The 51,360-nt window shown below is 45.4% G+C and carries 56 protein-coding genes; 17 read left to right on the top strand and 39 right to left on the bottom strand.

The features are described 5' to 3' along the window. Nucleotides 1–69: 69 nt before the first annotated feature. Nucleotides 70–423 (bottom strand): hypothetical protein, encoded by a 354-nt coding sequence (locus QUA38_RS03930; RefSeq protein ID WP_333159389.1) that lies wholly within the window; start codon nucleotides 421–423, stop codon nucleotides 70–72. A 45-nt stretch (nucleotides 424–468) separates the two neighbouring features. Between QUA38_RS03930 and QUA38_RS03925 the strand changes: the two genes are divergently transcribed. Further along, entirely contained in the window at nucleotides 469–1,311 is an 843-nt protein-coding gene (locus QUA38_RS03925; RefSeq protein ID WP_333159387.1) for a 2-phosphosulfolactate phosphatase, read from the top strand. Between the two features lie 226 nt (nucleotides 1,312–1,537). On the opposite strand, the gene QUA38_RS03920 is transcribed toward QUA38_RS03925, so the two are convergent. Then, on the bottom strand, nucleotides 1,538–2,023 hold the full coding sequence (locus tag QUA38_RS03920; RefSeq protein ID WP_333159385.1) for a hypothetical protein: 486 nt from the start codon (nucleotides 2,021–2,023) through the stop codon (nucleotides 1,538–1,540). Nucleotides 2,024–2,728: 705 nt separating this feature from the next. Between QUA38_RS03920 and QUA38_RS03915 the strand changes: the two genes are divergently transcribed. Continuing rightward, complete coding sequence (locus tag QUA38_RS03915) at nucleotides 2,729–3,526, top strand: tyrosine-type recombinase/integrase (RefSeq protein ID WP_333159383.1); 798 nt, start codon at nucleotides 2,729–2,731, stop codon at nucleotides 3,524–3,526. Nucleotides 3,527–3,979: 453 nt separating this feature from the next. Here the strand turns inward: QUA38_RS03915 and QUA38_RS03910 are convergent, their stop codons facing one another. Beyond that, the gene (locus QUA38_RS03910) at nucleotides 3,980–5,650 is read right to left on the bottom strand and encodes a hypothetical protein (protein WP_333159381.1); all 1,671 of its coding nucleotides are present in this window, start codon (nucleotides 5,648–5,650) and stop codon (nucleotides 3,980–3,982) included. A gap of 572 nt (nucleotides 5,651–6,222) precedes the next feature. On the opposite strand from QUA38_RS03910, the gene QUA38_RS03905 reads away from it, so the two are divergent. Continuing rightward, nucleotides 6,223–6,438: a tyrosine-type recombinase/integrase gene (locus QUA38_RS03905; RefSeq protein ID WP_333159391.1), complete on the top strand. Its 216-nt coding sequence runs from the start codon at nucleotides 6,223–6,225 to the stop codon at nucleotides 6,436–6,438. A gap of 40 nt (nucleotides 6,439–6,478) precedes the next feature. Here QUA38_RS03905 and QUA38_RS03900 read toward each other — a convergent pair whose 3' ends face one another. Continuing rightward, nucleotides 6,479–7,249 carry a hypothetical protein gene (locus QUA38_RS03900; protein ID WP_333159379.1) on the bottom strand — a complete coding sequence of 257 codons (771 nt, stop codon included), beginning with the start codon at nucleotides 7,247–7,249 and terminating at the stop codon, nucleotides 6,479–6,481. Nucleotides 7,250–7,773: 524 nt separating this feature from the next. Here QUA38_RS03900 and QUA38_RS03895 point away from each other — a divergent pair. After that, nucleotides 7,774–8,250: a hypothetical protein gene (locus QUA38_RS03895; RefSeq protein ID WP_333159378.1), complete on the top strand. Its 477-nt coding sequence runs from the start codon at nucleotides 7,774–7,776 to the stop codon at nucleotides 8,248–8,250. Nucleotides 8,251–8,838: 588 nt separating this feature from the next. Here QUA38_RS03895 and QUA38_RS03890 read toward each other — a convergent pair. The 3 genes from QUA38_RS03890 to QUA38_RS03880 all read right to left on the bottom strand — a co-directional run bounded on the left by QUA38_RS03890 (nucleotide 8,839) and on the right by QUA38_RS03880 (nucleotide 10,111). Beyond that, nucleotides 8,839–9,234, bottom strand: a complete 396-nt coding sequence (locus QUA38_RS03890) for an ATP-binding protein (RefSeq protein WP_333159376.1) — start codon at nucleotides 9,232–9,234, stop codon at nucleotides 8,839–8,841. A gap of 15 nt (nucleotides 9,235–9,249) precedes the next feature. Further along, entirely contained in the window at nucleotides 9,250–9,663 is a 414-nt protein-coding gene (locus tag QUA38_RS03885; protein WP_333159374.1) for a hypothetical protein, read from the bottom strand. Between the two features lie 226 nt (nucleotides 9,664–9,889). Continuing rightward, nucleotides 9,890–10,111 (bottom strand): hypothetical protein, encoded by a 222-nt coding sequence (locus QUA38_RS03880; protein WP_333159372.1) that lies wholly within the window; start codon nucleotides 10,109–10,111, stop codon nucleotides 9,890–9,892. A 728-nt stretch (nucleotides 10,112–10,839) separates the two neighbouring features. Here QUA38_RS03880 and QUA38_RS03875 point away from each other — a divergent pair. After that, nucleotides 10,840–11,001, top strand: a complete 162-nt coding sequence (locus QUA38_RS03875; protein ID WP_333159370.1) for a hypothetical protein — start codon at nucleotides 10,840–10,842, stop codon at nucleotides 10,999–11,001. Between the two features lie 171 nt (nucleotides 11,002–11,172). Here QUA38_RS03875 and QUA38_RS03870 read toward each other — a convergent pair whose 3' ends face one another. The 4 genes from QUA38_RS03870 to QUA38_RS03855 all read right to left on the bottom strand — a co-directional run bounded on the left by QUA38_RS03870 (nucleotide 11,173) and on the right by QUA38_RS03855 (nucleotide 17,178). Next, nucleotides 11,173–11,364: a hypothetical protein gene (locus QUA38_RS03870; RefSeq protein ID WP_333159368.1), complete on the bottom strand. Its 192-nt coding sequence runs from the start codon at nucleotides 11,362–11,364 to the stop codon at nucleotides 11,173–11,175. 42 nt (nucleotides 11,365–11,406) lie between these two features. Next, entirely contained in the window at nucleotides 11,407–12,078 is a 672-nt protein-coding gene (locus tag QUA38_RS03865; protein ID WP_333159367.1) for a GIY-YIG nuclease family protein, read from the bottom strand. Nucleotides 12,079–13,021: 943 nt separating this feature from the next. Next, nucleotides 13,022–16,351 carry a CHAT domain-containing protein gene (locus tag QUA38_RS03860; RefSeq protein WP_333159365.1) on the bottom strand — a complete coding sequence of 1,110 codons (3,330 nt, stop codon included), beginning with the start codon at nucleotides 16,349–16,351 and terminating at the stop codon, nucleotides 13,022–13,024. Between the two features lie 59 nt (nucleotides 16,352–16,410). Next, on the bottom strand, nucleotides 16,411–17,178 hold the full coding sequence (locus QUA38_RS03855) for a hypothetical protein (RefSeq protein ID WP_333159364.1): 768 nt from the start codon (nucleotides 17,176–17,178) through the stop codon (nucleotides 16,411–16,413). Between the two features lie 674 nt (nucleotides 17,179–17,852). On the opposite strand from QUA38_RS03855, the gene QUA38_RS03850 reads away from it, so the two are divergent. The 5 genes from QUA38_RS03850 (at nucleotide 17,853) to QUA38_RS03830 (ending at nucleotide 21,572) form a co-directional block, all read left to right on the top strand. Further along, nucleotides 17,853–18,410, top strand: coding sequence for a hypothetical protein (locus QUA38_RS03850; protein WP_333159362.1), 558 nt, complete (start codon nucleotides 17,853–17,855; stop codon nucleotides 18,408–18,410). A 47-nt stretch (nucleotides 18,411–18,457) separates the two neighbouring features. Beyond that, the gene (locus tag QUA38_RS03845; protein ID WP_333159360.1) at nucleotides 18,458–18,853 is read left to right on the top strand and encodes a hypothetical protein; all 396 of its coding nucleotides are present in this window, start codon (nucleotides 18,458–18,460) and stop codon (nucleotides 18,851–18,853) included. Nucleotides 18,854–19,273: 420 nt separating this feature from the next. Further along, on the top strand, nucleotides 19,274–19,486 hold the full coding sequence (locus QUA38_RS03840; RefSeq protein WP_333159358.1) for a hypothetical protein: 213 nt from the start codon (nucleotides 19,274–19,276) through the stop codon (nucleotides 19,484–19,486). 4 nt (nucleotides 19,487–19,490) lie between these two features. Then, nucleotides 19,491–20,015 carry a hypothetical protein gene (locus QUA38_RS03835; protein WP_333159356.1) on the top strand — a complete coding sequence of 175 codons (525 nt, stop codon included), beginning with the start codon at nucleotides 19,491–19,493 and terminating at the stop codon, nucleotides 20,013–20,015. Between the two features lie 267 nt (nucleotides 20,016–20,282). Next, nucleotides 20,283–21,572 (top strand): glycoside hydrolase family protein, encoded by a 1,290-nt coding sequence (locus QUA38_RS03830; RefSeq protein WP_333159355.1) that lies wholly within the window; start codon nucleotides 20,283–20,285, stop codon nucleotides 21,570–21,572. Nucleotides 21,573–21,658: 86 nt separating this feature from the next. On the opposite strand, the gene QUA38_RS03825 is transcribed toward QUA38_RS03830, so the two are convergent. Both QUA38_RS03825 and QUA38_RS03820 read right to left on the bottom strand, forming a co-directional pair. Beyond that, nucleotides 21,659–24,016 carry a carotenoid oxygenase family protein gene (locus QUA38_RS03825; RefSeq protein ID WP_333159353.1) on the bottom strand — a complete coding sequence of 786 codons (2,358 nt, stop codon included), beginning with the start codon at nucleotides 24,014–24,016 and terminating at the stop codon, nucleotides 21,659–21,661. Then, nucleotides 24,013–27,516: a WD40 domain-containing protein gene (locus QUA38_RS03820; RefSeq protein WP_333159351.1), complete on the bottom strand. Its 3,504-nt coding sequence runs from the start codon at nucleotides 27,514–27,516 to the stop codon at nucleotides 24,013–24,015. Before QUA38_RS03820 ends, QUA38_RS03825 begins: the two co-directional genes overlap by 4 nt. A 750-nt stretch (nucleotides 27,517–28,266) precedes the next feature. Here QUA38_RS03820 and QUA38_RS03815 point away from each other — a divergent pair. Further along, on the top strand, nucleotides 28,267–28,467 hold the full coding sequence (locus QUA38_RS03815) for a hypothetical protein (protein ID WP_333159349.1): 201 nt from the start codon (nucleotides 28,267–28,269) through the stop codon (nucleotides 28,465–28,467). Between the two features lie 207 nt (nucleotides 28,468–28,674). Here QUA38_RS03815 and QUA38_RS03810 read toward each other — a convergent pair whose 3' ends face one another. From QUA38_RS03810 to QUA38_RS03785, 6 genes are all read right to left on the bottom strand, one after another. Next, a complete protein-coding gene (locus QUA38_RS03810; protein WP_333159347.1) occupies nucleotides 28,675–29,235 on the bottom strand; it encodes a thermonuclease family protein in 561 nt (186 codons plus the stop codon). Between the two features lie 27 nt (nucleotides 29,236–29,262). Then, nucleotides 29,263–30,114 (bottom strand): hypothetical protein, encoded by an 852-nt coding sequence (locus QUA38_RS03805; protein WP_333159345.1) that lies wholly within the window; start codon nucleotides 30,112–30,114, stop codon nucleotides 29,263–29,265. Between the two features lie 8 nt (nucleotides 30,115–30,122). Then, entirely contained in the window at nucleotides 30,123–31,136 is a 1,014-nt protein-coding gene (locus QUA38_RS03800) for a metal-dependent hydrolase (RefSeq protein WP_333159343.1), read from the bottom strand. Then, nucleotides 31,133–31,339: a hypothetical protein gene (locus tag QUA38_RS03795; RefSeq protein WP_333159341.1), complete on the bottom strand. Its 207-nt coding sequence runs from the start codon at nucleotides 31,337–31,339 to the stop codon at nucleotides 31,133–31,135. Before QUA38_RS03795 ends, QUA38_RS03800 begins: the two co-directional genes overlap by 4 nt. Further along, a complete protein-coding gene (locus QUA38_RS03790; RefSeq protein ID WP_333159339.1) occupies nucleotides 31,336–32,025 on the bottom strand; it encodes a hypothetical protein in 690 nt (229 codons plus the stop codon). The genes QUA38_RS03795 and QUA38_RS03790 overlap by 4 nt, the downstream gene beginning before the upstream one ends. A gap of 98 nt (nucleotides 32,026–32,123) precedes the next feature. Then, nucleotides 32,124–32,690: a hypothetical protein gene (locus QUA38_RS03785; protein WP_333159337.1), complete on the bottom strand. Its 567-nt coding sequence runs from the start codon at nucleotides 32,688–32,690 to the stop codon at nucleotides 32,124–32,126. Between the two features lie 197 nt (nucleotides 32,691–32,887). Between QUA38_RS03785 and QUA38_RS03780 the strand changes: the two genes are divergently transcribed. Then, nucleotides 32,888–33,310 carry a hypothetical protein gene (locus QUA38_RS03780; RefSeq protein ID WP_333159335.1) on the top strand — a complete coding sequence of 141 codons (423 nt, stop codon included), beginning with the start codon at nucleotides 32,888–32,890 and terminating at the stop codon, nucleotides 33,308–33,310. Here the strand turns inward: QUA38_RS03780 and QUA38_RS03775 are convergent, their stop codons facing one another. The 7 genes from QUA38_RS03775 to QUA38_RS03745 form a co-directional block, all read right to left on the bottom strand. Further along, nucleotides 33,311–33,766 carry a hypothetical protein gene (locus QUA38_RS03775; protein ID WP_333159333.1) on the bottom strand — a complete coding sequence of 152 codons (456 nt, stop codon included), beginning with the start codon at nucleotides 33,764–33,766 and terminating at the stop codon, nucleotides 33,311–33,313. It lies immediately after the preceding gene. A gap of 451 nt (nucleotides 33,767–34,217) precedes the next feature. Further along, nucleotides 34,218–34,376 carry a hypothetical protein gene (locus tag QUA38_RS03770; RefSeq protein WP_333159331.1) on the bottom strand — a complete coding sequence of 53 codons (159 nt, stop codon included), beginning with the start codon at nucleotides 34,374–34,376 and terminating at the stop codon, nucleotides 34,218–34,220. Nucleotides 34,377–34,600: 224 nt separating this feature from the next. Further along, the gene (locus QUA38_RS03765) at nucleotides 34,601–35,098 is read right to left on the bottom strand and encodes a hypothetical protein (RefSeq protein ID WP_333159329.1); all 498 of its coding nucleotides are present in this window, start codon (nucleotides 35,096–35,098) and stop codon (nucleotides 34,601–34,603) included. Nucleotides 35,099–35,241: 143 nt separating this feature from the next. Next, nucleotides 35,242–36,402: a hypothetical protein gene (locus QUA38_RS03760; protein WP_333159327.1), complete on the bottom strand. Its 1,161-nt coding sequence runs from the start codon at nucleotides 36,400–36,402 to the stop codon at nucleotides 35,242–35,244. Between the two features lie 121 nt (nucleotides 36,403–36,523). Further along, nucleotides 36,524–36,886 carry a DUF2493 domain-containing protein gene (locus QUA38_RS03755; RefSeq protein WP_333159325.1) on the bottom strand — a complete coding sequence of 121 codons (363 nt, stop codon included), beginning with the start codon at nucleotides 36,884–36,886 and terminating at the stop codon, nucleotides 36,524–36,526. Between the two features lie 70 nt (nucleotides 36,887–36,956). Continuing rightward, the gene (locus QUA38_RS03750) at nucleotides 36,957–37,451 is read right to left on the bottom strand and encodes a hypothetical protein (RefSeq protein WP_333159324.1); all 495 of its coding nucleotides are present in this window, start codon (nucleotides 37,449–37,451) and stop codon (nucleotides 36,957–36,959) included. 65 nt (nucleotides 37,452–37,516) lie between these two features. Next, nucleotides 37,517–37,897: a DUF4326 domain-containing protein gene (locus tag QUA38_RS03745; protein ID WP_333159323.1), complete on the bottom strand. Its 381-nt coding sequence runs from the start codon at nucleotides 37,895–37,897 to the stop codon at nucleotides 37,517–37,519. Between the two features lie 764 nt (nucleotides 37,898–38,661). On the opposite strand from QUA38_RS03745, the gene QUA38_RS03740 reads away from it, so the two are divergent. Beyond that, nucleotides 38,662–38,826, top strand: a complete 165-nt coding sequence (locus QUA38_RS03740; protein WP_333159321.1) for a hypothetical protein — start codon at nucleotides 38,662–38,664, stop codon at nucleotides 38,824–38,826. Nucleotides 38,827–39,243: 417 nt separating this feature from the next. Continuing rightward, nucleotides 39,244–39,936 (top strand): DUF4417 domain-containing protein, encoded by a 693-nt coding sequence (locus tag QUA38_RS03735; RefSeq protein WP_333159319.1) that lies wholly within the window; start codon nucleotides 39,244–39,246, stop codon nucleotides 39,934–39,936. A 144-nt stretch (nucleotides 39,937–40,080) separates the two neighbouring features. On the opposite strand, the gene QUA38_RS03730 is transcribed toward QUA38_RS03735, so the two are convergent. The 5 genes from QUA38_RS03730 to QUA38_RS03710 all read right to left on the bottom strand — a co-directional run bounded on the left by QUA38_RS03730 (nucleotide 40,081) and on the right by QUA38_RS03710 (nucleotide 43,428). Next, entirely contained in the window at nucleotides 40,081–41,010 is a 930-nt protein-coding gene (locus tag QUA38_RS03730) for a DNA phosphorothioation-associated putative methyltransferase (RefSeq protein ID WP_333159318.1), read from the bottom strand. Between the two features lie 78 nt (nucleotides 41,011–41,088). Beyond that, nucleotides 41,089–41,544, bottom strand: coding sequence for a hypothetical protein (locus tag QUA38_RS03725; protein ID WP_333159316.1), 456 nt, complete (start codon nucleotides 41,542–41,544; stop codon nucleotides 41,089–41,091). 131 nt (nucleotides 41,545–41,675) lie between these two features. Continuing rightward, nucleotides 41,676–42,542, bottom strand: a complete 867-nt coding sequence (locus QUA38_RS03720) for a DUF5895 domain-containing protein (protein ID WP_333159314.1) — start codon at nucleotides 42,540–42,542, stop codon at nucleotides 41,676–41,678. Nucleotides 42,543–42,678: 136 nt separating this feature from the next. Continuing rightward, nucleotides 42,679–42,975, bottom strand: a complete 297-nt coding sequence (locus QUA38_RS03715; protein ID WP_333159313.1) for a hypothetical protein — start codon at nucleotides 42,973–42,975, stop codon at nucleotides 42,679–42,681. A gap of 75 nt (nucleotides 42,976–43,050) precedes the next feature. Next, nucleotides 43,051–43,428 (bottom strand): hypothetical protein, encoded by a 378-nt coding sequence (locus tag QUA38_RS03710; protein ID WP_333159311.1) that lies wholly within the window; start codon nucleotides 43,426–43,428, stop codon nucleotides 43,051–43,053. Between the two features lie 142 nt (nucleotides 43,429–43,570). On the opposite strand from QUA38_RS03710, the gene QUA38_RS03705 reads away from it, so the two are divergent. Beyond that, nucleotides 43,571–43,921 carry a hypothetical protein gene (locus QUA38_RS03705; protein ID WP_333159309.1) on the top strand — a complete coding sequence of 117 codons (351 nt, stop codon included), beginning with the start codon at nucleotides 43,571–43,573 and terminating at the stop codon, nucleotides 43,919–43,921. Between the two features lie 65 nt (nucleotides 43,922–43,986). Here the strand turns inward: QUA38_RS03705 and QUA38_RS03700 are convergent, their stop codons facing one another. From QUA38_RS03700 to QUA38_RS03680, 5 genes are all read right to left on the bottom strand, one after another. Next, complete coding sequence (locus QUA38_RS03700; RefSeq protein WP_333159307.1) at nucleotides 43,987–44,298, bottom strand: hypothetical protein; 312 nt, start codon at nucleotides 44,296–44,298, stop codon at nucleotides 43,987–43,989. 93 nt (nucleotides 44,299–44,391) lie between these two features. After that, a complete protein-coding gene (locus QUA38_RS03695; RefSeq protein ID WP_333159305.1) occupies nucleotides 44,392–45,024 on the bottom strand; it encodes a hypothetical protein in 633 nt (210 codons plus the stop codon). Between the two features lie 268 nt (nucleotides 45,025–45,292). Next, on the bottom strand, nucleotides 45,293–45,715 hold the full coding sequence (locus QUA38_RS03690) for a hypothetical protein (RefSeq protein WP_333159303.1): 423 nt from the start codon (nucleotides 45,713–45,715) through the stop codon (nucleotides 45,293–45,295). 137 nt (nucleotides 45,716–45,852) lie between these two features. Continuing rightward, a complete protein-coding gene (locus QUA38_RS03685) occupies nucleotides 45,853–46,683 on the bottom strand; it encodes a siphovirus Gp157 family protein (RefSeq protein WP_333159301.1) in 831 nt (276 codons plus the stop codon). A gap of 141 nt (nucleotides 46,684–46,824) precedes the next feature. After that, entirely contained in the window at nucleotides 46,825–47,160 is a 336-nt protein-coding gene (locus tag QUA38_RS03680) for a DUF3846 domain-containing protein (RefSeq protein ID WP_333159299.1), read from the bottom strand. Between the two features lie 87 nt (nucleotides 47,161–47,247). Here QUA38_RS03680 and QUA38_RS03675 point away from each other — a divergent pair, with 87 nt between their 5' ends. Together QUA38_RS03675 and QUA38_RS03670 are read left to right on the top strand one after the other, a co-directional pair. Beyond that, the gene (locus QUA38_RS03675; protein ID WP_333159297.1) at nucleotides 47,248–48,117 is read left to right on the top strand and encodes a DNA phosphorothioation-associated putative methyltransferase; all 870 of its coding nucleotides are present in this window, start codon (nucleotides 47,248–47,250) and stop codon (nucleotides 48,115–48,117) included. Nucleotides 48,118–48,132: 15 nt separating this feature from the next. After that, nucleotides 48,133–48,402, top strand: a complete 270-nt coding sequence (locus QUA38_RS03670; RefSeq protein WP_333159295.1) for a hypothetical protein — start codon at nucleotides 48,133–48,135, stop codon at nucleotides 48,400–48,402. Between the two features lie 229 nt (nucleotides 48,403–48,631). On the opposite strand, the gene QUA38_RS03665 is transcribed toward QUA38_RS03670, so the two are convergent. The 3 genes from QUA38_RS03665 to QUA38_RS03655 all read right to left on the bottom strand — a co-directional run. Continuing rightward, nucleotides 48,632–48,874: a hypothetical protein gene (locus QUA38_RS03665; RefSeq protein ID WP_333159293.1), complete on the bottom strand. Its 243-nt coding sequence runs from the start codon at nucleotides 48,872–48,874 to the stop codon at nucleotides 48,632–48,634. A 703-nt stretch (nucleotides 48,875–49,577) separates the two neighbouring features. Next, nucleotides 49,578–50,573, bottom strand: coding sequence for a hypothetical protein (locus tag QUA38_RS03660; protein WP_333159291.1), 996 nt, complete (start codon nucleotides 50,571–50,573; stop codon nucleotides 49,578–49,580). A gap of 76 nt (nucleotides 50,574–50,649) precedes the next feature. Next, on the bottom strand, nucleotides 50,650–51,360 hold a 711-nt coding region (locus QUA38_RS03655), incomplete at its 5' end, for a DNA cytosine methyltransferase (RefSeq protein WP_333159289.1).

Below are 51,360 nucleotides of genomic sequence, written 5' to 3'. Positions count from 1 at the left end.
CCTCTTTGAACACACCTTGATATTTTTTATTATATCATATTAGTTTTTTGTGTAATTAATTTTGTTTGACTACTTATTTTTACCGAGGTGAAGCTTTGTCAGATTGGATAGTTGCCCGATCTCCTCTGGGATTTCGGTTATCCCATGGTTACTGAGCATAAGAATTTTTAAGTTGGTTAATTTAAGAACAGCATCAGGAAACTTAGCTATCCCATATCTCCTCTTTGCTTCAAACTTGTTTGGCTGGTATGCTGCAACCACTAACTTCTCAAGCTGCGTACATTCGCTAATTTCCGGCGGCAATTCCTCTAAGTCCAACATCGACAAATTTAGTTCCGTCAAATTATTTTTGGCTGCCCGCTCAATTTCTCGCATTGCTTCGCCTCGCGTCCTGTCTCCTGTCTCTCGGTAGAATTCTTTCATGTCTTTTGTCTCTGGGTAGAATTCTTTTTATTGTGGCAATAATTTTTGTTTGATGGAGAAAGCCAGCAAAAATTAGGAGACGGCAGTATCCTGAGCGAGTCGTACCAGGTTCAAGCCCTAGACTGGGAAAATTGGACAAAGCAACGTAGTTACACAACTGACATGATTTTCAACCAATCAGAGTTTGAACTTCGCTGCGAGTGGGGATTTCAGGGGGTTGCCCAACTCGCACCGATTAGTGACGTGATCATTATTGTTGATATCCTCTCTTTTTCAACCAGTGTTGAAATTGCTACGAACAATGGCGCAATTATCTTTCCCTATCAATGGCGAGATGAATCAGCACTTGATTATGCAAAACTTGTCAATGCTGGTTTAGCCAGTCGAGAACGGCGACCCAGTTATGGCTACTCCCTTGCCCCTTCCTCACTACTTAATATTCCTGCTGGCACGAGGCTCGTCTTACCCTCACCTAACGGGTCCTTTCTAACGTTACACACAGGGTCAAAGCCAACACTAGCCGGTTGTTTGCGAAACAGTGAGACAATTGCACAGTTTGCGATGGCGCACGGGACTAGGATTGCTATTATCCCTGCTGGTGAGAAGTGGTCTGATGGGAGTTTACGGCCCGCTCTGGAAGACCTAATTGGAGCGGGTGCCATTCTTTCGCATCTAGATGGACGATTGTCACCGGAGGCAGAAGCGGCTGTGGCAGTATTTCGCCATTGGCAGGATGATCTCGTTACAGCATTGAAAAAATGTAGTTCGGGTAAAGAGTTGGTTGCTAAAGGCTTCACCACAGATATTGAGCTAGCGGCTGCGTTTAATATCAGCAACTGTGTTCCCTTATTGACTGATAACGCTTATGTCAAACAGTCAGGTTATTAAACTTCTATCAAAAATAGAGAGATTCTCCACCACTCAGATTCTGCGTCTAGTGTCAACTCCTTCTAGTGGACTGGCGCTCTAGGCTGGGAAATAGGGTTCTCCCCGCCTAGGTGTAGTGCTTTTAAGCCCTGGGTCAGGATATGCGTCCCGCTTGATTTCTAGGGCCTCTGACACTTCGATGTCGGGAGCGCCAAAAATCTCTTGAGCTTCCTTAGACACCACTAGATTAAACTTTGTTTTCAGGTCTGAGACATTTCCTTTTCACATATTCCCGAAAATCCTTACTATAAAGCTTTCCGTTCGTTTTCCAATACTTCGCTACTCCTGGATACTCCAATTTAATTCTCAGGTAATTAGACCAACCTTGCCATAAAACTTCATCTAATAAATTGTTTTTATATTGATAATGGAGATTTTCATAGAAATTAAAAATGCTACAAACAAGTTCCCTAAACCTTAGCGCTTCATCTTTTTCTAGCGCTTCAGGCTCGTCACAACCTAGCCGATAGATGCGTGCTGATTCTGAGTCTTGGCTAATCCGGGCTTCAATTTCTGCATACACACTAATAATTGATTGATAAGTAGCCCCTTTTATAGCTTTCGTACTAGCTCGAACCTGTATAGCCACATAGATGAGAGATACAACAACTCCAACCGCCTGGATAATTCCAGAAATGTCACCTATAGATAGTGAAAAATTGCCTGTATTCATATAGTTTCTGATTTCCTTCTCCTTATTTCCTGCAATGCCTTATCTCTAAAAGTTTTGTTCTAAAAGCATTGCTACATTCTCAGCAATTGTTTCCTCCAACCCCGCGCCTCAACATTCAAAATCTCCAACTCCTCATTCAATAGTCCGGACAGTTTTTATATAAATTGACACATTGAGGGATGAAGCTCTTGAATTACGCTCTCTGGTTACCCCTTTTTCGTGTGATGGACTCTCGGCAGAAGATTACATAAACCCAGGGTGATAGTTTCAACTATCTTCTAGGCTTTATATCTCCCCAACAATATAGCTTTTTTATCGAAAGCTACATTGTTGGGGCTGGTTTGTTTGCCAAGATACTTAATACACTATTGCCTGGAAATGACACCCCACTTCTAAAAGCTAGAGAGTCTAATAAAAATCAGAAATTTCCATATCCTGACCTAGCCTTACCAGTTTCAAGTCTTAGGCTGGGAAATACCGATTCCCCAACGTACAGGATGAATTGTCTGCTGTGCCGTTACCCCCGGAGCAACTGTCACAATCCAACTCATTCTAGTCAAAAAGTTCTTCGAGAGTGCCATTGACTGCGAGAAAAGGTAAAGTTGTAATTATTTTCTTTTTTGACTACCTTAAATCAATACTACTGTCGGCTTTGTCAGCCTACTATAGTGGTTCACGACTACTTCCCATATTGGAGGATAAAGGATGACAGGTCTAGACTCTCTCTTGGTTTCTATATCTACTGCTTACGACGCGGGTTTAGTAAACCGACTTGATGTGGAAAGAGTTCAGAATATCATAAAATCCATTGAAAAAAGAGGATTGGATGAACTAATAACAGTTTCCTATGCTTTCATCTGTTATTACAACGATGTAGTTGCTGGACTCAATACAAAACAGTTTGTTCCGTCATACGGGCTGAGAGAAGTTGTCTCTCTGTATCCCAATACACTTCTCCCGAAATTTCTTTACGGACCGTTGTCCAATGTATTCGATAGCACTGGTAAATTGCTGGAAAACTACTCTAAATCAAGCTTAGATTTGATATTAGGTTTACTAGCACTTGTTAAAAAGATAGATGACCCTAGAGCATTGAGCCAAGAGGAAATCAAGTTACTATTTTCCAAAGGCTTGCAGACACCGCGCGATCGCGCCCTATTCGGCATTTGTCTCTACACGCCGACACGAATTAAGGAAGCTTGTACCTTGCGGGTGAGAGACTATTACGCTCTTGATGGTTCCGTTCTGCCAGAGGTTCTTATCCCCACCAATAAAAAATTTGTAACCCGCACCATCCCAGTAATTGAAGAGCTAAGGCTGATACTGGCCGCCTATCAACCAACCGATGATATTTACCTGTTTCCTGCTCTTGAAGGCTCTAAAAACATCAACATGGAATCGGCATCAGAAATTTTTTCTAATGCCTTACAACAGGCAAATATCATCGGTGCTAGCATCCACAGCTTGAGGCGGACAAGCCTAATACCTAATATTGATGAGTAATGTGGGTATCCCCTTTCGGGTAATCCAAGAAATCAGCAGCCACCGCAACCTTAAACAATTGCTGAGCGTATCCTGACCTAGAGCCTGGAACTGCTAATGCTAAGGTCATCAAATAATTTCAAGCGCGTGACACACGACTTTGAGTGTCCTCTTCGCCGGACGGGCAGGCGACTATTTTTCCGACGGTTTTCTAAATCTTTTTCAGTTCAGCAAAGACTTAGCAGCCCGTCGAAAAAATCCCGCTAGGGGTTTAGACAGGGAAAGGGTAATTTTCCGACTCACTCCAAAATCTTGTTCTAGGCGGGGATAACACTATTCCCCCGCCTAGAGCTTGTAACCCTTGATGCTACATTAGGAGACTCAAATTTCCCCGCCTAGCCTAGAGGTTTAACCCATTGGAACTACATCTGTCTTAGTCATACCATTGGGCTGAATCGCCTTGAAGACGTGGAATCACGTCGGGTTTGGATTCACTACAGAGGGTGACAGCAACTTATTGAGGTCCTCCATGCTCTGACCAGTTAAGGTTGTCAGTAACTTCTTGATCTTGTCACGGTCGGTCGCGGTGTTTATGACGTCCATAGGGTAGATGCCGTCCATGAAGTTCATATTAAAATTAAAGTGGCTAACCGAGGACTTCCCAACCGACGCCGTCCACGAAGACTGGTCGATGTGCAGGAAGTAGATGCGAACCTTAGGCACTTTGATCTCGGTACCCATGACTTTGTCGAAGTAGTAAAGGAAGACCATGTGATCCAAAGTCGAGTTCTGATCCGACCAACTGAGTTTGAGGTCGCTGATGTTCTTCGTGACTGAAGTCAAGACCGAGTCTAACTCAGTGATCGTAGCTGGGGGAAAGTTGAACCCTTGAAACAGCGTGGCCAGGAACTCCATGTGCAGGTCTGCAGAGGTGGTACTCTGCGTGTACGAGCGCGAGAGCAGACTTTCACTAGAAAGATAGCCCCCCATGGCATTGGTAAGGATGAAGTTCTTTGCGTTAGCCATGGCTTTTACGAACTCGGAGGCGCCAGCCGGCGTGGTGATGTCGGGTTTACGATCCTTGTAGATTGTCTGATACAGGTAACGCGATGCTGCCACTGAGATGAACGACGTGAGCATCATTACGTCATATAGTTGCTCGTTAAGCGTAGGGTCTTTAATGTCATCCACCGATACAGCGGCGACCACGGTGGAGGACGGAGCTTGCGTATCAGTGTGCAGCATATCGAATAGTGTAGCGGGCGGGGGGTCTGCCCCCAGGGCTAGGGAGGCGTGGAGTCCAAACGGATGCGAGTTCGCGGTCGCAAGCATATCTCTCAGTGTAATAAGCTGGCTGCGTGTTGTCATAGAACCCCCGGACGCACGCGCGGCTGCAAGTAGGTGGTTCAAGGCAGGAAGCTGGTTGCGTCCTAACATACTCGGCACTGCTATTATCTTCCTGTCCTTACCGACGTACGTCGTCACAAGCACCAGTGCGTCACGCAATTTCGTAAGCGAACCGCTACTCGATACATATTCTACTTTTCCCTTCTTCGCTGCCTCGTTGTTCAGTACCTCAGCTATCCGGAGGGCAGCCATAAATTTGTCAGCCGAATTGTAAGCAGGGGTGCCGGACACTTGCTTCTCAGCATCATTTAATACATCCTCCCCCTTCTTCATCGCTTCCTCTGTAGTGCCAGCTACAAAATAGTAGCCGTCTTTATTGCGTTCCTCGCAAGCGTACAGCACGGACCAGGTCGCATCCGATCCGCCACGTGGCAGAGTCCTGATCTTCACCAGCAATTTTGAACTTAAGATAAGCAGCGGCATCAACTGGTCGATATAGGAGTTCTGTCCGTTCTGCACATGGCGCACATCGCAAGTCACAATATCCACGGTGGTGAGTTGCTTGTTGGTCTTCTTCCACGCGGATATAAAAGTTTGCAGGACAGCCGGAGTCTGTTGGGCGAAGGTGTTTGGTCCGCCGTGACCCCAGATCGTCAGTATTGCATCCGTGCAAGTAGGGATAGGGGTATTTCCCCCCAATTTGAATTCGCTGTAGCTGGTGATGTCTGCGGCTTGCTCGTTCAGTTTGCTAGCCAGATTGAGAGCACGATTTATGTGGTCAGGTTCGTAAAGAATCATGAGGGATATTTTTTAGGAAGAAAGAAGAAGCCATAACCAACGACGCACGTCGCTAATCATATAAGGTGGAATCACCATGAATGTCTGAGATAAGCAGCGTGTACTTGGGTTTATCGCAGCGGGTGACAGCTACTTATTGAGGTCGTCCACGCTCTGACTGGTGATGTTCGGCAACAATCAATTGAGCTTGTCAGAGTCGAGAGTGTTTATGTTTAAGAGTTCCTTGCGTAAGACCAACGCTCCGGACAGTTGTGGGAACAATAGTACAAGTCTTACAGGACAAGCCCCATAAGTCACATTTTTCCGCCTAGAGCTTGAACCCCTTGGAGTTACATCAGGATAGTTCAATTTCCTGACGTACCCTCTGCACTTTCAAGTTTTAGATGGGGAAATATATAAAAATCTACAAAGGTTATTCCCTATGATTTTATTAATCCTGGTTTTCCTGTTGGTGGTATCGAGTCAGTCGCAAAATAGTGGAAATGAACCTTCCTCATGGGTCGTGCAGAAATAACGGGGCGATAGTGGACGGACATTTGCGGATTGGTGTCACGAAAAGGCTTCTTTGAGTCCTGGCCAGAAAATTAATTCGCAAAGCTGGGGAAGTAGCAATGTTGCTATTTCCGGTACATCCCCATATGCTCCGGCACGGCTGCGGGTATTATTTGGCGGCTAAGGGGATAGATACTAGGGCGATACAGGATTATCTAGGACACGCCAATATTCACCACACTGTGAGATACAACCAATTAGCACCGCAGAGATTTGAGGGATTTTGGGAAGATTGACAGTTACATAATTCTTTGTGTAACCACTAATAACCAGTCGTTACCTAGTGGTGGTACAACCACGCCTTCTTTGCTTCAAGAAGTTACTACTTGTTCTGATGATTCTGCGTTGTTGAAGGCGGCTTAATTTTATTACTTTATTTTGGGGGGCGTGTTTCGTCTTATTTGCACCCCCTGAACGCTTACGTTCTGGGACTGGTTCAGATGGTGGAATAATGTCAATCGTGCCTAAGTAAGCTCCCGTGCTATTAAAATAGTAAGTATCGTTAACTGCAACATATAGATGAGAGCCATCTTTAGGCACGGTGAGTATACGTCCTAATCCGATGAAAAACCAATCATTTCGAGATGGATTTTTGCTGAATGTACCTACAACAGAACCCAAACGAATAGCATCTGGATCTTTTGTATCAGTCGTCTCTTTTCCAGCAATTCCGAATGGGTTAATATTAAAAATGAAAGCTAGAACATCGTAATTTAAGCCCCCACCTGCGAAGTGGTTAATTCCATCACCACCAAACTTAGTTGGGTATCCAGATGCACCTGCAATAGCAAAGGAGAAAATGGCTGCAGGGTCTGGTATTTCCATTGAACCGTCTGGATTAAAACTTGAGAGAGTAGTTAGTGAAATCGTTCCGGACAATTTAACATCTAAACGTGTTCCGCTAGCAAATATTCCCAAATCCAACTTGTTTATATCGCTTGTCTGGGCATCCAGTGTAAAAGATCCAGCCGTTGCTGGATTTCCAATTCCTACTACAACCATGGTGACCAATAAAAACTTAACTTTACCAGGAAGGAATTTAATCATGGCACTCTTACCTCTGAATTTCAAAAGGACAATAGTGGCAAAGGACGATCGCCCCGCATTGTCAGCGCGGTTGTGCCATCAACCCTGATTGTAAATCGACCTCAAGCTTTTTACGCAAATATCAATCGCTAACCGGAGGCAGGGGGGGAGCTACGGCTGACTGCCCCCCCCTGCCGCGTTCCTCGCTCGCTCGACCGGGTTGCGTGATACCCAATTAACAAACAAAAAAATGGATATCCCCGCCTAAACCCCTAGCGGGATTTTTTCGACGGTCTGTTAAGTCTTTGCCGAAGTGAACAAGATTTAGAAGACCGTCGAAAAAATAGCGGCCACCCGGTTGACTATTGGCAATAACAAAAGCCTTGTGTCACGCGCTTGAAATCACTTAAAGATTACTCTATCAGGATATGTGCCTATCCTGATGTAGTAGCAATGCTTTCAAGTCCTAGGCGGAAAAATATGGAATACCCGCCTATAACAAGATCTTGGAGTGAGTAGGAAAATTACCCTAATTAGCAATGCCCATGCTCTCGAAAAACCTCATTGGTGTCGCAGGTGAATACTACGTTTGTGCCGAATTGTGCCGACGTGGAGTTTTGGCACTCGTTACGCCAAAGAATAACGCCGTTTTTGATGTTCTGGCTTCGGATACTTTCGGCCAAAGAACAATCTCGATTCAAGTCAAAACTATGGCAATCGCCAATACACAAGGTTGGAAATTCGGGTCAAATATGAGCTCAAAAAAGAATAACGACAATTTGTATGTTGTTCTGGTAAATATGCACGACAATGGCACAAACGATTTCTATATTTACAAACACGATGAACTTGTGGAAAGAGTTAATCAGATCTACGATGAGTACATAAGCAAGCCAAAGCGTGACGGGTCGGTGAGAAAAAAACCTGGTTTCCGTTGGTTTGACCACAATTACTTTACGGATGATGACAAATCACGGAAGAATAATTGGGCGTTGCTCGGCTTCACGGCGCTGGCACTATAATGCCCCAACAGCAGAATACTTCTGACGCTGAACCGCGTGACACAGTGGATTGGTAGATAATTAGCGGTTACATATAGTGGTTACATAACTCTTTAGGTAACTTCTAGCAGTTTCAGGTGTTAGGTATTTATAAGGCCCCTTAGAAATACCTAACTCTCTTCCGATCACCTAATTTTTTCCCTACTGAGCAAAAAATGAAAAGCCCAGACTGCCACATAGGCTATCCGAGCTTTTCTCTTTATTTTTTCCCTAACAAGTAGAGATGCCAACAAGCTATGTCGCTTTTAGGCGGCGAAAGTTTCTAGCCAATTAGTATTCCTAACAAGTGAGGACGCTAATAAGGTAATGGACCTTTTTTTAGCCAGGAGAGCTTTCATTAAATTAGTGTCCCCAACAAGTGGGAACTTCTCTAGAATACACAACACAGCACAAGGTGTCTAGACATTATTCTTGATGCCTGTTTATGGAAACGGTAAGAGTAACAAAGTAGACTTAGGGAAGTTGTAGGGGTTTGGGTATTGGCTCAGAATATACCAATATCCTGACGTAGCGGCAACACTTCCATGCTCTAGGCGGGAAAATATGGATTTACTGAACCACAAATCCCATCTCGTTCAAACCGAACGGATCTTTTTTTTTCAACTCTTCGTTCAACTTAGCCTGGAAGTTAAAAGGCTTTCCCCAATCCCAAATTTTGATTTCAAGACGTTCCTTAAATACCGCAATCGAAAGATCGATCGAAGTGTCTGACGGCATATCTTTGTGATGGTGAACAGCGAGGATAAACCCTTCAACCACCGCCAGTCGGGAAAGCTGCAAAACTGTTTCGGGAATTGGTAGATTATCTAACTGCTCCACCCACCACAAAACTTGACTAACAGTAGCAATATCACTATTAAGCTCGATAGTGAGTCTTTGCAGTAGCTGGTTACAATTTCGATCGGATGGGCTAGTTACAGCAGATTCCAGCCAAATATAGTACACCTTAATCCCAAGCACTTACCAAAATGGTGGACAAACCCTTGCAACCGTACACCATAAACCTGGAAATTGCTGTATTTGCTCTTTCAACCAGTTAAAAATGCTCAAAACATCGCTCGATGGCTTCAAACCAACAAGTTGAAGTTTATTTTGAGGTAGTATGGGTTGAAAAAATTTAACGATTGAAAGACAATTGCGACGTTCATAAGTGTGGGTATAACTAAGTTCATCAGCAATTTGACCAATTAGTTTTATACCTATTCCTAGTGACGGTTCATCAAAAAATCTATCTTTCATTTTTGCTCTCCTTATGCTTGGTCGTCTTGTAAATACTAATCGCCGATGCAAGCGCGAAACAGTTCCCATAGGATGTCCGAACACCAAACTTTTTCCCAGAACAGAAACTTTTTTCCGAGCAGCTAGTTTGTGCATAGTCTGGATTTTTTAAAACCTGTGGACTGCTCCTCCAACTTGCAGAAACACGGTTTTAAAAACCTAAAATTTAGGGGGTAAAATTGCTTTGTCCTAAGTGAAAGCGTCTTACACGTCTTAACTCTTGGGAACAACAAACTCCTGTGTCACGCGCTTGACACTATTCAACAACCTTAGCGGTTCTAGTCTCTGGCTTAGAAGGCTTAGAAAATATGGATATCCCCGCCTAACGGTGCGATTTATCGCGGTCGCAATCTTTGATTGCTGCAGAGATGTACAGCCCGATATAAGCTCCAACCCCAACTTTAGTCAAGTCCTCAAACATTGGTTGGGTACAGGAGCCGATGGCAGCCAGTACCAGGGAACCAATAGCAAAACGATAACTTTCAAAGCGTGTGCTTGCGAGAAAGGGTTTCTCATAGTTGTTACCAGTTAAATTACCAAACATTCAAAGTCTTTCTGCTTTGCGTGTTTCTTCATATAACCATGACAGGTTTATTGAGAGTTATCTATCCTCTATCCTTTATACAAACTTTATAAGAAATAATACTCCGGATAGTTTTTGAGACAGAGGCTGAAACCCTTATTCTACAGTTAGCATTTGACCTCACTGAGAAGGCTGGAACTCGCATTCTGCCGTTAGTTATTGAAAACTGTCCGGACTGTTGTAAGAAAGGTGTGGCTTTGCTGATTTACGGTTATCCCGCCCAGCAAAAGCTAATAATTTTCGTGCCTCTTATAAGAAAGGTGTGGCTTTGCTGATTTACGGTTGTCCCGCTTAGCAAAATTTTTAAACTTTTCTCTCCTTTATAAAAAAGGTGTGGCTTTGCTGATTTACGGTTATCCCCGCCTAGCAAAAATTTTTGGAATGAGGGGGGATTGGGGTGATTCTCGCTGGCGTTGCTGATTCACGGTATGAATCAACTTTTCGCTTGATGTTACAAAACTCACCATACTTGGCTTATAGCAATTAGGAAATCTTCCATTCATACCTGTATTCAGCAACGTCTCTCGCTTAAACCTCTAGCGGGATTTTTCCGACGGGCTTTTAAGTCTTTGCCGAAGGAAAAAATTTAGAAGACCGTCGGAAAAATAGTCGCCACCCCTACCGATTTCTGCGGTGTAAGCACACCCACTGTTAGCAAGCACCGTAAGCACTTACAGTCAGAGGGACTTTTGCCAGAAATAAGTGAGCGAACTGACAAGAGCGGCCGCAAGCTCAACACCGGGAACATTGGGACAAAAGCTAACCATAAAGAGAAAATTCTCAAAATTGCCAGCGAGATGGATAGAGACGAAATAGAAGAAATTATTGAACTACTAGAGGCAATGCTCTAAAAGCGCACCAGGTTGCGCTTTTGTCAGAGAATAATTACAACTTGTCCAGTGACTCGCTGGACAAGTTAAATTAAAGGGCGATCGCGCTTTTCACTGCGAGATGATTGTAGAAAGCGGGTTTTCAGCGACGTACAGAGCGGGTAATCGCTGCTTTGCCATAGCCATTGCTCGCTATATGAGCGCGATCGCATCCGACTCAACAGCCGACAGAACCTTGGCTTCCATATCGTACAAGTCATTCAGCACAGCCTTAACGTTGGCAAATTGAAAATACTCCGTCAGCGTGCCAATGCGAAAATTAAACGCTTTGTACCGATGCTTAAAGTACAGCTCAACATTCCCCCGGTGTTCCCACAATCCCAATAAATTAACAACAACATCCGAGTAATGCGCTCTCCCATCCCGCTACACTTCTGCGATTCGTTCTTCAATCAACCGAGTTGTAACGCCGATTTTATAGAAGCTGTGTCCGTCAGCTTTTACCTCTAAAAAGTAGAGCGAGTTCACCAGAATGCGTCGCAACTGCGATCGATAAATCAGCAAATCAGCCCGCCGTTCATCCAAGCAAGATAACCCCGCAGCTTCAGCAATCTCTACAGAGCCTTCCAATGAAACCAGCGCAGACATCAGCAGCGGTTCTTGAATTTGGTTGAACAACGCCAGGGGAAGCGCACCCACTGGGATTTTACCCAAGTCGGTAAAGTGATAAGAGCGATCGCCCTCTGATTCCAACAATCCTTTCAACTGCCACCGAAAGTTTACCAAGTCTTTGGGAATGGCGTAATTCTGTGCGCCGTACTCTTTCCAAAGCACCTTCAACTGTTCCAATTCCTCACCCTTAAGCTGGATGGTGAAATTATCGTAGAGAGGCAGCGAGGGGAAAGCTTTCGTTTTAATCCGCTGTGACACGGGCTTGCAAGTGTCCTCGGTGTGCGCGAAGTGATGTTCTTTCACCGAACCCTTTTTTGCTGTGAGTCCGCCTCCGCAGTAGAGACAAGCGAGGTTAGTTTTTCCACGCACAACCTCATCAATGCTCGCCAAGTTACCGTTGGGAGCAACGCCAAATTTTAGCCACATCGCCTTTCAATTCTCCTTTGAGCAGGTTTGTAGATGCACCCGCTCCACATGACCAACGATTTTAACAAATGCGCTCTTTAATGCCCGCAATTGTAGAGAGCGGACTTTCAGCAGTCGGTGAGGGGAGTGAAGGGCGATCGGGGGATCGATAGGACTCGTTCAATACGCTTGTTAAGTAAGACACCTGAATGCTCTTTTCACCAAAATGAAGCTGTCTTTGTCCGTGCCTTGAGTGACACGATGGGTTTGCCTTTAAGTACCTGATTTAAAGCATCGGCAAACCGTCTGACTTGTAGTCCTTCTGGAATGAGCGGTGAACGTGTGTTACAGTTTTTACTTTAAGGATGTAGCTCCTGAATCAACATCCTTCCTCATATAGAGGCGCTTAAGGTTATCGCACTGTGGTTACCCCAACGGTATCCGAAACCAAGTTCCGCAATGTTCTGCTGAAGTGGGTTGCAGCTTACCGAAATAGATGCGAGAGAAAGGCGACAAGCAAAAGTTTTTGTAACCGAACCTGAAATTTCGCATAAAATGCAGAAATTTTCCAATCTGTAGGGATAGAAATTCAGCAGTCAGTGTAAGGATAAACGCCCTATGAAACGCTACTTCCCCTTGTGGCAAATTACGCTACCCCTTTGTGGTGTTCTAATGTTTGCCGTAGGCTCTTTCACTACAATCTATATGGTCAATGGTCGATATATTTTCGATTTAGACTTCAGTCCTAAACAACTCAAGGTCAGGACTGATATAGACAAAAGGGAGAGTAACCAGTCAGATGATATTACTCAACCGAAGACTATTGATAAAACTGACTCATCCAAGTCAGTTTATTAAATAGATAGTCTACTTCAATGAACCCCTATCAGAGCAGTTTGAAGGGGTTCATTTTTTTATTGGTGAGTTTTAACTAAATTCCTCATGATTATGTTATTTGGCTCGTTCACGATTGACCACTAGCACAGAATCCTGCCCAATAGAAAGGTGATTGAAAAGGTTGCTCATCAGCTTCAAATAGACGAAACCAGCCCAATAAAAGTCTTTTTTGTTTATTGCTCAAGAGTAACTGCCTTTGCATTAGCCACGGCTCCAGTTCAGCTATGGTGGCATTCCGTAGCCAGAGTTGAGCTTGGCTGAGTGCTGTACCTACTGATATCTGACTTTGCAGATTTTCGTAAAACTTGATCATTAAGAATGCCGTAGACAGCTCCTCTACTGACCAGAGGCTGCCAACCACGCTGCGACTACCTGCAACTAGAAAGCCAATGGCTAAACTAATATACTCATCACTAAGGCGGGTAGAATCCGTTAAGCCAGTTTCGCAAGCTGAAAGAGTAACAAGACGACATTGGCTGAGATTGAAATTAAATATGTCCCCTAATGTAAGGCATTTTTCTAGATTAAATCTGCTGCCTTCTCGTGAAGAGATTTCATACACAGTATTAGCTTGCTGGAGTGAAGTAGAATCTACTGCACCTGCCAGGATAAGAGCAGAATTTAGGGGGTATTCAAAGTCAAAGTAGCCGTGACAAGAGAAGTGTAAGCAGTGAACATCGTGGAGCCGCTGGTTATCCAATACCTCTTTTCGGGCGGCTTCTTTAACTAGGACATCACTTGACGGAAAGTGTTGCCTGATCATTTCAACTTCAAGATCAGTGAACATTAGGTCTTGGGTGGGGTTCTGAATGGCAAACAGGTGTGTAAAATCAGGGCGTTGGCGCTTCTGGCTTAACTGTAGTAGCTGGCAATTGGGAGTATAACTCACACCTTTGGTGAAACTGTCTAATAGGCAGTGTTGCTCCTCAGCTAGAGGCAAGGCATGGAGGGGAAGCAGATGCAGGAAGCGATGGGGAATAAGAATTAGCTGGTTACAAGATGAGGGCAGGTAACTGAGGATTTGACCTATATGCAAGATTTGAGCAAGGTACTGGAGACATTTTGAGAGTTTGTCTTTCCACTGGCTTTTATTTTCGCTGTAATCTTGCAAGTATTCCTTAACCCAGTCTATCAAAGCTTCTCTATCTTCAGAGGAAGATTGCCAGACTAGCGGCTGTATGGCTTGACGAGTGATGATGAAAGTAAGAAAGATATCGTCAGTGATGTACCATTCAAGGATGCTAGTGTTGTCGTCCGGCAGCAATGCTTGAATCTGTTTGAAAGAGATGGGTTCAACTCTGTAAGTTAAGCTGAAAGTGGGATCGATAGGCTGGATTTCACGAATGATTAAATCATCTAGTTTTTGCCGCAATTGATTTAAGTGAGTCCGGTCTGGCATTGTATCCGCAAGGGAATTGATATTGCCCTCCTTGAAGGGTTTGCGTTCTGCGATGTCAATTTTGCGATATTCTGCCTCGATTTCCCGTTGCAAACGCTTGAATTCATAGAGAGACTCTGTTGGAATGTCTCCTTTGGGGTAAAGGTCACGGGTCGCTATGAGGTCTATAAGGTTACGTGCTTTGCTGCGCTCAACGTATTCAATCGCTTTATCCAGTCGCCCATGAGCAACGCAGGCTTCGACTATCTTTTGATAGATGTCGTTAGCTTCTTCTAAAATCTCTTGCCGACGCAATTCGGAAGTAGCCCAACTATGACTTTGCTCAACAGCCTCAATTGCAACGGCAAAACCTTCTATAGCTGTATCCCACACTTGAGCAGTAAAGGCAGTGTTCCCCAAGTTGCGCCCAGTTCTAAGACAGTCTATGGGGAAAGCTGTGGGGGTAAAAATCTCTAAAGCGTTTTGGTAGCAGGCGATCGCCTCGGCGATCTGTGCTAGTTCGCGATAAGCATTGCCCAGATTATTTTGAGTCCCTGCCCATCTTTCTGGAAAAGCCTCACGGGTATAAACTTGTAGAGCATTTTGATAGCAGGCAATGCCTCGTTCAAGATTCCCAGGTCTATCACTTACAAGGCGATTGCCGTAAGCAGTACCCAGATTATTTTGAGTTGCCGCCCACTGTTGAGGGAACACTTCACGGGTACGGACTTGCAAAGCCGCCTGGTAGCAAGCGATTGCCCTTTCTACATTTTCCGATCTCTCCCCGCAAATCCTCTCCCGGTAAGCAATTCCCAGATTATTTTGACTCATCGCCCAATCTTGAGGGAATGCCTCATGGGTATAAACCTGTAGGGCAGCTTGATAACAGGCAATAGCTTCTTCTAAGTTTTCTGCTCTATCACCTCGAATCTGGTTGCTGTAGAATGCAGCTAAATTATTTTGGGTTGCTGCCCACTCTTGGGGGAAATTTTCACGGGTACGGACTTGCAAAGCTGCCTGGTAGCAAAATATAGCTAATTCCAAATTTTTTGTTTTCTCTCCTAGAATGCGATCACTATATACACTGCCTAAATTATTTTGAGTTGTAGCCCACTGTTCTGGGAAAACTTCACGGGTGTAAATTTGTAAAGCCTGTTCGTAGCAGGTAATAGCTTGTTCCAGGTTTTCAGCTTTTTCCCCTCGAATGCGATCGCTGTAAGCATTTCCCAAATTATTTTGGATGGTTGCCCACTGTTGTGGGAAAGCTGTGCAGGTATATATTTGTAAAGCCTGTTTGTAGCAAGCAATAGCTTGTTCCAGGTTTTCAGCTTTGTCCCCTCGAAGGCGATCGCTATAAGCATTTCCCAGATTATTTTGGATAGTTGCCCAATTTACAGGGAAATTATCGCGGTTAAAAACCTTCAGCGCAGTTTCAAAACCAGTAAGCGCTATCTCCAAATTACTAGCCTCATTACCTAGCGAAAACTGCTGAATTAACTTACTGAAATTGTTAATTATTATGGCTAATTCTACCTGTTCTGGTATAGATTCAGTGAAAGTAGTAGTTGCCCAATCTTTTAACACAGCGGCAAATGTATCATCTAGTTTGTCTAAATTTTCCGCTAAAAGTGGGTAAACCGCTTGGGTATCGCTTCCGCTTTCGGCAGTTCTCTGTAGTACATTTAATAATAAATCGAGATATACTTCTTCCGATGTTGCTATCTTTGACTCCTTTCTCTGAGGAGTCACCATTTCGTTAAGATTTTTTGATAATCCCAGAGCATCAGCTACCTGAGCGCTCAGATTAATTAAAAAATTAGCGGTGCCCTGGTCGCCTCGCTGTACTAGCAGATCAGCTACCTGCGCTAGCGTCTCCACCAAGCCAGCATCAATCAGATCTTGGTTAGCCTTAAGAATCTGAGACTCTTCACCACTAGGACAATTTAGCAGTGCGTTAATCAGGTGGTAAGCATCGCGTTGCCCTTCATTTGCTGATATTTTTTCATAATTAATCTCCATTTTAGGTGACAGATTTGAAACTCCTTAACTTAAAAAAAATACTTTGACTAATATTCCAATCATTGCTGTAAGTATTCCTTAAACAGGGGAGCAAAGTCCTGGCAACAGCGATAGTAGAAGGTACTAATAGCTTTCATTTTAAGTCCAAAAAGGGATGCTATTTCATCCCACTTGTACCCATAGTGCTGGAGTAAGAATATTTCTCGAAAATTAGCCTCTGGATGATTTCTCACACATTTACTGCTAAAAAAGGTTTCAGGGTCTTCCTTAATTAATTCTAACAATTCTTGTGACATCAGAGGATTCACTTCCTCATGAGGAGTTTGGGGTATGTGTTCTAGGTGTGACATACTAGAGCCATCCCTATCACTTGATTGAGAATCGATAACAAGGTTATCTGCCGACAAGACCTTAATTTTTATTTCCTTACCCTTCTTTTGTACAGAATGAAGGTTCAAGAGATCTTTTTGAGCCTTTTTGAATTTTTTGCTTTGATGAAACCTAGCCCAATTAATGACTGGTCCTTTTTCAGGGTCATACTTTTTTGCTTGAATCTGTTCGACAAGCTCTAAATTGAGCTTTTGTTTGGCGTCCTCACAAACGTCATGGTACAAGCTGGATGGCAAACCATATGTATTCCTAGGCTTGGTGAGTTGACCAGGTTTCTCAAGATTAGCAATCAACCTTGTTATACCGTCATTTTGCTCTTTACTTCCAGGAATGTGCCTCTGAGCTTCGAGAGCCAGATATTCCAGGTTTTCCTCCAGTTCAGCCGCAGCGGACTCTTGGTTTGCGTCAGGAGATAGGGGCTTGTCTTTTTCATCCATAGAAAAATTTCTGATAATAGATGTTTCTGCTTGCCCTTCAAAAGGGTTAGATGGAGAAAACAGCCTGATTGCGAACACGGGGATTAGCAAAGTTAAATTCAGGATAGCTCATAAGCTTCTGAGCTATGTTCCGTGCCACTCCACATAAATGCACTCTGCTTTTGCAGCGCTGTCAATCATATATCCAGAAACATCCCCAAAGTTCTGCAATTGACTAAACAATTTTTTCCATCGAACTCGGAAGATGTCTTATATGTCCGACACCCTGATTGTCCAGAGCGATCACACTATCCTCCTTAATTCCAACTCTAGGAGCTTGACGAAGTTGGCGGATTGCGCTGCCACATACTAAACAAGGCAGGTTGGTGCGACGAAAAACGTAGTGCCTTGTGCCGTACTCACTTCCTAAAGGGGGTATTGTAGTATCCCCGCCTAGAACAAGGTTTTGGAGTAAGTGGGAAATTGCCCTTTCCCCGCCTAAACCTCTAACGGGTTTTTTCGACGGGCTGCTAAATTTTTGCTGAAATGAAGAAAATCAGTTTCAGACCACCGGAAAAATAGCCGCCACTCTCCTTAACTCTTGTCAACAGCAAAAACCGTGTGTCACGCGCTTGAAACTGTTTAGAATGACTGTTATGGTAGATGAAACGCTTGACACAAGGGATTCATTTGTTATGCCCAACCCTAAAGGACACGAAGACTCAATCAAAGATTCCCGCTTTAAAGCTGCTTGGCAGAGCGGCCCAACTCGCACTATTCGAGTTCCGATCGCCCTAGCTGACTCTACTCTCGACTATGCCCGACAGCTTGACCGAGGTTCTGAACCGGGTGACACAAATAATAATTTCCGATCTGAAGTAGAGGTAAAGACAGGTAAATCCCATGACACAAGCGGTTCAATTGATGAAGTAAACATATTAAATGATGAGGTTGAATCACTCAGGCAAGAATTAGAAGCACTAAAAGCTGAGAATCGACGGTGGGAAAAAGCTTTTAAGGGGTTCGAGGAAGAAAAATACGAGCTTGAATGGGAAGTGGGAGTAGTGCGCTCACTACTTGGCTCAGCGACTTGCTCGCCGATTTTTCCGACAGTGGCTGAATTTAAATTATTACAACCCCCAGAGGTACTTAACTTACTGAAAGGTAAGCGCAAGAGAACAAAAGCTGATTTACGCGATATTGAAGTTGTCTGGCAGATACTTGAGGAGTTAACTCCTGACAAGGGAAATTAGGAATTACGCCTCCTTAAAAAGGGGCTTTACTGGAATTGAACCAAAATATGCACCAATCGGAACCCCGCCCTTATGACGCTGTACTCGGCGGATCAGGGCAGCAAACACCCTGCTATGAATACCTTCTCCCAAGTGATTTTGATGCAGAAAGATTGTCCCAGTTAGTTTTAGCCAAGCGCGGCAAACGTGGGTACAGGGACACAGCAAAAGAAATAGGTATCCGTATCGTCGCTATTTGTCAGGCTGAAAACGCTTACATTAAGACAGCTTGGGTGGCAAAAATCCACTTTGAGGATTTTTTAGCTTTATGTAAGTGGTTGGGTATTTCTCCTGCTGAGTTGGTTCTCACCCCTACTCTGCAAAAAATTATTGCCACTCGCGGCGGTTCTGGGCCTGGCCCCTACGATGCTGTGATGGGAGGCTATCAACGACACAAAACTTAGCACCCCTGTTGGGAATCGCTGTTAACTTCGCACGGATTAGAATTCGAGCCAAAAAAGAAAGCACGTCTGACACAGCAGCGTCTGGTAATAGTACCAAGATTACCCCCATCAACTTCTTTGAGTGGGTGGATTTGTCGCAACTGCTTGCCGTCGCACTTGCATCGGCGGGACTCATCCTACTTCTGTTTGCGATAATCACTGGCTTTGACGCTGGCTCCCGGCAACTGCCACGCTTCCCGCTTAGTTTTAGGCTCCAGCTTGTGGCTTTTAGCATCCCTTCAAGGAGCATCGAAGCCAGCGCTTTTCCTGTTTCACAAGCTCAACGGATTTTGTTTTTCTAATGTGTGTAAAGATACGGCAGACAAGTTAAAATGTATCCATTGTAATTGTGAACAAATTAAATTAAAAAGCTATTAACTCATGGAAGACAATAAGATTTCCCAATTCATTCAAGCACTTAAATTCTTTGAGCTAGAGTTAGAAGAAATAACGGGACAACCTGGTTTTGAAGATAGAAAAGGCAAAGTTATTGCCATAAGGAAAAAAGGCGATAAGTCTCGAATACTGTGCGCTTATTCCACCTACGACGAACTGTTGGACTGGGCAAAACAACAATTCCGCAACCCCAATTAACGCTTTGGTTGAGGATAATTTCACAGTCATTTATCACCCTTGGGAAGTTGCCGCCTTCCCTGCTATTGCGATCGCTCCTGACTGGTTTGGTGTATACCCCTCGTTGGCGTACATCAACTCTGATTCTGCTTGCGGTAATCCCAAGGTCTTTCACCATTGGGAAGCCGCCACACTCCCCGCTGCTGCGATCGCCCCAAGCACTGAGATTAGCCCCCCACACGCATCACCATTACACTCTGAGCCGAAGCCAGCACCCACAACCGCAGATGGATCAAGTGAAGCAACACCATCAGATGAGATTGATGTAGAGGCAGAGATTGCGGACATAGTGGGAATGATCCAAACTGCACTTTCCTCTGACCCGCAAGATGTGGAAGGTGCTGTAGCGAGCGTCAACAAAATAATTAAAGCGGTTCGTAAGACTGTGGGAATCAGCAACAGCGTAATTTGGGAACGGTTGACGGTCGAGGAACGAGCAGCGTCCAAAAAGGTACTGAACACTCAATCAAAACTGAAGTCTGAACTCTGAGCGCCAAAAAAATTGGATGGGAACTATTTCTTCCTGAGTGTTTGAAGCAATAGCAAGCGATGGCTTTCAATATATCATTACTATTTATAGCAAAACCATTTGATTTGTAAACAATCGATTCAATGATCGCCAGCGTTTCAGGTGGTTCTACATTCATGACTCAAATAGACTTGCTATATAAGTCAGCCATTCTCAGCCTTCAACTCAGGCAATAGCGAATTTTGATGGAAGAGTCTCAAAGTTCTGCTACTTGAATAAGGAACCACTATGGCTGGGAAAGCTGGACAAGATTGTTTGAATCTTATTAAAGATTCCGAAGGTTTACACCGTAAACGTGCTGATGGAAATATTGAAGCATACGCTGATCCGGTTGGAGTTTGGACGATTGGCTATGGCTCGATCTATCACATTGATAAAAAACGACCTGTGCAAGCGGGCGATGCGATCAGCAAAGCTAATGCTGAGCGATGGCTGCAGTTGGAGGTGGATGAGAGAACAGGTGCAGTCAATACCCTTTGCACAGTTGCTTTAACGCAGGGTATGTTTGATGCGCTCGTTTCATTTGCTTTCAATGTGGGAACTGGGAAAGATGGCTTGAAAGGGTCAACGCTTCTGAAGAAATTGAACAGTCAAGATTACGAAGGTGCAGCGAGGGAGTTTGATCGCTGGATTCATGGAAATGGCAAAGTTCTTCCAGGGCTAGTCATCCGTCGTGACAGAGAAGAAGCCCTATTTCGGCGAGATGGATTTCCTGGTGCTGGTACTTCCACACCAGATACTACATTTCCAGCCACCCCTTGGCAGGAACCAAAACTTCCCTTAGAGATCGGTCGTACTTTAGTCGTGGGAAATTCTGGCAAAGACTGCTTCATTTTGAATTGTGCATTAGGAAAGCTTGGTTATCTTGCCGACGGCATTCAGCCTGGCGAATATACTCCGATTACTAAAGGGGCGGTCGAATGGTTCCAGAGCGAAAACGACCTTGATGTCGATGGAAAGTTTGGAGCCAAAACCAAGGCAGCCCTAACAGCAGCCTTGACAAACGCTGTGGAGCGTTTGCCTCCTCCCATGTTGGAGCGAATTTACTGTCGTTTGACCCGTACTGGTACAACGGCGTATGCGGGTCTGGAGAAGTTATTGCTAGAGTTTGTCGATCCAAAGGGAAGAGTTCTCGCAGCGCTTGATGCAATCTCAGGCGCACCTGGAGCGCAGGAATTTAGAGTCCCTGACGATCCCCTTAGTTTTCCTGGAAGTCTTGAGCCTATTCCTCAAGCGCGTTATACCATTGGAGACATCGATTTTGCAGGCGGCAAGGATAACTACATTGATGTACATTTCCATGAGACAAACGGGATTGGTCCAGTTTGGGTTCCGATTATCAAGACCCGATTTGACGATCGTGACAGTTTTGGCTTTCACATGGATTGGAATGGGAGTAGTTCTCCGGGGAGCGCTGGCTGCGTCTGTGTGGGTACAGAGGCAGAATTGAAGAATCTAGTTGCTCTTCTGCGTCGATATGATCCTCGCGATCTATTTGTAGACTGGGGAATTCGCTAGTAGCTTGGAAGTCAACCTTTTGAGGACGGAGCGATGCTGTCCTCAAAGCTATGGTTTTTCTGACACGGCTTGTACATTGGCTTTAATTAACTGGACTTATTAGAACCATCAATCCGATAGTTTTCCTGTAGCAAGCGTTCTGTTGCTTCTACTTCTGAAAGCTGCTCAACAAAATACTCATAAACGATATCACTGAACAACTCACGAACAACGCTCTTAGCGTTCTTCAAGCGGGGTGCATAATCTTTATCAACAGAATCTCTCCGTAAGTTCCGACGGTTGTTCACATCACCATAGCGTTTCCGCTGGTTCTCGCTGCGAACTTCCTTCATCCAGGCTGTATGGAGTGTTAGCGCCAAGTTGAGCGACTTGTGGGCAGCCGGATTACTTAAACGATAGATGGGTTTGTGAAAATCGTCGGCATGAAATACCCAAAATTCGTCGCAAGACTCTTTCTCGTTGTTCGGATCGTCAGATAAGACAGTACAGACGATAAAACCATGTGTAGACGGATCATTTCCCTCTAGTGGTTCAGAGCTAGGAATAAATTGCGGTGAAGAGGCAAAATATCCTGATGGAAATTGAAAGGAATCTGCAATCTCCATTGTTTCAGTGTCGAGTCGCAATAAGGTTAAAGGTTTGTCCCCATCAGGAAGATTCTCAATCGGAATCGCTCTGTATCCTCTTGATTGATAGACTTCATAAAGCTGTTGCGGAACTAGCTCCCAGGTAAATCCCCAGGTAATCCAATAAATATTTTTAACTTGAGTTTCCTGATTATTGCTGTCGTCACGACAGAGTTCGCTGTGGGTATAGATTGAAGGGGACCAGGTGGACTCCGCATCCCGAATGACATTCACGGTCTGGATTTCACCGCTGTCACCATCAATCACGTACTTTGCCAAACCACCGAGATCCGTAGTTCCAACCTGCATTCCTTCTAAATCGCTGCGAAGACCAGATCTTCCCGGTACAGAACTATCATATCTGGTAATCCACTGGGTCACATCCCATCCATTGGGATGTCCAACATGAAGCGTAATTTTTCCGTTTTCGTTACTATAATCAGCCGCAAAATGCGAAATTTCATAGGGCAGAATGATCTGTTTTGCAGGTATAGGAAGTGGTGGTTTCTCCTCTTGGTTATCGGTACAAACAAAACTAGGGTACTTTTCTAAATCTTCCCGTTTAACAACGTACAAAATTCCTTTCGGCAAAGGCAGGATATTCCGTAGAACTTTTGCACGAACCCATCCGCTTAGCGACCAGTGTTTCTGAAAGAAGTTTAGTTTGAGAAACCCGATGAAGAAGGGTGAAAAAATCTGTGAGAATTCCATCTTGAAGGCGATATCCGCAAGGAGAATAAAGCGTTCTGTAATAGCGGCCTGATGAAGAGACTGTTCAACGACAACAGGTTGACCTTTTTGCGGTCCATCTGCAAGAACTAATCGCCAGTGCTTGAGGATAGGCTCCTTACATCTGCCACGCTCGCTATGTTTATCGACTTTGTTGTCTAATTCTGCCTCCACTGTAGGGAATCGGTAGTAAATTAAGTCAGTAAAGCGTCCGAACTGTTCTTTGGCATTTGCTCCGCTTTTGAGAAAGCGATTGAGTCGATCAAATACCCAACTAACGGGTCTTCGATATAGTCCGTTATATCCTGTTGAGTAATTCGTCGTGAAGAAGCCCGGTTCTGTATCGGCAGTATTCTCAGGTTTTATGAGATCGGCGACAGGATGAGCAGAGTTGATGTAAACGTCAAAGGGGTAACTCCCAGTAAACTGAGAAACAAGGCGAGACACAATCGGTAAGATGCCCAGCCACTGAGCGGTTGTTCCGATTGGTGCAATCAGCTCCAGTGAATCGGGGTCAACTTCATAAGGACGACCTGCATCAATGGTGACAATTAACCGATCGCCTACTCGAAGAAATGCAGTATTGAGTTGATTTCTGCCTCCTAGAAGGAGACTCATGCGACTGGGACCTCCATTCCGAAAAGCTGCCAAGTACGACCATAGCCAATGCTGTTTAGAAAACGTGGTTTCAGGCTTCCATACCGCGTTATCGCTCGCTCCAGTCATCGCAATATCAGCGTAATAGCAGGGCGTTTTTGTAATTCGGGTTTTGAGAATCGCTTTACTATGCTCAAAGCCCAAGCGGTAGATCATGCCATCGCCCGTGTATAACGGAGTGCTGTCTTCTTGAGGGCGATCGTCAGCTTGAAATAAAGCACCCACAACGAAAACATAACCATGCAATCCTGGAGGTAATTCAACAGCCTCTCCCTCCTCCGCTAGTTCCCAATATCCTTGATCGTTTTTAACGTACTTGCGAACTGCCAGCGACAAGTCTGTAATTTCTTCTCGGCTTGTCTTGATGACAGACCTTGGCACAAAGTTTTTTCTACAAGGCTCACCAATAAACCGCGCCTGTTGTCGCTTCATACTGCTCCAAGATCCCTCAATGTTGCTTCCTGTGCTAAAGTCAAACCCCTGACTCCTGTGATTTGCATCCCCTCGTAGAGGCGTTTAGGTTTCAACGTTGCTAAACAGATCCCGGTTTGTACGTCCCAGATCCGGATAGATTCATCTTCGCTACTACTAATTAATTTCCGACCGTCAGGATTAACTGTTACGGTCCAAACCCAATTGGTGTGCCCCTTCAAGGTATTTAAGCATTGCCCCGTCTGACTATTCCAAACCTTAATAGTTCTATCGGAACTACTGCTAGCAACGGTTTGATTATCTGAGAAAAACGCGGCTCCCATAACCCAGCCTTGGTGACCTTGCAGCGTTTGTAGGCAGTCTCCAGTCTCAACATTCCAAACTTTGAGCGCTTGATCTAGGCTCGCGCTTACGAGTCTATCTCCTTTTGAATTGAAGGATACCGCTCCCACTCGCGCATTGTGTCCAGTTAGGGTAGCGTAGCACTCTCTTGTGGAAATATTCCAAAGCTTGATCGTACAATCGTCGCTGCCGGTAGCGAGAATTGTGCCATTAGGATGAAAGGCAAGTGTAGAAACGCGATCGCGATGTCCGATTAAAGTCGCAAAGCAGGTTCTACTCTGCAAGCGCCAGAGTTTGATTGTTTGATCGAAGCTGCTACTCGCGAGAAATTCCCCATTCGGGCTAAACGCAAGACCCCATACTTCATTACCATGTCCTTCAAAGATTGCTACACACTTCTTCTGCTGCCAGTTCCAAACTTTGATCGTGGCATCCATTCCCCCACTAGCTAGTAGTTCGTTACCAGCATGAAAAGCCAACGACGAAATGCCGGTTTCATGGGCTTTTATCTCCTGTAAACACTGATTGTCAGCGCTATTCCAAATCCGTAAAGTTCTGTCTTTGTGTCCAGTTGCAAAAAACTGACCGTCTAAACTCAACACTAAAGGGCGTACCCAATTTGAATGTCCAACTATTGTTGTTAAACAACGACCTGACTCGACCTCCCATAACGAAATCGTCTGGTCTTCGCTGCCTGTGGCAATAGTTTGTCCATCTGGACTAAATACTGCTCTCCAAATTTGGGTTGTATGTCCTCCTAATGAGCGTAAGCAATCACCTGTTGTACCGTCCCAAATTTTTGCGGTACAGTCGGCACTACAGCTTAAGAGTAACTGACCATCTGGACTCCAAACGGCTCCCCAAACCCATCCAGTATGACCCTCCAAAGTCCTTACGCATTGCCAGTCAGCCACTCGCCAAATACGGATAGTGCGATCGCAGCTTGGACTTGCCAACCATTGCCCATCTGGGCTGAAGTTGAGTCCTGTTACCCAGTTGGTATGCTCAGTCAGTATCTGAAGGCAAACTCCCGTTTGAGCATCCCAGATTCGGATCGTGTGGTCAAAACTACCGCTTGCTAAAAGATTGCCGCAGGGACTGAAACTGGCAGCCAGAACTCCAGCAGAATGACCTTCGAGCAGAGCTAAACAAGTTCCGTCACTAGCATTCCATAAGCGGATAGCACGATCGTAGCTAGCACTAGCAATGACTTGACCGTCTGGACTAAACGTAACGCTGTATACACTATCGCCATGCCCGCTTAGAACATTTTTGCAAGTTCCTTCCACTAAGTCCCATACTCTTAAAGTTCCATCATCGCTGGCGCTAGCGAGTAGCCCACCCGTTGGATCAAACGAAATTTTTCGTACCCAGTTTGTATGTCCTTGAAGGGTTAGGAGGCGTTGTCTATCTGTTACGCTCCACACTTGAATTTCGCAATTTGTGCTGCTTGTGGCTAGCGTCTGCCCATCTGGGCTGAACTGGATGGAGAGAATACCACCAAAAATTTGAGTGAATGACGAATCAATGAACTCGGAGTGCGAAAAATTCACATCGTGCAACTCGATGTCCTGTAGAAAGGCTTGACGAACTACTAACTCAGAAAAGTCATATCCTGAAAAGTTCAAATTTAGAGAACGGTACAGATTGAGAAAGTTACCCGTTGCATAGCCTAGTTTCAGTTCATCCTCATGCCGCACAACCTCTAACGAGGTATCTAATCGGTGACGAAGGGCTGTTTCTGTTCTGAAATATTTTTGTAATTCCTTGAGCAGGGGTACTATAATCAATCGAACTTGTGATTCTCTTACAAAATCCCTCGTCTGAGCTTTGATTAAGGCGACAGTATTGAGTAGCGAGATTTGACCCGTTTTAATTTCCTGAAAAATTTGCTCAAGCAGATGATTTGTGATGTATTCCATCACTACGGGTTGCTGTGTAAAATAGTCTAAACGTTTTTCAATCAGAGAACGGCGTTGTAGTGAATTGAGGGCTTCTAGTAGCTCTCTTGCTTTCACTGTTGGAAAAAGGTTCTCGCGCAAATCGCTCAGCGATGTCCAATCTCGCTCCATTGCTAGCCAATACATGATCTGTTTTTCTACAGCCGTCAGTCGATTGAACTGCTCACTCAATAGCTGCCAGATATCTCCAAAGAAAAGGATCTCTTGTCTTAGTAGTTCAGCAACATTGCCGTCGAAAAATTCTTGAAGAGTCGTGGCAATAACTTTTAGGGCTAATGGATTACCACCATACCGCCCAATCAGAGGTTCTAATTCAGCTTCTGAGCCAGAATATCCTTGAACCTCAAAAACTTTGTATCCTTCTACTTCACTCAAACCATTAAGCCGCAAAGATCGCACAGGAACGTTAGATCCTTCTAGCTGAACTAATTCAGCAGGCTTTTCTCGGCTAGTCAGAACGACGCAACTCTGATGATGTGTTTCGCCAATGCACTTTAGTAGTGAGCCATAGTTTTCATACCCAACTTTATATGCTCCTGCCTGAATTCCTTCTTGCAGGATTGTCTCGCAGTTGTCTAAAACCAATAAGCATCGCTGCTGAAGGCATTCTAAAAGAGTTGCAATCTGCCCATCTAGTGTTTCGGGTAATTTAGCAACTGGCGTGGGAGTCAGAAACTGAATCAAATCTACCAAAAGAGCGTCTAACGGGGGAGCGTTTCGGAGCGATCGCCAGATCACGTAATCAAAGCTCTCTTCGACTTGATGCGCTAGCTTAACAGACAACGTTGTTTTACCAATTCCTCCAACCCCAAATACCGTAATTAGCTTGCACTGTTCCTGAAGCACCCACTGCTCCAACGTCGTTAGCTCCGCTTCTCTACCGAAAAAAAAGGAAACGTCTGGAGCTCCTCTTAGGTCTCTAGATATTCTTACAGCCTTAATGCTTAAATTCTGGCTGCCAGTTGCTGAAAGATCGAAATCCATTTCAGCAATCTCTTGACTGTCCACAGACAGCCTGAGACATATTTCTTCAAAAACTGCCCGGTCAACAGGTTTACCCGTCAGGAAATTGACGACTGTAGAGCGAGCTAAGCCCAGCTCCTCGGCTAGCGCTTGCTGGCTTGGAAAGCCGTTTCGTCTCACCGATAGTTTGACCCTTCCTATACAGTCTTGGCGAACCCTGAGCGATCGTGGCATATTCTTGTTTTTGATGTGATCGAATTTTAGATGATAATCGCTCAAAAGTCAGCCTAACTCAGTCATTCTCAGGCATGAACTCAGTCAGCATCCTTGTTTAATTAAATCATCGCCAGTGATACCGCTAACTAAGGCGAGCGACAGAGAACTGGAAAAAGATTTGCAGTTCCCTACCAAAATCTAAAAGCGTTTTACTCAGGAGAACAAATTCTATGAAACGATTTCTTGCATTCGCATCTGTTGCTCTCGTTCTCAGTGCTTCTGCCCCGCTTGTTGCCGGATCGATCGTTATCAACGCTCAGTCCACGCAAGCATATGTTCCCCGTCAAGATCCATAAATTAAACTTTCACACGGTGTTATGAGTAGTGAAAGGCTAGACTCACAAACACTAGACCTCTTGCAAAAATAATTAGGACGGGCTATCCGGCCCCTCCTATAAGAGTATTTTCGGCGTTGCTGATTTATAGTATGAAAAGCTAAAGAGGCAAATCATCCAAATCATTATTCACAAAGCTGCTGGATTTTCAACTGATTTTTTTCATACCGTGATTAAGCAACGCCTACTTTCAAATACTAGGGTGGTAAGTCTTCAGATTTGATGAGTTAGCAAGCCAATCTTGCCTGCCTCTTCTATACGAATTTTTTCATTGATTCACGGCTGAAACGAAGAAACTCAGTCATTCTCAGCCTTGAAGTCAGTGTTGCTTCGAGTTTGATAAGAACATACAGAAATTCAGACAAAAAAAATCATGGCACAAGTTTCCGACACGATCAGTATGCTTTCACAATGGGCTATTGCTGTGTTTAGTAACTCTAAGCAGCAAACCTCACAATTTTCTCAAAGCGACGAGGATTCAAATTACATCACAGAGATTTCAGCTCACCACCAGGCAGTTGCACATATACGCGATGTACAGGCCGAGTACCTGCTCCGAGGCTGGATGCGCTAAAGTAGGCAAATTTAAGTCAGAGCGTTGCATTATGCAAGAAATGGCATTGCACTGTCAGCATCACAATTGAAAGCTGAGTGTTGTCGAGAACCTTTTACGTCAGGTTGAGCAAAAACTTCGTTAACGCGCTTGGCAATTTTCAGCAAGCCTTCATTTTCATATTTTCGCTGACAATTAATTGCCGATAGTTTGTAGTAACACTCAACCCTACTTGTTCTGCTGGCGGTAAGCCCAAGGACGCTGACCACCGCCCTGAAGCTTCCACACTCCCCGCTGCTGCGATCGCCCCATCTCCTCTGCGATATCGAACGCCTCACGGTTGTGACAATTGGCGCTGTACTGTTTGTAGTGATACGCCATACCCGCTTTGAGCATTTCCTCTTGCACCGATTGTTCGCCTGATGGTGACTCTAGCAATACTTCGGCGACACTGCGGCCGTACTTGTCCCGATCCATTTCAATAACTATGACTTGACCTTTTGCTTGGGCAACTAGGGAACGCAGATAATTCCGAGACTCAATACCCAGGGGTTGCTTGGCTTCTGGCGCATCTATGCCGCACAGTCGAATCTTTTGTTCGCGATTGTCACACTTAACCCGAAAAGTATCGCCGTCGTAAATCGAGCCTTCAACCACCTGACACCGACGCGATTCTGTTTGACTGGGAGGCTTGGCTAGTTTAGGTTTCTCGCTGTTGGGTTGGTGGAAGTGGAACCAAATCAAAACTGCAATGGCTAACAGGGGTAAGGTGTTGAGAAACTTCTGCATTTATTTATTGCCAATTTAATCAATACTTTATTGAACATCAATTACCACCTCTAAATTAATCTGCCTGTCCTTTTGACCCAAGTTTTTGATGCGACGTACTTTGCCCGCTACGGGGGATTTAATCTGAGTAATCTCGCGCAGTTTAGCTTCAATCTCTTGTTTTTGCCCAACCAAGGAAGCTATTTGGTACTGTTGTCTCTGCATTTCTGATTGTTGCCTCACCAGGTTTAGTGAATGCTCGTACTGTTGGTGTTGGTAATTGCTCTTAGCTTTGTTGAGTGCAGCAATGGCGCTATTTAGTTGTCCCACTAACCTTGTTTTAGATTCAGCAAGTTTGGTACGGTTGTTCGCTTCAGCGGTGATGGCTTCTGCTCTTTCTTCTAGTTGCTTGGCTTCCAATAACTTCCTGAGCGTTTCATCCTTAAATCTGAACGAGGTTTCTGGTGCAGGTGCTACCGAGTGGGCTTCCATTAGTTGCAGTTCATCCTTGATTTGTTGGATGGCTGCTTCTTCTATGGCAAAATTGGGTTCGGGAAGTTCGGCTAGTTTACTCGTAGGAATCGATAATTGTTGAATGCTGTTCTCGATTTGCTTGCGTTCTGCTTCCAAAGATTGGCGTTCTTCGGTGCGGTCACTGATGATTTGTCCGGCTACTACCTCGACTCCTTCAGCAATCTTTAAATCGTTGAGGGAAATAACTTGCACTTGAATGCGGTGTCTTTTAGTTGGTTTAGTTGATTGCTGTAGCTGAATAACGGGTGGCTTTTGTAAACGGGGTATGGGTGCGGGTGTTGGTGTATTAGGCTGCGGATTGAGGTTGAGGAAAGGCAAGAATCCCACAACTCCCGCTCCCAATGCAGTTGCTATATATTCTTTCATAGGCTACCTCATAAGTCTGGTTTAGGGCTAAATATTTTGGCTTCTAGGGAACCTGTGATGTATTGTCCGCTCAGTAATTTGATGGCTGTTTCTAAGGAACAGTAGTTAAAAGTTATTTTATCACCGATTAGTTTGGCAATCTCCAATTGTTTGGGATTGGTTACTATTTTAATTGAATCTGGTTCGTCCACGGTTAATGTACCCGTCACAAAGATGAGAGTATCGGGAATGGGGGTTATGGCAAACTCTTCTTCGTCAAACTGCAACAATTGAACTGATGCAGATGCGGGTTGCCCTACTTCCGCAGTTAATCGACTGCTGATTAGATTTGTGCCTGTTTTCCACAAGCCCGCTTTATTGTGAACAATAAACTCGTTACCCTCTCCCGCTACTATAAAATACCTACCGTCTGCTGAACTAGAATCGCTAGCAAAAGTGCCGTTTATCTGAGCGTAAACGTGGTAGGATGCCGAGTTGGTTTGATAAATCTCCGTTGCATTTGAGCGCAATCCGAGTGATGTTCCCACAAATGCTGTTGGGCCACCCGTTCCGCTTAGTTTAATTGCTCCAATCAAAGTAATGATGGCAATAATTAACACCCAATATTCACCAGTGCCTCCAGTTTGCAAGCGTCGATTAGGATTTGAAACCGATATACACCAAGTGGGATAGGGCCAGAAGAACTGCACTCCCTGTTTGGTGAATATATCGGAGAAGCAACTTAGGAAGTGTCCCAAAGGCAGACACAGCCAAGTTTTCCAATCAGCGTAAAAGTAGACAGGTACAGAGACTAGAGCCAAAGCGCAAGTTGCCAGAAAGCAGTGAGTAATCGAGCGGTGGGGAAAGCGATCCTCAATCCAATTGCTAATCGGAAATAGGATTTGCCCGATGGTACTTGTAGATGTATCAATATCGGGCAACTGACTACCGGCAATGGCTAATGCCAAATGCAAAGAATTAGCAGTACCCAGGAGTAATGAAACTCCTGCTGCTGACACGATACAGTGAGTGAGTGCCATCATTTCAAAGATTCTCCCACACGCATAACTTTTCCGGCTTCATCTATTAGCTGTAAACCGTATTCTGACGCATCTTCTAAATCTAAATCTGACACTTGACAACAATCATAGAACTCAGCATCACCTGCAATGCCAAGCTCATAAATGTTTACCCATTGTTCTGGGTGTAGCTTGTGCGCTTCTGTGGCAGAAATACCTTGAATCATTGTCCTAACCTCTTCTTTGCACCTTCAACCCGCCCTAACTGTTTGGCAGCCATCGCCGCAGTCAGGGCAACGCCACCAAAGATTTGCCAATTCTTGTTACCAGTTCCCATTCCCACATAGCGAATCACGGCAAAAGAGAACAATCCAGCTAGGAGGATGGGCATCATTACCAAATATTGGCGGTGCTCCATTGTTGGGTTGATTCCCAGTTTCTCTTGCCTCACTACTTTTCTAGCCAACATCGGATTCCTCCCCGCTAAGGGTTGCAGTTGGGAAAGTCGAGCTGCTGTGAGATTCAAACCCAATTTTGCCGCTTCATCTTCCATTGCAGATCTAATAGCACGATCGCTCGGCAATTCTAATTCAACTTCGATCATCTTGATGAAGATATCGCGGCTGGGGTTCGCCACCGCAAAGCAACAAACCCTGCAACCAGCTTCGATTAAATCTTCAAGCCAGAATCGAATTCCCGTGGTGAGGCGCTTGGCTTCGGGCAGCAGCAATAACGCATCAGTGGGAATATTGAGCGCGATTTCTTCTTTGAGTTGGTCAAAGGTCAATTGCTTAACTTTGCCTTTGTCATCCTCCACTTCGGTAGGAATGTCCAGTTGTTCTGCTAACTGCTGAAAGAATTTCTTCCCGCTTCCTTTGTAGATAACCGTAGCAATGGAGAACTCTCCACTCAACTCCAAAGCAACGCCTGTCGCTACATCTTCCAGACCGGTTCCAAGCTCCCCGGTGACAATGCAGCAATGCCCGCTGCGGAGAATTTCACAGACTTTGGTTACTTCATTTCTGGATTCTTGGCTTGATCCTTGCCTTGGTTCTGGCGGTGCCGCTGCAACATTCTCTGGGCTAGTGATGCGGCGGCATTCGACTTTGGGGTGGCTGCCTCCCTGATGGCTTGGAGTTTTGCTCTTTGCTCGTCAGATAGATCCTCTTCGGTCATGCCCGCAGCGAGGTGCAGCTTTATGAGTTCTGGCATCGCCACTTGTTGTACTTTGAGTTCACCTGCTTCCTCTATTAATTGGCTGAGCCTTTCATCATCCATGTGAACAAAAGTTTCTGCCTCCACCTCTGGAATTTCTAACGCCGATGCCAAACCAGAACTTTCTGATAGCGCTAGTTGACCACCACTGTCCCGAAATCCCTTCATCCTCCCAGTTTGTTTGATGTGCTCGTTCAAATCCTCCATCAGTTTCATCTGCTCAGCATTCAGATACACTCCCTCCTCATCCTTGCTCGCCTCAATTCCCAGATGGCTCAGTCTGTTGTAATACGTAGTCGATCCGATACTCAGCTTCTCGCAGATTTCATCGGGTCGCCATTTGGTGGAAAGTTCTGTTGTCATTGGAATTTTGGTAATTTTTTCATATCAGATTTACATAATATGAACTATACACCGCACAAAATCCACCTATCAACCGGACTATGGAACTGGAATCCACCCTGAGTTTAGCTCAGTTATTCCACTGTAAGTGATTCTATAAACCCAGTGTATTTTGTTACTTAACAGTGTCTAACTAAACCAAATAGGAATGAGAAACAATGCAAAGCGACATGGGCAACAAGCAAAGCGGAGCATGGAACATGGGAACCTTAGCGAAAAGGCGAAGGAATCCCAAAACTGGAGAAAGCATGGATATCCTAACTGGTGCAGATTGGAATGAAGGTATTGCGAGCAAGCACCGCACCGGAGTTTCCACCATCACTGAAACCATTGGTGGGGACGACATCACCGATTGGGCGAGATTTAAAGTGAACGTTCCGGTGCAAGTGAATTTAGTAACGGACAACGCGATCGCCGCCATTGTGAACTCTAGCTACCGCGTGGTGGTGGATTCGAGCGACGGATATTCCAGCAACTTAACAGCTACTTTAGAGCCGGGTATCTACTTTCTCCAGTTCAGCACCGAATCTTCCATTGGGTCTTTGTTTACCTCGCAGTTGACCCTAACGCAGGTGGGTTAATCAATCCATGCAGATGATGGCATTGGGGCAGTGTTGTTCGATGAGGGAACGGACAACACTCCACTCACCCCGCCCCCCAGACCATCCAAGTTTATAGGGTAGGAAAGGAGTTAATTGCAATTCCAAGGATTTGCCGTGGAGTTTGGACAAACAAAGCGCCAGGGCGTCGTAATCGGTATAGCGTTTCTTGCTCCCATGTAAGTTTTGACCCGCCATATTGCACACCCAAAGCTCTGGAGTGGAGCTAACCCGAACCATTTGAATTTTGCCGGGAACAAAGCGCTCTCCACCTGCATCGGGGCCACAGAAGCGTTGATACTCCGATTCCACCCGCGACCACTTGGCTGCAATTGCCTTGCCTAAACCCGTATGAAGTACCCCGGTGCAGCACACTTGATGAGCGATAATGCCCGTTTCGATATCGGGGATAATTTTCAGCTTTATTTCTAGTACCATGTGCCTTATGATACTCGCCTGTTAGAAATGCTAAACAAATCCAAGTTGTTGAAAGTAATGATTCTGTAACAAACTGTAATAACCTGGATTAAAGATTAATTTGGTGCAGCATTAAAGTAACCTTGGATAGGGCAAGTCTGAGAATAACAAATGCCGATTATCTTGGTGGGCGAGTACACCGAAACTCAGCGAATATCTTGATAAGCGAGTGCACCGAAACACCGCGAATATCTGAGTATGCGAGTGCACCGAAACAAGCCAATAGTGGGAGTGTACCCCAGCATCGAAACACGATTAATGGCTTCGCGTACCAGAACTCAAGGGATATCTTTATATGCGAGCGCACCGAAACACAGCGAATAGCGAGAGTGTACCCAAGCATTGAAATAGCAAGGAATATAGGACAGCGGGAGAAGTGAGTAGAATGCAACCGCTGTCTCAAGTGGAGGAGCTACCAGCTTCCACAGGCGTGATAGTAATCCGATTCGATTTCGTGCTGGAGTTCGAGATGAGCTAAATAAGGTTCGAGGGATTGTTCTGGTTCGATGTATCGTGCTAATTCTTGCTGTAGGAATACGGCAATGAATTGCACCAAGCTAATTAGGAGCATGGGAATCAGGGTTCCTGTTTGTGTTTTATACCCCTTGCGATAGCCGTTTAATTGAATCTTTATTGGTGATGGTGTAGCGTTAATATTTGGTTTTCCTTATCCCCAGCAATCCCATGATTTATGTACCAATGCACAAATATAATTCAGGATTGCTGGGCAATGCAGGTATGCGGAGGCACCCAAACACTCAGCGCACAAACTCTCGGTACGCACCGGATGCAGGATTAGATGCAGGGATTGGATGAGTTGCCCCTCCGCCCCGTTCTCATGGAGCCTAGCAGGGTACTGACGACGGTGCAGCGTTCTGCATTTTCTTTAACTAGGTGAATGCGACCCAAGCGTCCGTTACTCACGCCGAGCCAGTTGTACTGCATCCGATAGGCTCCGTCTTTCTTGTCGTAATAGAAAGTAGCAGTTTTAATGGTGACTTTGGGGTCGATGCCCGCACTTTGCCACTGGGGTTTTTCATCAGTGCGGTTGACCGAATATTCGATGCCCTGGGGTGTTTCTCGAATTAGACACTCCATGATTAATCTTTCGCGTCGAGCTTCGGATTTCGCCTTTTGGAAGCACCAATAAATTCGATCGTTCGCGACACTAACTTTTTGGGAATTCATAAACCCAATCCATCCTGGTACTGCGACGGCGCACAGGATGTTAAGCACGACTATCAAAATGAGTTTTTCGGTTAGTGTGAATCCAGCATCGGTGGAATAGCGCATGACAGTTGCCTCATATTGTTTGCACCCGTGCGGTAGCTGTTTTCTGAGAATTTCCTGTTTTCTTGTGACCTCAAGTAGTTGAGAAGTGAAAAAGCGATCGCACTTGCTTGTAAGTACGACCGCTTGCTTATTTGAGAGCGCGCTTACTCTCGGTCAGCTTCAGTAACTCGGCGCTTGGGGGATTGTTTTACGGTGGTGATTCCGAGTTCGGCATCGATGTCTGACTCCATTCCTAATAGGTGGGTGTTGCGTTCCATCCATTCGGCTACTTCATCCAGGGTTGCAGCGCGCCGTTTCAATTTCCCAGGCTGCGGTTGTTGGGGCTTCGGATTCTGGGCTTTGATGCGGTTGGCTTGGTTCCGAGCTTCCTCAAACTCATCGGGGTCAGCATTCTCGGCTGCGTCTATCGCTTCGTTGATACGGCGGGTTGCCTGCTTTTCGGGCGCTTCCACTTGACGTTGGGTGAGCTTGTTCTCGTTGATTTCCAGGAGCCTCGCCTTCACCCGCTGGAGATTACGCTTGCGGGCTTGGGCTGATTCCAAACCTAGGAAGAAATCCGGTGCTGCAATAAATTCCTTGATGCCGTTGTTCAGTTTTGCGGCGAGTTCGAGCATTTCACCCAGGAGTTTGGCTGACTTGGACGTGAGCGCCGTTGCTCCCGCTGTGTCGAAGTAAATCCTTCCCTGCCAGCAAGTATCGCCCCGCATTTGTTCGATCAACACGTCCGGGATATTCGAGAAATTGGGTGCAGAGAGGGCGATCGTCCGCTTGTTGGGATTGCGGAAATCGGCTTCAATTCGGATACCGTTGGGAAGGTCGGTCGTGTAGCGGGGTACTGAATCCAGGGATTCCAAGGATTCATCTTCAATGCGTTCGAGAATGCGGTTTCCCCATTCATCTAGGGCCACTGAGAGCAACTCTTCGGTGACGGCTAACAAATCCTTGAGTTTGGTCAACTCTTGGATGCGCTCTAAGCCAAAGGTATCCTCGAAATGGGTGCAGAAACGCTCCCACAGGTATTTATTGAGCTGTTGGTAATCCCATTCATCTTTGGAATAGGAACCATCATCTTGCCGGCAACCCGGTGCGATGATAAATTCCTCTAATTCTCCCTTGGATTTAGCATCCATGAAGCTGGCTCGTTTATCTCGGTTCTGCCAAGCGACTTGTCTCACCCCGTAGTAGAGTTTCTTGTATGTGGAAAGAGCATCCTTGATAATGGTTTGGGCTTCGGCACCGATTGCCGCTTTTTCTGAAGCCTTGGGTGCGTAGATTCCGAGTTGGGATTTGTTGATGAAGCTCATGGTCGTTTCTCCTGAATTGAACTTGTGTTTACACCGAGTGCGAAAGCAGTTTTATTTACTTTCCTTTTTTCTTTTCTCTTCTTGTCTCTGAGCCTTTTAATGCCTTGCTCAGGGCAGTTTTCTAGGGGCGGTAGCGCACGATTCTCAGAGCCAATTTATATTGATTGGCTAGATTAATCATGTGCTGGGTTCCCCGCGACGAGCCATCCCAGAAAACGATGCAGTGAGTGGCATACTGCGCCATCGATTCGTTGCGCCGATAACCCGCTGATTTACCGTATCGGTTCCAATCTGCGGGCATTACCTTGAGCGCCATTCCTCGCGATTGGGCGTAGCGTTCGCCGAGGAGATCGGCACCCCGCGCTCCTCCAGATACTATTTCTATCTGGTCTGGAGAATAGCGCTGGAGGTACATATCCACCAGGCTTTCGAGCAGTTCGTAATCGTTGAAATCTCTTGAACCCGCGATGATTACTTTGAGCATTGTCTTTTCCTCCTGTTGTTAGTACAAAAAAAAGGTAGAGATGTTACTCTCTACCTCATCCCCAATCTCGTTAACTCAGTTGTTGTTTGTACTCGCTCCGCATTTTCCAAAATGTGATGCTGAAACGTTCTTGGCTGTGCCACAAGATTGCGTGGGGTGATTTACAGTTAAATTCATAGATATCTCCATCCTGCAAATCAATAACTTCCCGATTGTTGGGTAAACCAATCCCAAACTTTGCTTGTCCGAGATTCACTCCTCGTGCGATCGTTGTTGCGTAGTTGTGATCTCGATGCCAATCAATTTTCCCGTTGTAGGTTAACAATGCTATATCGCATCCTGGGAAAACTCGCTGAGCAAATTTCTGGATTCGATTGTCCGAATAAGCTGGATAAACTCGTGCATTGGTTTGGCGCAAATCACATTCGGCAAAGATCCACATTCTCATTCTGCCGGGAGCATAACGGGATACATCTCGGCTCATGTCCTGGATTCGTTCTCGACACCAATTCCTCAAATCCTCGATTGAATTCGGCTCTACTTTGTTGATGAACTTAACGGTCATTGTCTTTTTCTCCTTTGATTAGTTGATAAAAAAAAGCGAGGTCTTTCGACCCCGCTCAAAACCCCTTACAGGTCATTCTTATTCATCCATTCCAAACAGTTGACAATCACATCTCCGTGACACAACTCAGAATCTTGACACCAACAGGTCAACTCCAGAGAATCAAAATCCCATTTTGTGGTGAGTTTTTTGGCACTGGATTGCAAATACTTCAACTCATCCCACGCTGCATTTGGTTTCCCCGCCATACCTTCTTTTACTTGTTGCCAAAGCCATTGACGGTACGACTCAACTACCTGCTCGCGAGAATCGTGTTTGCCAATTACAAATGGATTTGCAAGAGGGCTTGGCTTTAATTGATAAGCTTTGTTTCCTCGTCCGATATAGACTCGATGTAGGGCATTGAATCCAAATACACCGTCTTTACCGCAAGTGCGTTCAAACATTTGACTTTTCCTCAGTCACTACACTTTTAGGAGACAGGGGAGCGAGGAAAAGTTAGATTTTGTTAGGCTTGCGTGAGCGTCAACTACTTCTAAGCTAATCCGGTAGTTGCGACCGTTTTGTTGGCTTCTCGCCCTGTGGTTAGTAGCAGTTGGCGAGTCTTCGAGCCTTACTGCTACTTAATACGGGGCGCGAAGCTTACAAAACTGCCAGCTACCCGATTAGCTTAGAAGTTGTCCGCGAGCCAAGTCTTACAAAATCTTGCTTAGGTCAAGGCTTAGAGTTTGCTCTTGAGAAGAGGTTAGAATTGGCAAGATTTCAGACGCCGACAACACGCCAAAATAAATAGAATAATTCGTTGTCGGCGTTTGAAATCTTAGCCAATTCTTAGCGAGTCGAAAGATTGCAAACTGTTACTTGCTCTCGGACGCTTACGGAGACTTAGCAAATACGGTTCGCTTACAAACTGCAAATTTTCACAGACTCACTTAGCGAATACGGTTTAGTTAGTGTCAGTTAGCGAGTCTTCGAGCTTACTGACACTTAGTAAAGCCTATTCGATTAGTGAGACTGTGAAAATTCCTTGCAGTTTGTTAGTGAAGCCTATTTGCTTAGTCGGAGTTAGTGTACGTGAGGCCTTGCACCGTTTCCGACCGCCTCTGTATACTGCCCAATGTAGTGACGGCCCAGCGGCCTGAGCGACCCCAAACAAATAAAAGCGAAGCAACATTATGGCGAGGAAGTTCGGGGGAGCAATTTCGCATTCATGCAAGAAATCCTCCCCCGAACTTCCGAGGAGTGTCTCCCCCCGAGGGGGCAGGGGGGGGCAACGCAAACCAAAGCGCAGCAACCGTTTGAGTTTCAAGTGCGATCGATAATGCGGGTAGTGAAGGTTTCCCGAATGTTTAGATTGCAGCGGGCGATCGTGTAGAACAATCGCTTCGGACGATCAAAAAAGTGCGATCGCGATCGACAACCATGATCCCGATATCACCAGGAGCGATCGTGGATGCAGACACGCCACTCGGTGCATGGATCTTCCCCCTATTCACCGATTCCTTGACTATAATTGTCCTAAAATAAGGCTAATTATTCTGCTAAAAGGGAACATCAGAAGTTCAAAAAAGGACAACCTACACTTTCCAAAACGCTTATTGTGATTGAAAACGAGCTTTTTTCTTCTGTGTTCAAAACTTTCGATAACTACCACATACGAAATATCATCGGTGAGTTTTAGTTTTCACCGTTAGCAGCAAGTAGCAGGCGAGGAGGAGAACATTAATAGAGGTGGTTTCCACGGTTTGCAGCAACTTGTAGAGCGGGTTACCAAAGGAAGAGCGAACGAACCATGTTACATCCAAAGCCAGAATCACTTTCGAGCGATCGTACTGAAGCGGGGAAGTTGCAAAGGAAGCTGCTGCGGGCGGGGGGTTTGGTATTCCCGGCCGATGATTGGGATGTACCCATGCTGATGCCCGAATGGCAAGCAACGGGGTTAGAGCTTCCCCTGGACGCTTGGGGGAGCAAAGCCAAGAAGCGGGGGACTACGGGAACGTTCCACTTTTACCAGGACGATTACAAATTTACGCAACTGCTCTCCAATCCGATGGCATTACCTGCCCTTTACCCCAAGGCAGCCTGTGAATTGAATTTCAGCACTGACTTGAATACACCCCTGGCTTACCTGATGGGATTGATTTATGCCAAGCGGTGGACAAGTCGGGTTTGGCAATCAGAAGCAGCGATTCGGATTTGGGTGGATGTTAATTTTGCTGCTGAACAAGCCGAGTGGCAACTGTTGGGAGTTCCCAAAGGATGGAGGGCTTACTCGACTAGGGGATGCGGCGATAACTTCCAGTACAACCTAGACCAGTGGGAGATGGCGTGTGAACGGGCCGAGACGAAGGAGATCGTGTTTTTGGTAGTGGGAGGTGGTAAGAAAATCAAGGAACAGTGTACCAAGCGCCATTGGATATGGGCTCCCAGCTTTTGGGAAAGGGCTACGGGTAAATTTGAGGGAGAAGGGCAAGGAGGAAAGTAAGGATGGGCGGCAGGAGTAGCGGGGGATGGGGCAATAAGTTTGAGGAAGCGCTTCAGAGGTTAGCGATGCTGGAAGAGAACCCGAATACTAAGGGAAAGTACGGCATCAAGCAAGTTAGACCGGGGCGTTGGTCTGTACTTCCTATTAGTTGGCGGGGGGTGACAAATCCATTTGGGTCATAGAAAAGTGAGCCATGAAACCTGGTTGGGGAGCCACTGTAACTTTAGTAGCGGTGGGTGCCGGTTCTTTGAGAACTTGCTGGATGTAATCGATTCGGGAGGTAAGGAAATCCAATTGTTCCCTGCGCTGCAATGCTTTAGCTGCTTCCTTGAATTCGGGAGACTCAACCGTTCCCAAATGAACTACAAAGCTCTTGCCCTTTTTACCGAGCAAATCTCGATTGGGAGAGCGCAATCGATAATAAGTTCGATCGCTATTGCTGGGTGAATAATCCTCAATGTAAGCACCTTGGGGCAGTAAAGTTTGACACCCCAACCGATAGCGCTGTTTCTTGTAATTGGCTAGCAAGCGGTGAAGTTCGGAAGGTGGAGTATTGTAAGCGGTTAGGACTTTCGAGGGAACCTTGGGAATAGCCCAAATGCAGTTTTCTAGACGCACTAAATCGCATCCCAATATTGCTTGCAGGTAAGCTTTTCCCGCTGTGGCGGAGTAGTGCTTTTCAAAGGTGTTCCACTTAGTGATGATGCCATCATTGAAGCGGGGTGCTGAATCTTTAGCCTTACCCGATAGCAATCCCACGATGAGATATTTCTGAGCTAAGTTCCAGGCAGCAACCAACACTTGTTCGCGTTCTGCTGGGTCTTCGATTACCGACAATACGAAGTTGAGCATTACCGCATCAGCAGGCAATGGAGTTGAATTGGGGAAATAGTACGGGTCGTAACGGCTGATTACGGGATATCCCATTACACTCAACCGTTCTGCATCTTGCCCGTAACCGCAACCGTAATCGGTGATGGTAGTTTCTGGGGTAATGAACCCAAAGTCAATCGCTCTTTGGCAAGGTCGCGATAGTTTATGACGGTTGATAGCTGCTTTGTGGCGGTGTAGCATTGTGTTTTGCGTTGGGTGCGCTGATTCATCAACTAATACAATTGTATCTCCCAGGACTAGCCTGGGAGCAGGACTCAATTAGTAGGGAATATCATCGGTTGCCCAAGTATCTGTTACCTGATTGCTAACATCCCAAGAGCTAACATTTTTGAGGTTTTTGGGAGTCACCACTGCGGGAATTACCGATACTTTAGCTTCAACATTGCGCCTTTCCCAAGAACGGCGGTTGTATGCTTTGAGTTCCTCCAAGTCCATGCCCCACTTTTGGGTAGCATAACTCACCAATTGTTCCAGAGTAAAGCGCTTATCGTCGGGAGTCCCGAATACTTCTGCAAACTTAGCTTTGTAGGCATCCCAGGAGAATACATCACCCTGGGCTAATTTAGATTTCCTGAGTGCTCGCCCTTGCAGTTCTCGGATAGCATAATACACGCTTTCCCACTCTTTCTCGGAGTAATCTTTGACGGTAAAATCATCACCAAAAGCTGCATCAAAGTTAGGGGATTGGGGTTGTTTGGCAGTTGTACGAGCCATAGTAGACCTCTGATTCGTTGTTTTCACTCCAAGCGGTAGCCGTTTTGTTATGGTTTTCTGTGTTTTTTAAGTGTTTTAGTTATGGGGAATTGCAGTTACATCGAAGTTACTCAATTCCCCAAAAGTAAGGATTAGCTCTCAGATAAAGCTAAAGGTGGAGATGATGAAAATTGGAGTGCGGGGATGGTCAAAGGGCGCTCTGGTTCCAAGGCTTCCCAAGTCCATTTTTTTGTGGATTGGTCATAACCTAGGAAGTGCTGTTTCCAAGTTTCTAGGGTAGGTTTTGTGTGCGAGGTAACGTAACAGCAGGGTGATTTCTTTTTCTCTCCCACGATTTGGCGCTCTACCTCGAACTCAAACACGCACAAGCTCTTGAAAGCAGCATTCTTGGGTTTGGCGGCAATGCCGTTTTCGAGGGCATGGCACGCTGTAATCTCGGTGCAGAATTGTTGCCAGTGTTTGCTAAAACTAGCTTGATTCGCTCCCTTGGCTTTGTAGCTTAAAGGAATTGAATGCAGGGGTTGGTTTTGCGAATTGACCAAGAATACTTGGAATAACTGGATGTTGCTGATGCGCTCGTTTTCCTTGGCTATGCGATCGTACAAGCCCAGGATTACTGTCTGTTGGAGCTTTTCGCTTTCATCTCGGTGAAAAGCAAGTACGGGTGTTTTCTGACAAACAATCATCCGGGGTTGGCGAATAAGGATTCCTTGCTCGACCTCTCCTGAATTAAAGGTGTACTCGATTAGCTGGGATTCATCGAAATTTAGCCAACCTGCTTGTGCCATTTGATCCGCAGTGATGAAGTAGCCACAATGTTCTAGATTCGATTCTCCCCGCACTGCTTGAATGCGCGGTAGACGAGCTTCGGGGTCTACGAAATCAGGACTGGCAAACTCATCGCGCTCGATGGTAGGTTCTACCATTTCGGGAGCGGGCATTACTTCGGATTGGATAGCTGCATCGAATTGAACATTTGTATCGGATTTCTTAGCCATGAGAAAGCCTCCTATTTTTCACCCCAGCGAAAGCCTTTTACTTTCACTTTCATTGATTGTTAGTTATTGATACTTGATGTTAAAGAACCCCAAATAAACTTGATTACTTGGGGCTGTTCTCTCCCTCTATCTCTGGCTATTGCAGGTGTACTGGATTTACCACAAGTGCGCCATATTCTTCGCCTTCTGGGATGAAGTCTTCAACCAAAGTTCCGTTTACTTTGACTGTGGGTACTGGGCCTTGATTGGTTTTTACTTTGTGATACTCACAACGCACGGCTTCTCTTGCTTTATCCTGCAAGATGGTAATACAGGTATCTTCATCTTCTTCTGGGCCTATTTGTGCCCACAACGAGCAACTTAGGTCAACTGAATTGAAGTTACCTAAGTTAAATTTGCGGGTATACACCACGGCTATTGTTCTGATGTTCATGGGTTTACTCTATGTGGTAATGTTGCACCCCAAGCCATAGCAATTACTTGGGAGTTTTGTTGATTATTGATGCTGTTAGAAATGGTTTGATTCAAAATCATAAGCTTGGGGATTCGGGGTAATCTTGTCCTCCATCAACCACTTGGTTTCTCCTTGTCCCATCAAAGCTTTGACTCCGTAGTACCAAACTGGTTCAGCCATCAAAGAGCCGTGCTGCCACCTGGGGGCGTAGAGTTCGATGCCAAAGATGCGCTTTTCTTCCCAATCATCAACGGGTAAATCTGGGATAATCATCCACACTTTTTGACCGATGGAGTATGCCGGGGGGGGGATTATCCACTCGTCTGAGTCTGCTGCAACTTCGAGGCAACACCGCAACTCGATGGTTTGAGTAGTTAATGGAATGCGGTAAGGCTTGGGCAATTGAATTGGTTTGTCGGGTTGAATTAACATGGCAATTATTGGCTAGTTTCACCCCAAGCGATAGCCATTACTTTGAGATTTTATGGTTCATTTAAATTAGGATTTATCGATAACTTAATTCACTTCAATAAAAGGGCTAACGCTTTGGTTGAAAACCAGATTAATCAAAGCCATGAATCAGAATCAACCCGGCTGCTACTTAATCCACTGGCAACCCGCCATTGGTAATCTAACTAATCCCAGAGGCACGGCATCCCATTATTTGGGCAGCACTAAGAAACCCGTGGGCGATCGCTTGAGGGAACACAAATCTAAAGTGGGAGCTCGCATCACCAAAGCTGCGGTGGAACAAGGGCGGGAGTTAATGTTGGTGAGGACTTGGCGCGGGGGATGGCATCGGGAACGGGAACTTAAAAAGCTCCACAACAACCGATTACTCTGCCCTATCTGCAATCCCCGGCGCGATCGCAAACACCATAAATCGAAGACGCACAAGAGTTGTGGAGCCGCAGGGAAAGATTAGCGATCGCTTGGTGGTATTAGATGAAGCAACTAGGCTGCGTTTCTGAATTTAATACTCTTTACTTTTTAAAATAGACTGAGTTGCCCCTCGCTTACAGGACATTTGCGAGGGCGCTTGGGGAGCCCGCTGCGCCACCCCGGATAAGTTTCTGCCGGCCATCCCGTGCTGATAAAGTGGGGAATCTTGGCAACTTCTTGGAGCCATGTTCTGTAGGGAGTATATTTCCTGAAGCCAAAGGGAAAGCGCTCCCTAGATACCCATTTCTTTGCTGCTTTGCCTTCTAGGGTTTCTCCCATGAGCAAGCATTGAGCTTCGTACTCTAACAAAGCGCTGGCAATGCTATAAATTGCTTTATCCCTCCAAGTTAATCGCTTCATGGGCTAACTCCGATTGGACTACACTATGAGTGTTTTATACCCATGACGAGGCTGTAATATCGATACTTTCTCGGCATGGATTATTTAGATTATTTAGTTGTTCTCTAATTGCTGCTGTTGCTTCTTACCTTCTGAGATTCTACGCTTCAGGGTGTCTAATGCCATTATCGCTGTCCAATTACCCCGATTAGCTAATTGGATATATTGCTGTATCAATTCTTCGGTGATTTGTTGGTCTAACCACTGCACCAATTCTACGGTTGCTTGGCGGGCTTGGGGATTGGTGTTGCCGAACATCTCGAACATTCCCAACTTCTGCATTTGCTCTAAGGTCATATTCTCTACGGCTTTTACGGCTTCTTCAAACTCTTGCTCTGAGAAGGTTGGTGACTCTTTGGGATGCTGCTGTAACAGAAAGTAATCGATTTTTTTGTACGCGCCGACATACATTTTATGGCTAACTGTGTCGCATAAAATAGCGTGTTCGGGCATTTCATCATCGGAGCCTAAATTGTAAGGCTCTAAGTGAATAGCGAGGGCCATGTGTTCTATGAGGGGCGCGTATACTGCGTAGTAACTAAACGTAGCCATTGCCCTACCATTGCTCCATGTGGCTTTGCTTCCTTGGTAGTAAAGAGCAAAGTATTGACTGTTGCTGACTCCCACCATTTCTGGTAACATGGGCGGCATGGGTACAGGTAATTCGATAAAGTGCGTTCCTATCATTGGGGTGACTCCTGATTTAGTTCAATAGAGAGAAAACAACCTTCAGCTTTATGGGGTAAGGCTTTAACCCCATTCATGCCTTGGGTTCTCACAATAATTTCCTCTGCTTCATCTAACAACGCAAACGAGTTGAAAAAAATTACGATTCGGGCTTCGTTTTTATGATGCTTTAAGCTGTACCCTCGTTCGTGATGGCAAGGGTTACGGCATTTCACGAAACCAGCTTTTCTGAGACAATTGTGAAATTTTCTGGTCATTTTAGAGTGTCCTATTCAAATAAGAATGGCGCTTTATCATCATCTTGATGATTCTTGGCATATTCGATGTCTACCTGCTTTCTGAGTAGGTCAAACTCATCAAATAAGTCAGTGCGGACGTAGGTGTTGCTTTTTCGGCTCGACAGCTTGTAATAGGCGTGTTGCCATTCGGTAAAGGTATTCAAGGATGCAGTGTGGTGCAATAACCAATCGCAGTTATTGAGGTGCTTAAATCCCCACTTTTCATCAGTCCATTCGGTGCTAGAATCTTTGCCGTACCAGCATACGTACACCGCTCCAGGCAATCCTTTTAACAGCACTATGTCGTAGAGATTCCAAGCTTTTGTGTATTCATGGCACAGTTCCTCGTTGATGCACTCTCCGCATTCATCCAAGCCCATTTGAGCGCAATCTAACCCTAAGTTGCAGTGCATTGTGTCACCTCTAACTTGCTATTGTTTCTACACTAGCGATAGCAATTATTTTTAAGTTACCTTTGTTTTTATATTAACATTAAAGCCTGATAGTATCGCTTTGTTACTAAGGATAATGTCAGGCTTTAATGCTAAGATTACCGAACTCTCAAATGAGTTTCCCTTTCTCCGAATTGTGCAACTCGTTGAGCTTCGATATCTCCCGCTTCTAGGGCTTGTCGGATAGCCGAATTATCGGGTGATACTTCAATGCGTTGAAACTGGGGAGGAAGTTGTTCTACTTCACAAATTAGTTTGAGAGGTAAGACTCCGCCGTTGTTGCTGATAGTTAAACTAAAGCGGTGCAGGCTTAGTTTCTTGACACCTTGGGATTCAAGGCAAATCTTAAGTTGTTGCTTCATCCACTCCACTCGTTTGCTATCGGTAGCTGCGAGTTTACTCAGACGTTCTGCTTCAGCCTTACGTTGTTTGCTTAAGGCATGGCGGTTGGTAATGGCAGCGCAATAGTTATCAATTTTGATGAGCCATTGGTCGTAGGTGCCATCCCGCTGTTCGAGAAGTTGTTGCACCGCTGCTTCTAATTCGGGTGTGATTTCTTCACCTTCAATGCTGTCGATTAGTTCATCCAATTCTTCCAATTGGACAGTGAGTTGATGTAATGATTTACCGCGTACTCGTTCTTTTTCTCGGTGCGCTTCACAACGACTGGAGATTAGAGCGCGTTGCTCTGGATTCATGTGCTGCCACGCTTGCTGCACAATGGAGTCGGATTCACGAGTATCGGGAGTGTCGTGCTGTGCCACTAATTGAGCTTTAAGGGCGGTCAGTGGTTCTATTCCCTGTTCTGATGCTGCTAGTAATTGAGTGCAAATGCCATCCAATAAGGAAGTGTTGGGCGTAGATTCAATTAATGCAGTGGAGGTAGGAGATTCTAGGGATGCGGTTGGTTGTGTCTTCTTTCTGGGCATGATGTGTTTCCTATTGTTCTAATTGTTTTCACAAGAAAGCGATAGCCATTTTGTTTTCCTTTTGTTACCTATTCTTTATGGGTAATTAGGTAACTTTCACATGGTGGAGTTGCCCCAAGTAATAACTTGAGGCAGCCTTGGTTAGGCAAAAACTACCACAGTCAGATTAGCGACGACTAATTGAAACTGAGCTTCGGTTAACCCTATGGTTTCACCAGCTTCTGTAGAGGCAGCAGCAATTACTTGACCGCATAGTGCAATACTTCGGCGGGTGATGCAGGTTAAGGGCAATTGTTTGATTGAGAATTCCTCATCGCAGATTAAATCGATGTTGGGGTCAGTGAATTGATCGCGCACGTATTCGATTAAGGCATCTTCACCTTCAACGCCTACTCGGTTTTGCAGGTCTGCCAGTTCCCACTTTTCGGCAACTTCTAGTCTGTGGATTCCAGTGTTGTTAATCAAAGCGTAGAGCATAGGTAACTCCCTATTATTTACACCCCAGCGCTAGCCATTTTATTTAAATTATTTGTATATTTAGATTATTATTAATTGGATGCTGCGATGACACAAACAAACTTGGAAAATGTCATAATACCCAGACACAAAGCTGCTCTAAAACGCCAGGAATTGAGCTTACCGATAGCTGCTGCTGTTGATGGGGGAATTCTGTTACCTCATCACACGCACTTGGATTATGGATGCGGTCGCGGTGACGACGTTCGCTTCCTCCAAGCAATGGGTTTTCGCTCTAAGGGATACGACCCTTACTACTTTCCCCGCACTGTCAAAAGAGCGGTTGATGTTGTCACCCTGCTTTACGTTCTGAGCACCATTGAAGTTCCCATGCTTCGGTGTGAAGTGCTCTATCACGCTTACCAACTCGCTCGACAGACTCTGGTGGTTAGCGCTATCACCGGGCGATCGACAAACCACGTGGGAACCCCTTACAACGATGGCGTGATTACGCGGTGGGGTACGTTTGAGAAGTGCTATTCCCACACCGAACTCAAACACTTAATTGAAGATACTTTGGGTGTACCTGCACGTTACCTGGCTCACAATACCTACATTGTTTCTCATAACTCTCATGCTCTTCCTTTGATAATCCACAGCAGCGATCGCTCTTACTTAGCACAATGCCGCTCTCTACTTCATTCCCAGCAGCAGGAATTGAAGAGTGCTTGGATTCCTCCCGCTGATGCCATCATTGAAAAGCATTCCTCCATCCAGAAAGGCAAGCGCTATTACTATTTCAGGTTGAAGTCTCGTTCTCGTTCTCTCCCCAACGGCAAGCTAACCATGCACCTGGGCAATGCTACCAACGAATGCTACTTGGATGCTGTGCAAGCGATGGAGCGCAGGGACTTACTCCGCATCAGCGAACGGAGGTTGCTTCGGATTGAAGCTATACTTGATGGGATGAGCGAATGATGGGAGGATAGAGCCATGACTAATGTTATTTCGATGAAAGAGTGGATACCGGGGTGGGTAAAAGATGCCTACCTCACTGAAGATGAAATTGCTACTTTTGAGGAAGAAGCCCGCCAATCTCAGTTAAAACAAGAAGATGCTGAGAGTGTTTTGGATAATCAAGGTGTGTTAGTTAGGGAAGCAGTAACCAAGTTAGAATCCATAGACCGACTTAGTTTAGAAAAATGGTTACATCGCATTCCTGCTGAATTGTTGGTGGAATTAGTAGAGAAATCACAACACTAAGAATAAGAAAAATTAATAAAATGGCTTACGCCGTGTTTGTAAATAAATAGTAATTCAAAGGTTATGGGGGATACAACACGTCTTGGATGAACGGCTGTTCGTTTTAGTGAAAAACTAAAAGTATACACCCAAACCGGATAATGTAGCTTGGTGTATACACTTGTTTGGCAAAGTAATTAGGAAGTTGCTATCAGTTTCTATGAGAGAGCCATAGTATACACCAAGGTTTCTAATAAAGTTTGGTGTATACTGCTTGTTTGCAAAGTAACAAAAGAGTTACATCCACTTCATTGCTCGCATGGCAGCATACACCCAGCGTCCCTGCTGCTCTCGATTCAAGGTAAGTCATCCCCGCTTCAACATTGCCCTTGCCTTGAAAATATCGATTATTGAATCCTGCTAAGCCACCGCACACTCTGCCGTGCTCGTTAGTGGCTCTACCTCCTTCAAGCTTCACTATCCACACATTCATGGTTAGCCGATCGGGCTAAAACAAGGGGTAAGACCCCTTATTGCACCTTGATCGCTGTTGGGTTTCTATGCTGTGTATGCCTTTGACAAGAAACCATATCAGCAGTCAAGGCGATCAAGGCACATTGTAGGGTCTTGCCCCTCATTATGCTGCGATCGCCTTCTAATTCCTTTGTGGTATATGGGTTTGAGCAAAAGCGATCGGGGTGATCAGGGCGATCGGGCACTCCTACCCTTTTTTTTAAAGGGGGTGTCTTGTGAATTGAAAACTACCCCTACCCCTTTATTTTTTTGGGGAGTAGTACCCCGATCGCCCTGATCACCCTGATCACACACTTCAAACCATTGATTTTGCGTAGTGTTTAGAGTGATCAGGGCATAATGAGGGGTAAGACCCCACAACGTACCCCGATCGCTTGGTTATTGCTCAAACCCTTGATTTAGCGTGGTATGTTAGCTGATCAGGGTAATATGATGGGTAAGACCCCACACTCTACCCCGATCGCCTTGTTACTTAAAATAAGGGGTAAGACCCCTCGTTTGTATGGGGGGCATCAAACGCAGAAATAATCTCCGCACCTACGAATAGAGAAAGATGCGGATTGAATGGGTGGTTGATGGTGAAAAAGTTAGAGAGACATCAAAAAACTAAGAGACGGCAAAGAAAGAGCTACCGCCTTGTTTGAAAAAGACGGGGCAATCAATCACAGTTGCCTACCCAGTACCTCAGTAACTATTGCAGCTACTCCTAACTTATTGGTAATGGCTTCCCTAACTTTAGGGAGTTTACCCACAGGAATGTGGATGCTCTTCACCTTCCACTTGCCCTCTGCTTTAACTTTGTAGCGATAGTGGTTAACCATGCTTTCTCCCTTCCAAAAGCTATACACCAAGCCATTGCCACCCTGAACTACAGGAGTTTGGTGTATACTCTCGGCTAATGAATAGTTGGTTGCATTACTATCACTTTGATTGCCATCACTGGGGTATACACCAAGACTAGATGTTGAGCTTTGGTGTATACTCTCGACTGGCAAAGAGATTGGGGTGTTGGTATTAGCTTGCTTGCCGTTGTTTGGGTATACGCCAGGAACTGTGTGATGGTTGGGTAAGGCTTGGTGTATACCATCAATTGATAAATTAAAGGCAGAGTTTCTGTTAGTTACCAGCTCAATTATCGGGTATACACCAAGGGGAGCTAATGAGGCTTGGTGTATACTCTTGTTTGTTGATATGATGGGTAAGTTGCTATTAGTAGTGCTGTCAGAATCAAAAGATACAACTACAGGAGCTAATTGAGCTTGATGTACACTCTCGATTAGCGAAGTAGCCTCACAGTTGCTATCAGGTGTAGTTTCAAAGTCAGAGTATATACCAAGCAGTTCGGCAGTATTGGTTGATGCTACTTGACTCACTGCCACAAATTCAAAGCGAATTACCCAAACTTCCTGACTGCTGTTGCCTTTAAAGTATTGCTGGATAAACTCTGCGACAGAGGAACACATTCCCCCTTCAGCCTCCAAATCTTCCTGGGGCATGGCTGCAAGCGACTCTTTGTAGGGAGCACAAAGCAACCGACACCAACCAATTTGCTTGCCTCCATAGCGGATATCTTTATCCAAAGCTTTGATTAGCTTATTCTGCTCGAAAGCATTGATAAATTTATGGGCGTGGCTGTCTTTCCAGCATCGGCGTGTCACCGTTTTGCAAGTAAGATATGGCAGGGTTTTGCCGAAGCTAATGCTTAGCCCAGATAATGCAAACTCAGTAGCGTTTTCAATCGATAATTCCGAAGGCTTTGGCAAGATGCTGCACCCGTTTGAGGGCAATGTAACCTTGTCCAGGCATGATTGTTTTGGCAAAAAGGTATCTGGCTCGGATTCTACCTTTGGTTTTACTTTTGACTCCAAAGTCCGAGATAGTGATGTTCTGGTTGCGAGGCAATCTGTCCAGCCCAGGGGGAATCCGAATATCAACTCCATTCCCATTGCGGATAAATAATGGGATGGGGAAATGATGCCGAGCTTTCTGAGCGATTGTTCGCACTTCGTTAGCCCAGCCGGTCTGGAATTGGTGCTCGTGTTGCTGCTGTGCAAAGTTCTGAAGGTAAGCGATGATAAAGACTCGGTTTCTTTGGTGTCCAGCTCCCACTTCCTTTGCCGATAGGAGGAGCGGGTCTTGGACACAATATCCTGCCATTCGTAAAGAGGCAACGACTTCTCTACCTCCTCGGACGAGCAAGCCTTCTGGATTTTCGACAACCACAAAGCTGGGTCTAGCTTCGAGGATAATTCTGAGCATTTGCCACCACAAACTTGATTCTGGATGAGCCAATCCTCCTCGCTTTCCGGCATTGCTTGTCCCGGTGCAAGGGAATCCTCCCCAGATGCAATCGTATTGTCCTGGGGCTGCGCTAAAAGTTCGGATGTCGCTGTGAATCGGGATGTGGGGATAGTGCTGTCGGAGTACATATTGAGCATCCTCATC

Origin of the sequence: Microcoleus sp. Pol12B4 (assembly GCF_036701385.1) — a bacterium.
Lineage (GTDB): Bacteria > Cyanobacteriota > Cyanobacteriia > Cyanobacteriales > Microcoleaceae > Microcoleus.
Note: the sequence above shows the minus strand (reverse complement) of the source record. Positions and strands in the feature narration are given on the sequence as shown.

Bases quoted from the DNA above. Each gene is read 5' to 3' on its own strand.
- QUA38_RS03750 (WP_333159324.1), bottom strand. From the start codon at position 37,451: ATGACCGTTAAGTTCATCAACAAAGTAGAGCCGAATTCAATCGAGGAT.
- QUA38_RS03880 (WP_333159372.1), bottom strand. From the start codon at position 10,111: ATGTTTGGTAATTTAACTGGTAACAACTATGAGAAACCCTTTCTCGCA.
- QUA38_RS03825 (WP_333159353.1), bottom strand. From the start codon at position 24,016: ATGAAGCGACAACAGGCGCGGTTTATTGGTGAGCCTTGTAGAAAAAAC.
- QUA38_RS03675 (WP_333159297.1), top strand. From the start codon at position 47,248: ATGACACAAACAAACTTGGAAAATGTCATAATACCCAGACACAAAGCT.
- QUA38_RS03930 (WP_333159389.1), bottom strand. From the start codon at position 423: ATGAAAGAATTCTACCGAGAGACAGGAGACAGGACGCGAGGCGAAGCA.
- QUA38_RS03920 (WP_333159385.1), bottom strand. From the start codon at position 2,023: ATGAATACAGGCAATTTTTCACTATCTATAGGTGACATTTCTGGAATT.
- QUA38_RS03745 (WP_333159323.1), bottom strand. From the start codon at position 37,897: ATGTTTGAACGCACTTGCGGTAAAGACGGTGTATTTGGATTCAATGCC.
- QUA38_RS03700 (WP_333159307.1), bottom strand. From the start codon at position 44,298: ATGAAGCGATTAACTTGGAGGGATAAAGCAATTTATAGCATTGCCAGC.
- QUA38_RS03730 (WP_333159318.1), bottom strand. From the start codon at position 41,010: ATGCTACACCGCCACAAAGCAGCTATCAACCGTCATAAACTATCGCGA.
- QUA38_RS03720 (WP_333159314.1), bottom strand. From the start codon at position 42,542: ATGGCTAAGAAATCCGATACAAATGTTCAATTCGATGCAGCTATCCAA.
- QUA38_RS03900 (WP_333159379.1), bottom strand. From the start codon at position 7,249: ATGATTAAATTCCTTCCTGGTAAAGTTAAGTTTTTATTGGTCACCATG.
- QUA38_RS03785 (WP_333159337.1), bottom strand. From the start codon at position 32,690: ATGACAACAGAACTTTCCACCAAATGGCGACCCGATGAAATCTGCGAG.
- QUA38_RS03885 (WP_333159374.1), bottom strand. From the start codon at position 9,663: ATGCACAAACTAGCTGCTCGGAAAAAAGTTTCTGTTCTGGGAAAAAGT.
- QUA38_RS03820 (WP_333159351.1), bottom strand. From the start codon at position 27,516: ATGCCACGATCGCTCAGGGTTCGCCAAGACTGTATAGGAAGGGTCAAA.
- QUA38_RS03915 (WP_333159383.1), top strand. From the start codon at position 2,729: ATGACAGGTCTAGACTCTCTCTTGGTTTCTATATCTACTGCTTACGAC.
- QUA38_RS03755 (WP_333159325.1), bottom strand. From the start codon at position 36,886: ATGCTCAAAGTAATCATCGCGGGTTCAAGAGATTTCAACGATTACGAA.
- QUA38_RS03710 (WP_333159311.1), bottom strand. From the start codon at position 43,428: ATGTTAATTCAACCCGACAAACCAATTCAATTGCCCAAGCCTTACCGC.
- QUA38_RS03830 (WP_333159355.1), top strand. From the start codon at position 20,283: ATGGCTGGGAAAGCTGGACAAGATTGTTTGAATCTTATTAAAGATTCC.
- QUA38_RS03775 (WP_333159333.1), bottom strand. From the start codon at position 33,766: ATGGTACTAGAAATAAAGCTGAAAATTATCCCCGATATCGAAACGGGC.
- QUA38_RS03800 (WP_333159343.1), bottom strand. From the start codon at position 31,136: ATGATGGCACTCACTCACTGTATCGTGTCAGCAGCAGGAGTTTCATTA.
- QUA38_RS03895 (WP_333159378.1), top strand. From the start codon at position 7,774: ATGCTCTCGAAAAACCTCATTGGTGTCGCAGGTGAATACTACGTTTGT.
- QUA38_RS03840 (WP_333159358.1), top strand. From the start codon at position 19,274: ATGGAAGACAATAAGATTTCCCAATTCATTCAAGCACTTAAATTCTTT.
- QUA38_RS03685 (WP_333159301.1), bottom strand. From the start codon at position 46,683: ATGCCCAGAAAGAAGACACAACCAACCGCATCCCTAGAATCTCCTACC.
- QUA38_RS03810 (WP_333159347.1), bottom strand. From the start codon at position 29,235: ATGCAGAAGTTTCTCAACACCTTACCCCTGTTAGCCATTGCAGTTTTG.
- QUA38_RS03765 (WP_333159329.1), bottom strand. From the start codon at position 35,098: ATGCGCTATTCCACCGATGCTGGATTCACACTAACCGAAAAACTCATT.
- QUA38_RS03815 (WP_333159349.1), top strand. From the start codon at position 28,267: ATGGCACAAGTTTCCGACACGATCAGTATGCTTTCACAATGGGCTATT.
- QUA38_RS03680 (WP_333159299.1), bottom strand. From the start codon at position 47,160: ATGCTCTACGCTTTGATTAACAACACTGGAATCCACAGACTAGAAGTT.
- QUA38_RS03860 (WP_333159365.1), bottom strand. From the start codon at position 16,351: ATGGAGATTAATTATGAAAAAATATCAGCAAATGAAGGGCAACGCGAT.
- QUA38_RS03705 (WP_333159309.1), top strand. From the start codon at position 43,571: ATGAATCAGAATCAACCCGGCTGCTACTTAATCCACTGGCAACCCGCC.
- QUA38_RS03695 (WP_333159305.1), bottom strand. From the start codon at position 45,024: ATGATAGGAACGCACTTTATCGAATTACCTGTACCCATGCCGCCCATG.
- QUA38_RS03845 (WP_333159360.1), top strand. From the start codon at position 18,458: ATGCACCAATCGGAACCCCGCCCTTATGACGCTGTACTCGGCGGATCA.
- QUA38_RS03665 (WP_333159293.1), bottom strand. From the start codon at position 48,874: ATGAATGTGTGGATAGTGAAGCTTGAAGGAGGTAGAGCCACTAACGAG.
- QUA38_RS03690 (WP_333159303.1), bottom strand. From the start codon at position 45,715: ATGCACTGCAACTTAGGGTTAGATTGCGCTCAAATGGGCTTGGATGAA.
- QUA38_RS03855 (WP_333159364.1), bottom strand. From the start codon at position 17,178: ATGGATGAAAAAGACAAGCCCCTATCTCCTGACGCAAACCAAGAGTCC.
- QUA38_RS03780 (WP_333159335.1), top strand. From the start codon at position 32,888: ATGCAAAGCGACATGGGCAACAAGCAAAGCGGAGCATGGAACATGGGA.
- QUA38_RS03740 (WP_333159321.1), top strand. From the start codon at position 38,662: ATGCAAGAAATCCTCCCCCGAACTTCCGAGGAGTGTCTCCCCCCGAGG.
- QUA38_RS03865 (WP_333159367.1), bottom strand. From the start codon at position 12,078: ATGTGGCTAAAATTTGGCGTTGCTCCCAACGGTAACTTGGCGAGCATT.
- QUA38_RS03670 (WP_333159295.1), top strand. From the start codon at position 48,133: ATGACTAATGTTATTTCGATGAAAGAGTGGATACCGGGGTGGGTAAAA.
- QUA38_RS03805 (WP_333159345.1), bottom strand. From the start codon at position 30,114: ATGAAAGAATATATAGCAACTGCATTGGGAGCGGGAGTTGTGGGATTC.
- QUA38_RS03715 (WP_333159313.1), bottom strand. From the start codon at position 42,975: ATGAACATCAGAACAATAGCCGTGGTGTATACCCGCAAATTTAACTTA.
- QUA38_RS03910 (WP_333159381.1), bottom strand. From the start codon at position 5,650: ATGATTCTTTACGAACCTGACCACATAAATCGTGCTCTCAATCTGGCT.
- QUA38_RS03760 (WP_333159327.1), bottom strand. From the start codon at position 36,402: ATGAGCTTCATCAACAAATCCCAACTCGGAATCTACGCACCCAAGGCT.
- QUA38_RS03795 (WP_333159341.1), bottom strand. From the start codon at position 31,339: ATGATTCAAGGTATTTCTGCCACAGAAGCGCACAAGCTACACCCAGAA.
- QUA38_RS03735 (WP_333159319.1), top strand. From the start codon at position 39,244: ATGTTACATCCAAAGCCAGAATCACTTTCGAGCGATCGTACTGAAGCG.
- QUA38_RS03850 (WP_333159362.1), top strand. From the start codon at position 17,853: ATGCCCAACCCTAAAGGACACGAAGACTCAATCAAAGATTCCCGCTTT.
- QUA38_RS03725 (WP_333159316.1), bottom strand. From the start codon at position 41,544: ATGGCTCGTACAACTGCCAAACAACCCCAATCCCCTAACTTTGATGCA.
- QUA38_RS03770 (WP_333159331.1), bottom strand. From the start codon at position 34,376: ATGCTCCTAATTAGCTTGGTGCAATTCATTGCCGTATTCCTACAGCAA.